At 65.7% G+C, this 54408-nt stretch carries 40 protein-coding genes and 3 pseudogenes; 21 read left to right on the top strand and 22 right to left on the bottom strand.

Annotated elements, in window-relative coordinates; translation table 11 throughout:
• The coding region (locus EET13_RS20590) for an ABC transporter permease (RefSeq protein WP_136623208.1) at positions 1–882 on the top strand (882 nt) is incomplete at its 5' end.
• Between the two features lie 8 nt (positions 883–890).
• Here EET13_RS20590 and EET13_RS20595 read toward each other — a convergent pair.
• The gene (locus EET13_RS20595; protein ID WP_136623209.1) at positions 891–1115 is read right to left on the bottom strand and encodes a hypothetical protein; all 225 of its coding nucleotides are present in this window, start codon (positions 1113–1115) and stop codon (positions 891–893) included.
• 264 nt (positions 1116–1379) lie between these two features.
• Between EET13_RS20595 and EET13_RS20600 the strand changes: the two genes are divergently transcribed.
• Complete coding sequence (locus tag EET13_RS20600; protein WP_122444014.1) at positions 1380–3350, top strand: serine/threonine-protein kinase PknH/PknJ; 1971 nt, start codon at positions 1380–1382, stop codon at positions 3348–3350.
• Between the two features lie 3 nt (positions 3351–3353).
• Here EET13_RS20600 and EET13_RS20605 read toward each other — a convergent pair whose 3' ends face one another.
• Entirely contained in the window at positions 3354–3941 is a 588-nt protein-coding gene (locus EET13_RS20605) for a hypothetical protein (RefSeq protein WP_122444015.1), read from the bottom strand.
• 296 nt (positions 3942–4237) lie between these two features.
• A complete protein-coding gene (locus EET13_RS20610; protein WP_244604020.1) occupies positions 4238–5380 on the bottom strand; it encodes an adenylate/guanylate cyclase domain-containing protein in 1143 nt (380 codons plus the stop codon).
• Positions 5381–5522: 142 nt separating this feature from the next.
• Here EET13_RS20610 and EET13_RS20615 point away from each other — a divergent pair.
• Positions 5523–6391: pseudogene (locus EET13_RS20615) on the top strand (serine/threonine-protein kinase); the annotation flags it as partial.
• Positions 6392–6623: 232 nt separating this feature from the next.
• Here the strand turns inward: EET13_RS20615 and EET13_RS20620 are convergent.
• A complete protein-coding gene (locus EET13_RS20620; protein ID WP_122444016.1) occupies positions 6624–8012 on the bottom strand; it encodes an amidase in 1389 nt (462 codons plus the stop codon).
• Between the two features lie 73 nt (positions 8013–8085).
• Here EET13_RS20620 and EET13_RS20625 point away from each other — a divergent pair, with 73 nt between their 5' ends.
• The 3 genes from EET13_RS20625 to EET13_RS20635 all read left to right on the top strand — a co-directional run bounded on the left by EET13_RS20625 (position 8086) and on the right by EET13_RS20635 (position 13009).
• Positions 8086–8514: an HIT family protein gene (locus tag EET13_RS20625; RefSeq protein ID WP_122444017.1), complete on the top strand. Its 429-nt coding sequence runs from the start codon at positions 8086–8088 to the stop codon at positions 8512–8514.
• Between the two features lie 9 nt (positions 8515–8523).
• The gene (locus tag EET13_RS20630) at positions 8524–8976 is read left to right on the top strand and encodes a nitroreductase family deazaflavin-dependent oxidoreductase (RefSeq protein ID WP_122444018.1); all 453 of its coding nucleotides are present in this window, start codon (positions 8524–8526) and stop codon (positions 8974–8976) included.
• A gap of 109 nt (positions 8977–9085) precedes the next feature.
• Entirely contained in the window at positions 9086–13009 is a 3924-nt protein-coding gene (locus tag EET13_RS20635) for a bifunctional diguanylate cyclase/phosphodiesterase (protein ID WP_122444019.1), read from the top strand.
• A gap of 66 nt (positions 13010–13075) precedes the next feature.
• Here the strand turns inward: EET13_RS20635 and EET13_RS20640 are convergent, their stop codons facing one another.
• The 3 genes from EET13_RS20640 to EET13_RS20650 form a co-directional block, all read right to left on the bottom strand.
• Positions 13076–13384 carry a hypothetical protein gene (locus EET13_RS20640; protein ID WP_122444020.1) on the bottom strand — a complete coding sequence of 103 codons (309 nt, stop codon included), beginning with the start codon at positions 13382–13384 and terminating at the stop codon, positions 13076–13078.
• A 473-nt stretch (positions 13385–13857) separates the two neighbouring features.
• A complete protein-coding gene (locus EET13_RS20645; RefSeq protein WP_122444021.1) occupies positions 13858–14985 on the bottom strand; it encodes an FAD-binding protein in 1128 nt (375 codons plus the stop codon).
• A gap of 2 nt (positions 14986–14987) precedes the next feature.
• The gene (locus EET13_RS20650) at positions 14988–15815 is read right to left on the bottom strand and encodes a uracil-DNA glycosylase (protein WP_122444047.1); all 828 of its coding nucleotides are present in this window, start codon (positions 15813–15815) and stop codon (positions 14988–14990) included.
• Between the two features lie 74 nt (positions 15816–15889).
• Here EET13_RS20650 and tap point away from each other — a divergent pair, with 74 nt between their 5' ends.
• Complete coding sequence (gene tap / locus EET13_RS20655) at positions 15890–17146, top strand: multidrug efflux MFS transporter Tap (protein WP_122444022.1); 1257 nt, start codon at positions 15890–15892, stop codon at positions 17144–17146.
• A gap of 9 nt (positions 17147–17155) precedes the next feature.
• Here the strand turns inward: tap and EET13_RS31740 are convergent, their stop codons facing one another.
• A complete protein-coding gene (locus tag EET13_RS31740) occupies positions 17156–17794 on the bottom strand; it encodes an SHOCT domain-containing protein (RefSeq protein ID WP_244604021.1) in 639 nt (212 codons plus the stop codon).
• Positions 17795–17858: 64 nt separating this feature from the next.
• On the opposite strand from EET13_RS31740, the gene EET13_RS20665 reads away from it, so the two are divergent.
• From EET13_RS20665 to EET13_RS20675, 3 genes are all read left to right on the top strand, one after another.
• On the top strand, positions 17859–19226 hold the full coding sequence (locus EET13_RS20665; protein ID WP_122444049.1) for an FAD-binding oxidoreductase: 1368 nt from the start codon (positions 17859–17861) through the stop codon (positions 19224–19226).
• A gap of 418 nt (positions 19227–19644) precedes the next feature.
• The gene (locus EET13_RS20670; RefSeq protein ID WP_122444050.1) at positions 19645–20868 is read left to right on the top strand and encodes a cytochrome P450; all 1224 of its coding nucleotides are present in this window, start codon (positions 19645–19647) and stop codon (positions 20866–20868) included.
• Entirely contained in the window at positions 20868–21449 is a 582-nt protein-coding gene (locus EET13_RS20675; protein ID WP_122444023.1) for a TetR/AcrR family transcriptional regulator, read from the top strand. The genes EET13_RS20670 and EET13_RS20675 overlap by 1 nt, the downstream gene beginning before the upstream one ends.
• Before the next feature lie 180 nt (positions 21450–21629).
• Here EET13_RS20675 and EET13_RS20680 read toward each other — a convergent pair whose 3' ends face one another.
• The 3 genes from EET13_RS20680 to EET13_RS20690 all read right to left on the bottom strand — a co-directional run bounded on the left by EET13_RS20680 (position 21630) and on the right by EET13_RS20690 (position 25285).
• Positions 21630–22346: a siderophore-interacting protein gene (locus EET13_RS20680; protein WP_122444024.1), complete on the bottom strand. Its 717-nt coding sequence runs from the start codon at positions 22344–22346 to the stop codon at positions 21630–21632.
• Between the two features lie 81 nt (positions 22347–22427).
• A complete protein-coding gene (locus tag EET13_RS20685; RefSeq protein WP_122444025.1) occupies positions 22428–23567 on the bottom strand; it encodes an acyltransferase family protein in 1140 nt (379 codons plus the stop codon).
• Positions 23564–25285, bottom strand: a complete 1722-nt coding sequence (locus EET13_RS20690) for a DEAD/DEAH box helicase (RefSeq protein ID WP_122444026.1) — start codon at positions 25283–25285, stop codon at positions 23564–23566. The genes EET13_RS20685 and EET13_RS20690 overlap by 4 nt, the downstream gene beginning before the upstream one ends.
• Positions 25286–25694: 409 nt before the next feature.
• On the opposite strand from EET13_RS20690, the gene EET13_RS20695 reads away from it, so the two are divergent.
• Positions 25695–26297, top strand: a complete 603-nt coding sequence (locus tag EET13_RS20695) for a DUF4190 domain-containing protein (protein WP_136623210.1) — start codon at positions 25695–25697, stop codon at positions 26295–26297.
• A 473-nt stretch (positions 26298–26770) separates the two neighbouring features.
• Positions 26771–27364, top strand: coding sequence for an LppP/LprE family lipoprotein (locus EET13_RS20700; RefSeq protein ID WP_122444028.1), 594 nt, complete (start codon positions 26771–26773; stop codon positions 27362–27364).
• A 302-nt stretch (positions 27365–27666) separates the two neighbouring features.
• Here the strand turns inward: EET13_RS20700 and EET13_RS31745 are convergent.
• A pseudogene (locus tag EET13_RS31745) lies at positions 27667–27816 on the bottom strand (hypothetical protein); the annotation flags it as partial.
• A gap of 403 nt (positions 27817–28219) precedes the next feature.
• Between EET13_RS31745 and EET13_RS20710 the strand changes: the two are divergent.
• On the top strand, positions 28220–31624 hold the full coding sequence (locus tag EET13_RS20710) for a TM0106 family RecB-like putative nuclease (protein WP_122444030.1): 3405 nt from the start codon (positions 28220–28222) through the stop codon (positions 31622–31624).
• Positions 31625–31727: 103 nt separating this feature from the next.
• On the opposite strand, the gene EET13_RS20715 is transcribed toward EET13_RS20710, so the two are convergent.
• Positions 31728–33509 (bottom strand): DHA2 family efflux MFS transporter permease subunit, encoded by a 1782-nt coding sequence (locus tag EET13_RS20715; RefSeq protein ID WP_122444051.1) that lies wholly within the window; start codon positions 33507–33509, stop codon positions 31728–31730.
• A 154-nt stretch (positions 33510–33663) separates the two neighbouring features.
• Between EET13_RS20715 and EET13_RS20720 the strand changes: the two genes are divergently transcribed.
• The 3 genes from EET13_RS20720 (at position 33664) to EET13_RS20730 (ending at position 39547) form a co-directional block, all read left to right on the top strand.
• On the top strand, positions 33664–34419 hold the full coding sequence (locus tag EET13_RS20720; protein WP_122444031.1) for a hypothetical protein: 756 nt from the start codon (positions 33664–33666) through the stop codon (positions 34417–34419).
• A 177-nt stretch (positions 34420–34596) separates the two neighbouring features.
• Entirely contained in the window at positions 34597–38268 is a 3672-nt protein-coding gene (locus tag EET13_RS20725; protein WP_122444032.1) for a multifunctional oxoglutarate decarboxylase/oxoglutarate dehydrogenase thiamine pyrophosphate-binding subunit/dihydrolipoyllysine-residue succinyltransferase subunit, read from the top strand.
• A 445-nt stretch (positions 38269–38713) separates the two neighbouring features.
• Positions 38714–39547, top strand: coding sequence for an SDR family NAD(P)-dependent oxidoreductase (locus EET13_RS20730; protein ID WP_122444033.1), 834 nt, complete (start codon positions 38714–38716; stop codon positions 39545–39547).
• 560 nt (positions 39548–40107) lie between these two features.
• Here the strand turns inward: EET13_RS20730 and EET13_RS20735 are convergent.
• The 4 genes from EET13_RS20735 to EET13_RS20750 form a co-directional block, all read right to left on the bottom strand.
• Positions 40108–40809, bottom strand: coding sequence for a hypothetical protein (locus tag EET13_RS20735; protein ID WP_211189108.1), 702 nt, complete (start codon positions 40807–40809; stop codon positions 40108–40110).
• A gap of 896 nt (positions 40810–41705) precedes the next feature.
• Positions 41706–42557: a glycine betaine ABC transporter substrate-binding protein gene (locus EET13_RS20740; protein WP_122444035.1), complete on the bottom strand. Its 852-nt coding sequence runs from the start codon at positions 42555–42557 to the stop codon at positions 41706–41708.
• Positions 42554–43735, bottom strand: a complete 1182-nt coding sequence (locus EET13_RS20745) for an NAD(P)-dependent malic enzyme (protein ID WP_122444036.1) — start codon at positions 43733–43735, stop codon at positions 42554–42556. Before EET13_RS20745 ends, EET13_RS20740 begins: the two co-directional genes overlap by 4 nt.
• 184 nt (positions 43736–43919) lie before the next feature.
• Positions 43920–44909 carry a malate dehydrogenase gene (locus tag EET13_RS20750; protein WP_122444037.1) on the bottom strand — a complete coding sequence of 330 codons (990 nt, stop codon included), beginning with the start codon at positions 44907–44909 and terminating at the stop codon, positions 43920–43922.
• Positions 44910–45114: 205 nt separating this feature from the next.
• Between EET13_RS20750 and corA the strand changes: the two genes are divergently transcribed.
• Positions 45115–46215, top strand: coding sequence for a magnesium/cobalt transporter CorA (gene corA, locus EET13_RS20755; protein WP_122444038.1), 1101 nt, complete (start codon positions 45115–45117; stop codon positions 46213–46215).
• Between the two features lie 132 nt (positions 46216–46347).
• Here corA and EET13_RS20760 read toward each other — a convergent pair whose 3' ends face one another.
• The 5 genes from EET13_RS20760 to EET13_RS20780 are packed head-to-tail and all read right to left on the bottom strand — an operon-like array spanning position 46348 to position 51201.
• Positions 46348–47520, bottom strand: a complete 1173-nt coding sequence (locus EET13_RS20760) for an ABC transporter ATP-binding protein (RefSeq protein ID WP_122444039.1) — start codon at positions 47518–47520, stop codon at positions 46348–46350.
• Between the two features lie 4 nt (positions 47521–47524).
• A complete protein-coding gene (locus tag EET13_RS20765) occupies positions 47525–48349 on the bottom strand; it encodes a carbohydrate ABC transporter permease (protein ID WP_122444052.1) in 825 nt (274 codons plus the stop codon).
• A 4-nt stretch (positions 48350–48353) separates the two neighbouring features.
• Positions 48354–49262, bottom strand: coding sequence for a carbohydrate ABC transporter permease (locus tag EET13_RS20770; protein ID WP_122444040.1), 909 nt, complete (start codon positions 49260–49262; stop codon positions 48354–48356).
• Positions 49259–50668, bottom strand: coding sequence for an extracellular solute-binding protein (locus EET13_RS20775; protein WP_122444041.1), 1410 nt, complete (start codon positions 50666–50668; stop codon positions 49259–49261). Before EET13_RS20775 ends, EET13_RS20770 begins: the two co-directional genes overlap by 4 nt.
• Before the next feature lie 5 nt (positions 50669–50673).
• The gene (locus EET13_RS20780) at positions 50674–51201 is read right to left on the bottom strand and encodes a general stress protein (protein WP_122444042.1); all 528 of its coding nucleotides are present in this window, start codon (positions 51199–51201) and stop codon (positions 50674–50676) included.
• Between the two features lie 190 nt (positions 51202–51391).
• Between EET13_RS20780 and EET13_RS20785 the strand changes: the two genes are divergently transcribed.
• The 4 genes and pseudogenes from EET13_RS20785 to EET13_RS20800 form a co-directional block, all read left to right on the top strand.
• On the top strand, positions 51392–52075 hold the full coding sequence (locus EET13_RS20785) for a DUF4190 domain-containing protein (protein ID WP_122444043.1): 684 nt from the start codon (positions 51392–51394) through the stop codon (positions 52073–52075).
• 53 nt (positions 52076–52128) lie between these two features.
• A complete protein-coding gene (locus EET13_RS20790) occupies positions 52129–53436 on the top strand; it encodes a magnesium transporter MgtE N-terminal domain-containing protein (RefSeq protein WP_122444044.1) in 1308 nt (435 codons plus the stop codon).
• On the top strand, positions 53433–53975 hold the full coding sequence (locus EET13_RS20795) for a DUF1003 domain-containing protein (protein ID WP_122444045.1): 543 nt from the start codon (positions 53433–53435) through the stop codon (positions 53973–53975). The genes EET13_RS20790 and EET13_RS20795 overlap by 4 nt, the downstream gene beginning before the upstream one ends.
• Positions 53976–54145: 170 nt before the next feature.
• Positions 54146–54408: pseudogene (locus tag EET13_RS20800) on the top strand (hypothetical protein); the annotation flags it as partial.

The following is a 54408-nucleotide window of genomic DNA, read 5'->3' on the forward strand; positions in this document are numbered from 1 at the left end:
GGCCCACCCCCACCGGCAGCGCCCACCAAAGCCCTGGCCCAACAAAGCGCCCTGGCCCAATTCACCATCCTGTGCCGGCGCTACCTGGCCGTCATCGCCGCCGACCGCCAATACTCGGTGTTCCTCCTGGTCCTGCCACTACTGCTGAGCCTGTTCGCCCACGCCGTGCCCGGCAACGCCGGACTCTCACTAGCCAAAGCCATCGAACAACGCTCCACCCAACCCTCCCAACTGCTGGTACTGCTCATCATCGGCGGCGCACTGATGGGCTGCGCCGCCTCCATCCGCGAAATCGTCAAAGAACAAGCCATCTACCGCCGCGAACACGGCATCGGCCTATCCGCCAGCGCCTACCTAGCCTCCAAACTCGTCGTCCTGACCGCACTCACCACCATCCAAGGACTCATCCTCGGATTCCTGGGCCCGGCGTTTTTGCCGGCGCCTGACCAATCGGTGGTTCTGCCCTGGCCGACCGTCGAGGTGGCCCTGGCTGTCGTCGCCGTCACGGTGGTCTCGATGATCATCGGCCTGCTGATCTCGGCGATGATCGGCAACGCCGACCGGGGCATGCCCCTGCTGGTGCTGGTGGTCATGGCCCAACTGGTGCTCTGCGGCGGAATGTTCGGCGTCAGGGGAAGACCGCCACTGGAACAACTGGCCTGGCTATCCCCGTCCCGATGGGCCTACGCCATGGCCGCCGCCACCGTCGATCTCAACGATCTGCGCCGCACCGCCGGCGGGGACCAGGATCCGCTGTGGGACTACAAGGTCAGTAGCTGGCTAGTGGCCGCCGGAGCCTGCCTGGCACAGGCGGTCGTGCTGGTGATGCTCATCGCATTGCAGCTCAAGCGACTCGACCCGCAACGCAAAGCCCGCAGGTGACCGTGTGGTCAGGCGTGTTTCACGACGAACGGGACCGCGCTGACGGCCAGCGAACCGCAGCACAGCTGTACCGACAACAGCCGGTAGCCGAGGTAGTACACCCCGTAGGACCAGGCGCGTCCGGCGCTGGTACGCCACTGCACCGGCAGCGTGGCCGCAAGACCGACCATGGCGGTCATCGCGAACATGACGGCGACATGGGCCTTCAATCCGCTCCCGGAAGTGGTAGGCATCTCGGTTCCTTTCTGGAAACCCTTCTTGTCACCTGAGGAGAGCTTCTGCCTACGCGCTTGCCGCATCCTTGCGGATTTCTTGACGACGCCCGCGTCGCCCGGCGCCGGGCAGGTTCGAAGCGATACGCGGCAGGATTTTCGCTCCGCGGGCCAAGGCCGGTGCCCGGCTGGCGCGCTTGCCATTTCCCGAACTCGCGACTGCGCGCCCCACGGGCTGTTGTTGATAGTGTCTGCGGCATCGCGGCGTGACCGGGAGGATCAGCGATGAGTGACGCGCAGGGCTCGCGAGTGGGATCGATCTTCGGGCCCTACCGCCTGAAGCGACTGCTGGGCCGCGGCGGGATGGGCGAAGTCTACGAGGCCGAACACACGGTCAAAGAGTGGACGGTCGCGGTCAAGCTGATGTCGGAAACGTTCAGCAAGGACCCGGTGTTTCGCGAGCGGATGAAACGCGAAGCGCGCATCACCGGCCGGCTGCAGGAACCCCACGTGGTGCCGATCCACGACTACGGCGAAATCGACGGGCAAATGTACCTGGAGATGCGCCTCATCGAGGGCACCGACCTGGACAACATCCTCAAGCGCTTCGGCCCGCTGACCCCACCTCGGGCGGTGGCCATCGTCACCCAGATCGCCTCCGCCCTGGATGCGGCCCACGCCGCCGGCGTCATGCACCGCGACATCAAACCGCAGAACATCCTGGTGACCCGCGACGACTTCGCGTACCTGGTCGACTTCGGCATCGCCAGCGCCACCACCGACGAAAAGCTCACCCAATTGGGCACCGCGGTGGGCACCTGGAAGTACATGGCGCCCGAACGGTTTTCCAACGACGAGGTCACCTACCGCGCTGACATCTATGCGTTGGCCTGCGTGCTGCACGAATGCCTGACCGGGAGCCCGCCCTACCGCGCTGACAGCGCCAGCATGCTGGTCACCGCTCACTTGATGGATCCCATCCCTCAGCCCAGCACCCTGCGCTCGGGTATCCCCAAGGCCTTCGACGCGGTGATCGCGCGCGGCATGGCCAAAAAGCCCGAGGACCGCTACGCCAGTGCGGGAGACTTGGCGCTGGCGGCCCACGAAGCGCTCAGCGACCCCGACCAGGACCACGCGGCCGACATCCTGCGCCGCAGCCAGGAAGCTACGCTGCCTGGCCCGCCCACAGCCGCCGCGCCGCCGACGATGCCGGCCACTGGAATGGCGCCTTCGGCACCTCCTGCGGCCGCCGCGTCCACGCGGCAGCCGCCGCCGTATTACCCGGCCGGAGCCGGTTCGGTGCCCCCCTCAGGCCCTTCCGCCGGCCTGGGGCAGCCGAGAATGCCGGGACCCTCCGCGGCCTCCGGGCGGGTACCGCCGCCCCCTGCTCCGGCGGCCCCACCTTCGTGGCCCCAGACAGGCGGTCAAATGCCGGCCGGCCAGCCGGCCCCCGCGTTCTACCAGGGCGGCGGCTGGGGCGGTACCCCACCGAACGCCCCGCCGCCGGGACAACCCCCCGGCCCACCGGTCTGGAACCAGGGGCAGCAGCCCACGACATCACGCAACCGCAATCCGTGGCCGATCGTGGCCGCCGTCGCTATGGTGCTCGTCCTCGTGGTTGGCGGAGTGGGCATCTGGCTGGTCACCCGTCCCACCCCGACGCCGCCGCCGAAACCTATCTCGGAGGACCGGCTCAGCTCACTGTTGCTCAACGCGTCTGAGATCAACTCCGTGATGGGCGCATCCAATATTCAGCCGGGAAAGCCCATTACGTCGATGGACACTTCCCCGGTGACCCTGTCGCTGCCAGACTGCCAGGCGGCCTTGTATACCAGCCAGGATCCGGTGTACGCCGGCACGGGTTACACCGGCATCAGCGGTCTGGTGTCGTCGGAACCCGGGGACAACTACGACCATTGGGTCAATCAGGCCGTGGTGGCATTTCCCTCGGCCGACAAAGCCCGCTCGTTCCTGCAATCTGCGGCGGCCAAGTGGAAAAACTGCGCGGGCAAGACAGTGACCGTGACGAACCAGGGCAAAACCTATCGGTGGACGTTCGCCAACGTGGTCGGCAGCCCGCCGAAGATTACGGTCATCGACACCCAGGAGGGCGCCGACGGCTGGGAGTGCCAGCGCGCGATGAGTGTGGTCAACAACGTGGTCGTCGACATCAACGCCTGCGGTTACCACATCACCGACCAGGGTGGCCAGATCACCGACCAGATCATCGCCAAGGTCAACAAGGAAGCCAAATAGCGGCTAACTCCCCAGATCGGGTCCCTGCGCGCGGAGGTCGTCCACCGCCGACATGGCGATGCGCAACTTGGCAAGCCATTCCTCGGTGTGCTCACCGACCAGCCTGACCGACCACGCCAGGGCATCCGCGCGTGACCGCGCGACACCGGCGTCGACCAGCGTGTCCAGCACCTGGCGTTCCGGTTGGCGCAGGCGCGTCATTACCGGAACCGCGATATGGGTGAACAAGATCCGCTCGGTGCCGGTGTCGGAGACGACGTCCACGCCCCAGGACACCTTGCGTCCGTAGCGATCCTGCGCCTCGTCGGCGATCCTCATCCGCTCGGACCGGGTTTCCTCCCGGAACCGCGACGCTCGTCCTTTTGCCCGCGCCGGACTCTGCTCCGTTCCCGAATTCTCGGGTGCGGCCAGCGTGCCGATCACCGTGATCTCCTCACGGTCGACGACGACCGTGGGATCCCCGTCGAACCAGTCTTCGGGGAGACGTCCGGCGAACCATTCGGAGGCATCGGTGGCGTCGGGTTGCTGGGCCTGCTGCCAGCCCCCGGGGCGCCCGTGCCGGTGCCCGTGCATATGCTGATGTGCTTTCATAATTACATGATTACACCGTTGCGCCAGTGACGGAATATTGTTCGCTGGCGGTGAACGGCGGGGGGTAGGCAAACCAGCTCGGGCACTTCGGCCGACCCGAAACCATTGCTATCGGCTAATCCACGGTTGTATTTTTGGTAGCGAAGCAGGCCCGGAACTGACCGAACTCAAGTGCCGGAAGACGGGGTGAGATCCGGCAGCGCAGGACCCGCGTAAGACGGAGCCAGACGCCCCCGAGAGTCGCTCCGGGCCTGCCCATATGCGTGGTGGACTGCCCTTCGGATCGGCGTGTCCGGTCAAGCTCGACGGTTGCCGCCGTCGCCTCGCCGCACCCGAAACAACTTGACTTCATTCTTGATGCCCTTGAGGCGACGGATGCCCGCGAACGACCACTCGAAGCCGGCGCCGTCACCCACGGACTCCCAGACGGCATCGGCGACCAGCACAGTGCCGGGCCGCGCCACTCCGGTGACCCGGCTGGCCGCGTTCACCGGGCTGCCGAACCAGTCACCGGCCCGGCTCACCGCCATGCCGGACGCGACACCTGCGCGCAACCGGGGAAAATCCTCGTCGGCGTCGACGACCTCGACCAACTTCAGCACTGTGTCCAGCAGCGGCACCGGATCCGGACAGACGAACATCACCGCATCACCGATCGTCTTAATGAACCGCACCGGCGGAGCGGTCAGGTCACGGGCCAAGCCTGCCAGCCGGCCGGCAAGCTGGCCCAGCTCCTCGGCCGATACCGCTTCACCGAGTTTGGTGAAGCCGACAAGATCGGCGAAGGCAACGCTAACCTGCCGCGCACCCGGCAGCGGCTTGCCGGCTGCTCGCTCACCGGCATTGACGGCTTCGGTTTCCAGCATGTGCCGCAACTGCATGAACAGCATGTCTTGGATCATCGGGCCGAGCAACGGCACGATCCGGCTGACCAGCGCCTGGGACGCCTGGGCGATCTGCACCTCGGTGACGCCCGGACGCATGATCGCCGACAGCGCCGTATAGCGCATGGCCTCGGCGGCGTGCGACAGGCCTTCCGCGAGAACACGCACCACCATGACGACCTGATCGGGATTCAGCCCCAGCTCGACGAACCGCTGCGCGGTTGCGGCGGCTTCACCGTCGGCTCGCATGTGTACGGCCGCGTCCGGGTCGTCGACCCTGGCCAAACCGATGGCGCGCTGCACCCGCTGCAGCAGGGTGAGGTCGATGCCGTAAGTCTGGCTGATCTCGCGGGCGGATACGTACGTGCCGTCGTCGCCGACCAGCCGGCGGGTGGCCAGCAGCAGCGGCGGGTTGGCCGCCCGGATCTCGGCGGTGCTGATGCCCTGTTCGAGCAGCCACTCGATCAGCTCGGCGCGCTCCGCGCTTGCCGCGCCGTCGAGACCGTCGAGCAGATCGTCGGTATCGCGGTCGTCCGGCTCGGGCACGTGGTCCACGGTGTCCTCCCCATGTCCGTTACCGCCCAACGTATAACGCCGCCGCCAGGCGCGGCCCGTCGACGGACCAGACGGCGGGCCGGCACGTCGACCGAGCCGGCTCTCAAGGTAATATCCGGCCATGCCGTGAGCTGCCGGCACCATGTTTGCTGGATGCACCCTTGTGCGGCTACTCGGCTCGGGGGGCCTGGACGAGGTGCCTCGCGCAGCATCCTCGGTTGCCGCGCCGTGATGTTGAAAGCGCTGCCTCGGGATGTATCCGCGGACAGCGTGTTCCGTGAGCGGTTCCAACGCGAAGCCGAGATGGCGGCCGCGCTGTTTCACCACCACATCGTCGGCGTCTACGATCGCGGCGAATTCAACGGTCAGCTGTGGATCGCGATGGACTACGTCGAGGGAACCGACGCAGCGCAACTCAGCGCCAACCGCTACCCCGAGGGCATGCCCGTCACCGACGAGGCCACCATAGTGACAGCTGTGGCCGGCGCACTCGACTACGCCCATCAGCGAGGTCTGCTGCACCGTGATGTCAACCCCGCCAATGTCTTGCTGACCGAGCCAGACGGGGATCGTAATCGGCGAATATTGTTGGCGGACTTCGAGACAGCATGCCAAGTCGGCGATATCACCGCGACAAACCTGACGGTCGACACGGCCGCATATTGCGCACCCCAACAGCTGATGGGCGCCCGTATCGACGGCCGCGCCGACCAATATGCGTTGGCCGCCAACGCCTTCCACATTCTCACGGGTGTACGTCCGTATGAGCATTCCAGCCCGGTCACGGTGATCAGCCAGCACCTCAATGCAGCACCGCCAAAGCTGAGCGACCGGCGACCCGAGCTTGCTTGGCTGGGACCGGTTTTGGAGACTGCGATGGCAAAACAGCCCAATGACCGCTACCCCAGCTGCGGAGAGTTCGCCCGGGCGTTAGCTCGAGGCGCCACGCCCCATATGGGCCCCTATGTAGGCATGGCAGCGCACCGGCCGGATGATCGGACCATGGCAGTGGGAATCGCTCCTGCTCCGTGATAGCTAAGGTCACTCTTGCCGGCATCGAGTCGTTGACCGCCGAGAAAGCCTCGATCCTGCTGTTCGTCGATCAAAGTACAACCAGCAAAGACAAATCCACACCTGTAGTCACCGCGAGCTCGGTTCGCGCCCGGCTGACGAAAGTGAGCGGCACGTGGTTGATCGATTCATGAATCCGATCTAGGCGCCGCCGCTGCATGCCGATGTGCAGCTATGACACCGGCGGCCGCCGGTGGGCCCACGGGCGGGTCACTTCGATCTGCGCGGCCAGCGACAGCAGCGTCGCCTCGTCATAGGGCCGGCCGACGAGTTGCACCGACATCGGCATGCCGTCGTCGTCGAAGTCCCACGGCACCACCGCCGCTGGCTGGCCGGTCAAATTCCAGACCTGTTGGTAGGGCACCCGTGGGGCCGCCAGCAACAGCGTCGACACCGCGCCCCGGCGCTGATAAGCACCGATCCGGGACGGGCCGGCCGCCGTGCCCGGGGTGACGACGACGTCGACGCCGTCGAAGATCGACTGGATGCGGCTGCTCAGCGCGGCTTCCGCGGCGCGCAGGGCCGCCATCCGGCGGTCGGAAAAGAACGAACCCATCCTGGCTATAGCGCGGGTGCGCGGTTCAAGACGCTCCGGATGCGCCTGCGCGTCGGCGTCGTCGCTGATCCCGCGCAGATAGCGGGGGAAGAAGTTGGCGTACAACGTGGCCGGATACTCGGGGTCTTCGACGACCACATCGTGGCCGAGATCGCGCAGCAGCGCACCGGCCTGCTCGACCGCCGCCAGCTGCGCCTTGCCGACCCGGACCGGAAGCGGTGTGGGAACCTTGGTGCTCAAGGCAATTCGCAGCCGTCCGGGTGCGCGGGCGGCAGCATCGACGAATTCTCCCTCGGGGCCGGGGACCGTGGTCGTCACGTCGAGAAGCAGCGCGGCGTCACGCACCGACCGCGTGATCGGGCCGTTGACACTCAGCCCGTACCAGGCGTCGTCGTGGGGCTCCAGCGAGATCCGGTCACGTTGCGGCTTCAGCCCGAACACGCCGCACCAGGTCGCCGGTATGCGGATCGACCCGCCGCCGTCGGATCCGAAGGCGACCGGAGCCAACCCGCCAGCCACCGCGGCGGCACTGCCGCCACTGCTGCCGCCCGGAGTGCGGGCGGGATTCCACGGATTGCGGGTCGCCCCGAAGGTCAGCGACTCGGTGTAGGGCATCATCATCAGCTCGGGCACATTGGTCTTGCCGATGATCACCGCACCCGCAGCGCGCAGCCGGCGCACCAACTCCGCATCGGCGGTCACCGCCGGGCCGTGCCCGCCGCCACCGTAGGTCGTCACCTCTCCGGCGACGTCGACATCGTCCTTGATCGCGATCGGCAGGCCGAGCAGCGGCAGCCGCTCGCCGGCGTCGAGGCGCTGCTGGGCCGCCTCGGCCTCCTCGCGCGCGCAGTCGTAGCGCACCACCCGGTAGGCACGCAGCTGGCTATCCAGGTACTCGATGCGTTCCAGATAGACCTCGAGAAGTACCGGTGCGGTGATTTCACCGTCGGCCAGCATTCGCACCTGCTCCGTTGCGCCGACGAAGGCGAGCTCGCTAGGGTCCACTGCCGCAGCGTATCCCGCCCCATCGGGCGGTTCCAGGCGGTCCCGCGTAGGCAGCGCCCAGTACGGTGGCCATATGTCCTGTGTGTTCTGTGCGATCGTCGCCGGTGAAGCCCCAGCCATTCGGATCTACGAAGACGACGGCTATCTGGCCATCCTCGACATCCGCCCGTTCAGCCGCGGCCACACCCTGGTGCTACCCAAACGACACACCGTCGACATCACCGACACCCCGCCGGAAACGCTGGCCGACATGGTCACGATCGGCCAGCGGATCGCCAAGGCCGCCCGTGCCACCGACCTGGCCGACGCCACCAACATCGCGATCAACGACGGCAGTGCCGCCTTCCAGACGGTGTTCCACATTCACCTGCACGTGCTACCGCGGCGCAACGGCGACAAGCTGGCCCTTGCCAAGGCGATGGTGCTGCGTCGCGACCCGGACCGTGAGACCACCGGACGAATCCTGCGCCAAGCGCTGGCCCGGATCGACGCGAGCCAGTAAGACTGGACCATGAGTAATCTCACGCTGCTCGAGCGATTAATCGGCGCGCCCCTTTTGCGACTGCACGACACCGTTTACCAGAAGACCAATGGGCGCATCGGACACCGCATCCCGGGTGTTCCACCGAGCCTGCTGCTGCACACCGTTGGCGCCAAGACCGGCCAGCCGCGCACCACGTCGTTGACCTACGCACGTGACGGCGACTCGTATCTGATCGTCGCCTCCAACGGAGGTGCCGATCGCTATCCCGGCTGGTATCACAATCTGCGTAAGCATCCGCGGTGCGAAATCAATGTGGGCGCACGGCGATTGGCGGTAACCGCTCGCCGGGTCAACCCGGACGATGCGGACTACTCCCGGATGTGGCAGCTCGTCAACAAGAACAACGCGAATCGATACACCGGTTACCAGCGCCGCACGCCGCGACCCATCCCGATCTTTGCGTTGACCCCGGCCCCCTAAAACGCCTCGTCATACCGCCGGGCCGGTCCTCACCGATTATCCTGCGCTAGAGCGCGCGGTGAAGCTGCCAATTGTCACCGGCATTGGGCGCGAAGCGACTGGAGCGGCTATGAATCGCGGCACGCCCAATCCAAGGCGACCCCTCGGACTACCGGCGCGCGCTGACTGGCTCGTCGGCGGCGGATACGCCGTCGCGGTCGCGCTGAGCGCGGCGATGTCGATCCCAGGCTGGCCGGGCGGCTACCCGGCGGGGCCGGTCGACCAGCTGGTGCCGGTGTTGTCGCTGCTTTTCACCACGGTGTGTAGCGCCACGGCGGCCCGCTGCGGGACCGGCCGCCGCCGATCGGGATGGCTGGCGCTGACGGCGGCGCTGGTGGGATGGGCGATCGGTGAGGTCATCTGCGCGGTGGCCGAGGTGTGTCCGCAACCCGCTCACGTCTCGCATCCGACGGTGGCCGAGCTGGCGTTGCTGTGGTATCCGGTGGGTGCGACGGCGGCGTTGGTGCTGCTGTCCGGCCCTGTTCGGCGTACACCCTGGCGGTTGATTCTCGACGGTGTCATCGTCGCGACGTCGCTGTTCGTGGCCTCGTGGGTATTCATCCTCAACAAAGTGGTACGGGACCCCAGCAGCTCGCGGCCGGTGATATTCACCCACGTTTTCGCCGACGTCGCCGTCATGACCGTCGCGATATTGGTGTTGTCGCGAACCCTACCCGGCGGGCGGCTCAGCCTGAGTCTGCTGGCCGGCGGGATCACCGTCATCGGCAGTGCCGACATCGTGATCGTGTTCCAGACCGGAGTCGGCGGCTATCACACCGGCGAGCTGGTCGACCTGCCCCGGGTGGCCGGCTTGGGCTTGGTGGCGCTGGCGGCGCTGACCAGCGTCAGGGAGTCCCCGACGGCCGCTTCGGACGAGACCAGTCAGACCGAGGCCACGTCCCGGCTTCGGCTGTGGTTGCCGTACCTGCCGCTGGTGCTGGCCGCGGCGATCGGACTGATCCACCTCATGGACCAGGTGCGGCGCTGGCCGTTGCTGTTCGCCGCGCTGGGCATTCTGGTGGCCGCCGTGCTGGCCCGCCAGCTGGTGGTCCTCGTCGAGAACCAGGCACTCTTGGCTGAGGTGGCGCAGGAGGCCTTTCGCGACAGCCTGACCGGTCTGGCCAATCGAGCCCGGTTTCTCAGCCGACTAGAACGAGCTATCGCCGGTCGCGATCAGCGCCCGACACCGATCGCAGTGCTATGCCTGGACCTGGACAACTTCAAACAGGTCAACGACGCCCTGGGTCATCCGGCCGGCGACGAGTTGCTCATTCGGGTCGCCGGCCTGCTGACCGCTTCCCTGGACGAATCGGCGACCGTCGCCCGGCTTGGCGGGGACGAGTTCGCGGTGCTCATCGAGGGCTCCGTCGAGCAAACACAAGCCGCGGCGCATCGCCTTCTCGGCGCATTCGACGCGGCGATCGTCATCGACGGTGTTCCGTTGACGGTCCGTCCCAGCATCGGGTACACGGTAGCCACCGCCGGATCGGCTTGCACCGTCGAAGAGCTTCTCCGGCATGCCGACCTGGCCATGTACGCCGCCAAACGCGAAGGCGGCGAACGGATCCGCAGCTTCGTACCCGATGTGCCCCTTCCCGAAGCGCTCGCGCTGCACGCCGCGGCGCCGGCATCGACCATCGGCGTTACTCCGGAAGACACGGGCGGCCCTGCAACACCGGGCCAAGACAAGACGACACCGCTGCGACGGCTGGCCGGCTTTGTGTCACCGACACCGGCGCGCCGGGACAGCCGGCCGCGCCACGGAGTCCGGTGGCCACCCGTGCCCGTTCGGATCACCTTGGCGCTCCTGGCGATTGGCGTCGCCGTTTACACCATGACGAGCCACGCCGGCGGTCACCGCGACTTCGCCGAAACCTTGTACCCAGCGCTGAACCTGCTGGCGGCCGCGATGATTGCCGCTCGCGCTCACTGCGTTGCCGCCGACCGGGTGGCTTGGGCCCTGATCGCGGCCGGACAGGCATGCGCGGCAGTGGGTGATGTCGTCTACTGGCTGTGGGTGCCGGACGGTCAATCGCCCTCGTCGGCCGATCCGCTGTACCTGGCGTTTTATCCGTTCGTCTACGCGGGGCTGCTGCTGCTCATGCGGGCTCGGCTGCAACGGGTGCCGGTTGCCGTGCGGCTCGATTCCCTGATTTGCGGATTGGCCAGCGCCGCCGTTGCCGCGGCCCTGACCGCAGGACCCATTCACGAGGCGGCAGCCCGAGCACCGGCCACCGTGCTGGTGGGCCTGGTGTATCCGTGGGGCGATCTGATACTCCTGGCCCTTGCCGCCGGCATACTGCCAATCCTGGGCTTGCGCAACGAGTTTCGCTGGAGCCTACTGGTCGTCGGGTTCATGCTGTTCGCGACCGTCGACACCCTGTACCTCTTCGAAACCTCTGCGGGATCGTACCGGGTGGGCACCTGGTTCGATGCCCTGTGGCCGGCGTCGTCGCTGCTGGTGGCCGTGGCCAGTTGGGCGCCCTGGTCGTCGGCGGAGCCCGCGCCGAAACGCGGCCTCGGTTCGTACACCACGCCCGTGGCCGGCACCGTCGTGGCGCTGGGAGTCATTGTGCTGGGCCCACACTCGCGGATCGCGGCCGCGATGGCCGCGTTGAGCCTGATCGCGGTCGCTGCTCGGTTCTCGGTGGCGTTCCGGGAAGTCAGTCTGTTGGCCGAAAACCACCAGCACGCCATGACCGACGAGTTGACCACGCTGCCCAATCGGCGTTCGCTGGCGACGGCACTGACTGCGCTGTCGGTCAACGGGCCGAGCGTGGCGCCCCTACTCCCACCACATCGAGCACTGTTGTTGCTGCGCCTTGACGAGTTCGAGGAGATCGCCCGCTCGGTCGGCCGCCACTTCCCCGATGAGCTGCTGTGCCACATCGCGAATCGCCTGTCGCGGTATGTGCGTCCGGTAGACATGTTGGCGCGCACCGGTGCCGACGAGTTCGCGATCCTGCTGAACGACGGCGCAGATCTCATTGCCGCACGCGCCCAGGCGGGTCGGCTGCTCGAGGCCATTGGTGAACCGTTCACACTGGATCCGATGACCGTGCAGATCGATATCCGCATTGCCATTGCGCTGTATCCCGAGCACTGTGACTACCCGCAGGAGCTGCTCAATCGCGCCGAGACGGCGATTGCGCACGTCAAGGGCGCGCAGAGCAAAGTCGTGGTTTACGACCCGTCCTTCGAGTTGTGTCGCGAGAACGATCCCGCCCTCATCGAAGACCTACGCGCCGCGCTCATCGACGGCAACGAACTGACCTGCCACTATCAGCCCAAGATCAACGCCGACGACGGCAGTATCCACAGCGTCGAGGCACTGCTGCGCTGGCATCATCCCAGCCGGGGGATGCTGCTTCCAGAGGAGTTCCTGCCCGCCGCCGAACGCGCCGGGCTGATGCGCAAGGTGGCCAGCCGCACCCTCGATCTCGCGCTCGCCCAGCTCCGCTCCTGGCGTGAGCAGGGTATGTGTTTGACCGTGGCCGTCAACCTTTCGACGACGAACCTGCTTGACCTCGATCTGGTGGGCACCATCGAGGGGCTACTGAAGGCCCACGGGCTGCCCGCCGACGCTTTGATCATCGAAATCACCGAAAGCATCCTCGTCGACTCGGTACGGTCCCGCGATACCGTCGCGGCGTTGCAGCACCTCGGCGTTCGCATCTCACTTGACGATTACGGCACCGGATGGTCGTCGCTGGCGCGCTTGCAGGACGTCTCGGTCGACGAATTCAAACTCGACCGGGTGTTCGTGGCGAGACTGGCGCAGGATCCCCGTTCGGTTGCGATCGTGCGGTCGACGGTGGCGCTGGCCCACAGCCTGGGAGCCGACCTGGTCGCCGAAGGAGTCGAAGACGAGGTGACCTTGAGCGCACTGCGACGCTACGGCTGCACCATCACCCAGGGTTTCGTGCACAGTCCGCCGTTGCCGGCGGATGAGGTGGTGCGGTGGATCAGCAGTCATGTGCCCGATCCGGCTTGACATCCCACCCCAAGCAGACCTCAGCAGGTTTACCGTGGCCACACTGGTGCCGCAGCTCGCGTGGTTTCAGCATCGTGTTCGCCATCGCGGTACCACCCGGGGCCGATCCGGTGACCGTCGGGAAACAGCGGCCAATTCCGCGTTGACTGAGAGCTTTTGGGGAGTGGGTTCTTGAGGGAGAGGTTCTTTCGTGCCGGCACTTGTGGCCGGGCCGGCGGTGGGACCATCGCCGTCGGCAACCAGCCGCACGATCCGGTCGAGCGCTTCCTGCGGCGTGGTGGCCAACGACGACACGACCGGAAGCTCGACGCAGCGCGCAGCGTACTTACCGTGTCCCGGTGACCAGGCGACGTGATAGGTGTAGCGGTCATCCATACGCACGGGCTCCTTGTTCGGGCTTGGATGATGTCGGCAAATCACGGGCTACCGGATCCGGTCGACAATCACCTTCGTTGAGAGGCAATGGGCCTTCATTGAGAGGCAATGGGTTTGCGGTGCAACGCGACGCGTCCAGGACCGAGACTGGCCACCGCAAGCAGGCTGACTGGCTGAGCCCCCGTCCGTCACAACCCTACCGGGGATGCCGGCGTTTGGCGGGGTTTGACGGTCGCCGACACCGATATGTGTGGACCATCCCAGACGCGGGCTGCTGTGAGCAAGCGCACGTCCAGCGGCGCATGACGGCGGGTAGTCCGTCGACAACCCGACCGTGGCGAGCCACGGCGGCACGCGAGCCCGGTATCGACGTTAAGACCTTGCATCCTAACGACTTTGCCGATCACTGACGCGGGCGCTCAGCCCAGCAGGCGCGCACCGAGCCGCCGCGGCGGCGACGTTGTCCTGGCGGTTCAGCGCGGTTGGTAGTCCTCGAGGGCGAGCGAGTGCACGACGCGTTCAAATTCTTCCTGGGGTATCGGTTCGCCACCGGGAATGTTGTCGCTGACCAGCCACTGGTTGCGCTCGACGTAACCGCTGAATTCGGCGTGGTAGTTGGCAAACCCGCGCTGGTAATCGGTGCCGGCCGCCGCGAGCTCGCCGGCCAGGATGTAGGCGCCGAGCAGGGCGACACTGGTCCCTTGCCCGGACAGCGGCGAACAGCAGTAGGCCGCGTCGCCGACGAGCGCGACCCGGCCCTTGGACCAGCGGTCCATCACGATCTGCGACATCTCGTCGAAGTAGAAGTCCGGCGCCGCCTTCATATAGTGCAGCAGCTGTGCGCGAACCCAGCCGTCGCTGGCCATCCGCCGTTCCAACTCGGCGAATTGAGCCTCTTTGTCGCGGTAGTCGATCCGCAGGTCGGGATCCATGAATCCCAATGCGGCGCGAGCCTCGGTATTGCCCCGTGCGCTGTAGACCCCGGCCATGGTGGAGTCCCCGTAATGCCACTTCTGCCAATAATCGAGCTCCAGAAAGTTGGGCACGGTGAAAATCGCCGCGAAAGTGCCCAGCCTTTTGATGAATTGCTCCTCCGGACCGAAAACCAGCCTGCGCACATTGGAATGCAATCCGTCGGCGCCGACGACGAAGTCGAAGCTGCGAGGCTCGGCGCTTTCGAAGGTCACCGCGACCGCGGAACCATCGTCATCCAGCGCGGTGATGCTGTCGGTGAAGACATATTCGGTCCCGGGTTGGGTTGCGCCGTAGAGCAATTCGATGAGATCGTCGCGCAGCAGCTCGATATTGGGATTATCGATGGGGCCACCGGTCGGGGTCGACTCGGTGTCGCGGGACAACTCGTTGCCGTCACGATCGACCACGGAGGCGCCGCGAATGCCCGTCTTGCACTCCTGCGCGGCGGCCAGCAGCCCCATGCGGTCCAGCACCGTCAACGCCGGGCCGCGAACGTCGATCGCCTGACCGCCCGGCCGCAGCCCAGGATGGCGTTCCACCACCGTGACCGAAAAGCCGTGCCGTCCAAGCCAATACGCCGTAGCAGTACCGGCCACACTGGCGCCGGAAATCAGAACTGTTCGCACCCTTACTCAATTCCTGCCAGAGTCTTCGCGTCGCGGATTACGTCGTCGAGCATTGCCGGAGTCAACTTACCGGTGAACACGTTCTGCTGGCTCGGGTGGTAGCAGCCGAGCAATCGCAGTCCCGACCGCAACTCGGCCACGACACCATGGCCGAACCGCGGCTTGGGCTTGGCGAGCGCGCCAGACATCCGCAACGCAATCTGCCAGGCGAACCCACCCAGGGCAACGATCACCCGCACGTCCTCGGCGACCAGTCGCCACTCGGTGTCCAGCCACGGCGAGCAGGTCAACCGCTCGGCTGGGGTGGGCGCATTGGCCGGCGGCGCGCACCGCACCGGCGCGACGATCCGAATCTGATTGGCGCACAAGCCGTCAGCGGCGTCCACGCTGGTCGGTTGATTCACCAGGCCGGCGCGGTGCAGCGCCGCATAAAGCTGATCTCCGGACCGGTCGCCGGTGAACATGCGCCCGGTCCGGTTGGCCCCGTGCGCGGCCGGGGCCAGGCCGACGATCAACAGCCGCGGCCGCTCCGAACCCCAACTAGGCACCGGGCGTCCCCAATACGGCTGATCGGCGAAGGCGCGGCGTTTGGCGACAGCGACTTCTTCACGCCAGCTCACCAGCCGGGGGCAGGCCCGGCAGACGCTGACCAGGGCATCGAGTTCGGGAATCGAGCATGCCGCGCCGGCCAGTTGCACGACTTGCGCGGCATCGGCGGCCACCGGCGTCTGCGGTGTCGCCGGATCGCCCGGCCAGCCAGAGCCGGGATCGACCGGCGACCCGAATGCCTGGCCGGTGTTCGGATGCATGAGCACACCAACATCCTGCACGGCAACATCGTGCACGGCGCCGAAATTCGGTGGTCCCCGATACGGCTTTGGCGTTAGATTCAGCCGCGATATTTATGAACGACAACAACAGCCGCGGCCCGGTGCTCCTGGTCCTGTTCGCCACCTTGATGGCGTGTGCGGGCGACGGCATCTCGATAGTGGCATTCCCGTGGCTGGTGTTGCAGCGCGAAGGCAGCGCAGGCCAGGCGTCGATCGTGGCCGGCGCGACCACCCTGCCGCTGCTGTTCTCGACGCTGATCGCGGGCACCGCCGTCGATTATTTCGGTCGTCGGCGCGTGTCGATGATTTCCGACACGTTGTCCGGGACCGCGGTGGCCGCCGTCCCGATGGTGGCCTGGACATTCGGCGCCGACGCCGTCAATGTGGTGGTGCTGGCGGCGCTGGGCGCCTGTTCGGCCGCCTTCGACCCGGCCGGGATAACCGCCCGCCAGTCGATGCTGCCCGAGGCCGCCGCCCGGGCCGGCTGGACGCTGGACCGGGTCAACAGCACCTACGAGGCCATCCTCAACCTCGCGTTTGTCGTCGGACCGGGCATCGGCGGCATCATGATCGCCACTGTCGGCGGCATCAACACCATGTGGATCACGTCCGGGGCGTTCGGGTTGTCCATCCTCGCCATGGCGGCCCTGCGACTCGAAGGCGCCGGCAAACCACACCACGCGACCCGGCCCGAGGGGCTGGTCTCCGGGGTGGCCGAGGGACTTCGGTTCGTGTGGAGTTTGCGGGTACTGCGGGCGCTGGCGCTGATCGACCTGTCGGTCACCGCGCTGTATCTGCCGATGGAAAGCGTGCTGTTCCCCAAGTATTTTTCCGACCGCCACCAACCAGCCCAGCTGGGCTCGGTGTTGATGGCGATCTGCTTGGGTGGACTGGTCGGCGCGCTCGGCTACGCGACGGTGTCGAACTACGTGAGCCGGCGCACCATCATGCTGACCGCGGTGCTCACGCTCGGTACGGCGACGGCAGTCATCGCGCTGCTGCCGCCGCTGCCGGTGATCCTGGTGTGCTGCGCGCTGATCGGCCTGGTCTACGGGCCGATCCAGCCCATCTACAACTACGTGATGCAAACCCGGGCGCCGCACTACCTGCGCGGCCGGGTGGTCGGAGTGATGACGTCGCTGGCCTTTGCCGCAGGTCCGTTGGGATTGCTGCTGGCCGGCCCACTGACCGATGCCGCCGGACTGAATGTGACGTTCTTGGCGCTGGCGCTGCCGATCTTGCTGACCGGTGTGGTGTGTATTCGGCTCCCGTCGCTGCGCGAACTGGACGGGGCGCCCGAGCCGGACTCACGTCAGCCCTCGAAGGTGTGAGGTCGCGCGTCAGCCGCCGAGGATCTTGCGCTTCTCCTGCTCGAATTCCTCGTCGGTGAGCAGGCCGCGCTCTTTCAGCGCGGCCAGTCGCTCTAGCCGGTCGATCGGGTCGGCGCGCGGCGGTGGTGTCGTGGGGAACTGCTGGGCCGCCTGGCCCTGACAGGCCTGCACCGTCTCGTACGTCCAATGCTGAACCTCGGCGCCGCGCCGCAGCATCTCGGCCCGAAATGCGTTGGGATCGGCCATGGCCTGACGGATCACATCACCCAGCGGCATACCCATGACCTGTGCACCGGCCAAGTCCGGCCGCACGGTGGTGACGGCGTCGACAACGGTGTCGGCGGCCTGCCGGTGGTCGAGTTGAACCCGGCTGTGATCCTTAGGGTCGTAACGCACCGCCAGCCTGGCGCCCGGACGCGGACGGGTGGTCTGCGGGAGCAGCGCGTGGAGTTGGGTCTCGAAAGCCGGCTCGTTCTCGGGCGTCACCCGCAGTGTCAGCTTCCAGCGAACCTCGGTGTTATCCACCAGATTCGGGTTCCCGATCGTCACCGACATCGCCGACTGCTCGGCGGCCAGGACGTCCGCGAACGCCCGCACACCGATCTTGTCGAGTTTTCTTCGCCCGAACATGTCGCCCAGCCCTTCCAAGATTGCTCAACTGTACAGCGGACACCGGCCCGTAGGATCGGTCCGTGACTGCCTCGTGAACGCCGTGAACGAAGGGGCGCTGGCCACCCTGATCGGCAGCCTGCCGGAGGGGATGGTAGTCACCGACCCCGCCGTCACCGAGGGCTACCGCCAAGACCGTGCCCTCGACCCGGCGGCCGGCAAACCGCTGGCTGTGGTTCGGCCGCGCCGCACCGACGAGGTGCAGACCGTACTGCGTTGGGCCAGCGCCAACCGGGTGCCGGTGGTCACCCGGGGAGCCGGCACCGGATTGTCGGGCGGGGCCACCGCTTTGGACAACGGCGTCGTGCTGACGACGGAGAAGATGCGCGACATCACCATCGACCCGGTCACCCGGACCGCGGTATGCCAGCCCGGCCTGTTCAATGCCGAGGTGAAGCAGGCCGCCGCCGAACACGGCCTCTGGTATCCGCCGGACCCGTCGTCGTTCGAGATCTGCAGCATCGGGGGCAATATCGCTACCAACGCCGGCGGGTTGTGCTGTGTGAAATACGGGGTCACCACCGACTACGTGCTGGGCATGCAGGTGGTGCTGGCCGACGGCACCGCGGTCCGTCTCGGCGGGCCCCGCTTGAAAGACGTGGCCGGTCTCTCGCTGACCAAGTTGTTCGTGGGCAGCGAGGGCACGCTGGGCGTCATCACCGAAGTGACATTGCGGCTGCTGCCCGCGCAACATGCGTCGAGCATCGTGGTGGCCAGCTTTGCGTCGGTGGAGTCGGCCGTCGACGCGGTGCTCGGCGTCACGGCTCGGCTTCGCCCGTCAATGCTGGAGTTCATGGACTCGGTGGCCATCAACGCCGTCGAGGACACCATGCGCATGGACTTGGACCGCGGCGCGGCGGCCATGCTGGTAGCCGGCTCAGACGAACGCGGCGGCGCCGGCGCCGAGGACGCCGCGGTCATGGCCGCCGTTTTTGCCGATAGCGGTGCGACGGAAGTCTTTTCGACCGATGATTCGGATGAGGGCGAGGCGTTTGTCGCCGCCCGCAGATTCTGCATCCCGGCGGTGGAGACCAAGGGATCGCTATTGCTGGAAGACGTCGGGGTCCCCTTGCCGGCGCTGGGCTCATTGGTCAGCGGGATTGCCCGGATCGCCGACGAGCGCGAGCTTATGATCTCGGTGATCGCCCACGCCGGCAACGGCAACACGCATCCGCTGCTGGTCTATGACCGCGCAGACGTTGCGATGGCCGAACGCGCCCATGTCGCATACGGCGAGATCATGGACCTGGCAGTCGGTCTGGGCGGCACGATCACCGGCGAGCACGGCGTCGGCCGGCTCAAACGGCCGTGGCTGGCAGGCTACCTCGGGCCCGACGCGATGGATCTCAACCGGCGCATCAAGCAAGCATTGGACCCGCTCAGCATCCTCAACCCCGGCAGCGGCATCTGATTCGTCGCGGCCGTGGCTGCGAGGCGGCAGCGTCGAGTGTGCAGCCAGGGCGCCGAGTGTGCAGGGGCGGCGCCGAGTGTGCAGCCAGGGCGCCGAGTGTGCGGCCAGGGCGTCGAGTGTGCAGCGGCGGTGCGGCCAGGCGCCTGAGCTCCGCCAAGCGTGCGCATTCGAATACCTGGACGCACATTCGCTAGGAGGCTTGCCGATCCAGCAGGGCCGGACGAGGTCAGAGATCCGCAAGTAAAGCGAAGCTGTGCAACGGATTTGCCGTTCATCAGAGACGCTTCAACCCGCCGAAGACTCGTGTGGCTGATGCGACAGCCGCCCCGGCATGGGCGTACTCGACCGGCACTGCCGTTGGATCGTGCTGTTGACACATGCCCGATCATTGTCGTATTAGTGAGACATGACTACATTGATGTCTCGCGCTGCTGTGTTCCGGCTCGCCACCGCTGAAACATGGCCGAATCCCTGGCCGATGTACCGGGCACTGCGAGACCACGACCCGGTCCACCACGTCATCCCGCCCGGCAGTCCGGACCACGACTACTACGTGCTGTCCCGGCACGCCGACGTCTGGGCAGCGGCCCGCGACCACGAGACGTTTTCCTCCGCGCAGGGGCTCACTGTCAACTACGGTGAGCTGGAGTTGATCGGGCTGCAGGACAACCCGCCGATGGTGATGCAGGATCCGCCGGTACACACCGAGTTTCGCAAATTGGTATCGCGGGGTTTCACGCCCCGACAGGTCGAAGCAGTAGAGCCAAAGGTGCGCGAGTTCGTCGTCGAACGCATCGAGAGGCTGCGCGCCAACGGCGGCGGCGACATTGCCGCCGAGCTGTTCAAGCCTTTGCCGTCGATGGTGGTCGCGCACTATCTCGGGGTGCCCGAAGCGGATCGTGTCCAATTCGACGGTTGGACCCAGGCCATCGTCGCGGCCAACACTGCCGAAGGCGGCATCGCCGGCGCACTGGAAACGGTCGGCGATGCGGTCGGCTCGATGATGGCCTACTTCACCGGACTGATCGAGCGTCGCCGAGCCGAACCCGGGGATGACACGATTTCACACCTGGTCGCCGCAGGGGTCGGGGCGGACGGCGACGTCTCCGGCACGCTGTCCATCCTTGCGTTCACGTTCACCATGGTCACCGGCGGCAACGACACCGTCACCGGAATGCTTGGCGGGTCAATTCCGTTGCTTCATCAGCGGCCCGACCAGCGACGGCTGCTGGTGGACCAGCCGGAACGCATATCCGATGCGGTCGAGGAACTACTGCGGCTCACCTCGCCCGTGCAGGGCTTGGCGCGTACCGTCACCGATGACGTGACCATCGGCGGCACCACCATCCCGGCGGGCCGCAAGGTATTGCTGCTGTACAGCTCGGCCAATCGTGATGAACGCCAATTCGGTTCGGACGCAGGTGAACTCGATGTAACCCGGTGCCCGCGCAACATCTTGACCTTCAGTCATGGTGCCCACCATTGCCTGGGTGCCGCCGCGGCGCGTATGCAGTCGCGGGTCGCCCTGACCGAACTGCTGCTGCGCTGCCCGGACTTCGAAATCGACGAGCCCGCAATCGTGTGGTCCGGGGGCAGCTACGTCCGCCGACCATTGTCGGTGCCGTTTCGCGTGCGGTCGTAATGGCCGGAACCGATTGGCTGGCCGGTCGCCGCACCGAGGTGGCCGCAGACCGCATCCTCGACGCCGCCGCCCAGCTCTACACCCAGCACGACCCGGCTTCGATCGGCATGAACGAGATCGCCAGAGCCGCAGGGTGTTCCCGCGCGACGCTGTACAGGTACTTCGATAGCCGGGAGGCGTTGCGCACGGCCTACGTACACCGGGAGACCAGGCGGCTCAGTCGTGAAATCATGCAGCGCATCGCAGGGGTCGAAGATCCGCATGAACGGCTCGTCGCGAGTATCATCGCCACCTTGCGGATGGTGCGGGAGAGCCCCGCGCTGGCGGCGTGGTTTGCCGCGACCCGCCCGCCGATCGGTGGCGAGTTGGCCGGCCAATCGGAGGTGATCACCGCTTTGGCCGCAGCCTTCCTGCACTCCCTGGGCTCCGGTGACCAAGCCGAAGTCGAGCGTCGCGCCCGTTGGGCAGTGCGCGTAATCATCTCGCTGCTGATGTTCCCCGGCCAGGACGAAGCCGACGAGCGGGCAATGATCAAGGATTTTGTCGTCCCGGTGGTGGCTCCAATTTCGGCCTCCCCCTAATGACCGCGCGGCGTCAATCGCGGGTCCGGCCGCTGGCACAGTAGTGAATCGGGATCGACAACCGCTGCGGGTCTCAGGTGTGCGAAGTTGCGAAAATCCCTGTCGCTGAGCGTTTCACGCTCAGCATTCCTGATATTGTCTTGGACGGCGTACGCGTTCGGCGCGGCCACGAAATGGCGGTCAGGCCATCCAATAGGCTTGAGCCTTAATCGATTTGCGCGGAATGCCGAAGTCCTCGCGCAGTACCTTGGCGACTGAGCGAGTGGTGCGGGTGCTGCTGGCAACCCAACCGAAGTGGTCGCCGGCATCGAACGCGGCCCCGCGCACCGTCTCGAGCAGCGCGTTGGCGTCATTCTTGCGATCCACCCAGGTGACGTCATCGGTGCGCGCTACCGGCAGCGATCTGTCCTCGTCATAGCCGGCCTCGAGAAACACTTGCGCGGGGGCGTCGCCGATCGATGCGAGCAGGGAGTTGATGGCCGGCAGGGATGCGGTGTCGCCGACGATGACGTAGCCGCGCGGCGGTGGATCTGGGATGGCGAACTTGCTCCCCAGCACCGTCGCCTCGATGGTGTCGCCGGGTTGCGCATTGCGCGCCCAGTCTGACGCGATGCCGTCGTGCAGCGCGAATTCGACGTCAAATGCGCCTGCAGCAGGATCGGGGTCCACCAGCGTGTAGCCACGCTGGTGTGACTTGTCGCCATCGCGGAACCACATCCGGATCCACATGGTCGGATGCACGGCATGTTCACCCAGCATCCCGCCGTCGTCGAAGCTCAACCGCAGGTACTGCGGGCTGATCTCGCGCCAGCCGGTCACGGTCAACCGGTAGTCCCCGGCTCGCATGAGCTTCAACACCGCACCCTGCCAGCCCCGTGATGCCTTGTGTTCGGTCATGAATCGTTCACGTCCTTCGTCGGTTCGCACCAATTTAGGGCAGGGTAACCTAAAATGCTGAACGGCTGAACGGTGCCGGCACTACCCCTTGACCCGGGTGAACCGGTGCAGCAGCCATGCCACCGGAATGGTCACCACCATGGTCGCGATGAAGAGGTTCAGCATCGACCCGGTGTATACCCGGTAGCGGACCAGGTGAACCATCGCGAATTCCATGGTCACCAGGTGCACCAGGAAGATTTCGTAGGAGATCTCGCCAAGCCACACCATCGGTCGGCTGGCCAGCAGCTGGGAATACCAGCCCTGGTCGCCAAGGGCCAGCGGTGCCACCGCCAGCGTCGCGATCACCGCGTAGAAGCACGCCTTGACCACCGCTTCGGTCACGGCCGACGGCGATGTCGTGGGTGCCCCGGCGATAGGCGTGGAGGCGATGAAATAGCAGACGACGGCCAGCGGCAGCGCGGCGAACGCGTAGCAGCGCACTCCCATCGCCTGCAACACGGTCAGCATCATGCCCCCGACAAACCAAGCGAGGTAACTGGGCAACCACAGGCGAGCGCCGTCGGGAAACCAGCCCACGGTGTGTATCAGGACCAGCCAGATCGGGGTGATGGTCGCCATCGCCGCCAGGGTCGCGACCATCAGCTTGGGCTGCCAGCGGCGCCGGCCGACCAGCACCAGCAGTACGTAAGCCAGGAAGGGCAGGGCCACGTAGAAAGCCGCCTCCACCGCCAGGCTCCACATCTGGGTCAGGCCCTGATGCAGATACGAGCCCAGGTAGCCGTCGGTGTAGATCTGGGTCAGCGTGAGGTTGCGCACCAGCCCCATCCAGCTGTGCCCGGGGTTGGGTCCCGCGGTGCGGAAGTGGTAGATGACGTAGGCGATCAGCACGACGACGACATAGGCCGGCATGATCCGCCGCACCCGATGCCGCGCATAGCGGCTCAGCGACGGCGGCGGGCCGCCGGCGGCGGCCGAGTGCACCCAGGGCCGGAACAAGAGGTAACCGGACAGCACAAAGAAGATCGGCACCCCGATCTCCATGCGGGACGACACCAGGCCCCAATAGCCGTGGGTGTACTTGCCGGTCGTGTAGGCCGCGTGGGTGCCCACCACCAACAGGGCCGCCACTGCTCGGATTCCGGTCAGCGACGCAACCCGGTCGACATGCGAGACCTGCTCGAGTCCGCCTTGATCGTCCTCGGCCTTGGACAGCGTCATCCGATGCGTTTCCGTCGAGGTTTACCGCTGTCGTAACGGCTTGCCTTCACCGGCCCGTCGCGGCGAAGGTCGATCAGCACACCTGAAATCCGGGTATTCTCAAGCTTTTTGAGCGTTGCCCGCGGCAGCTTCGCCGGCAGCTCCACCAACGAGAAGTCCGGCCCGATGCTGATGTGGCCGAAATCGCTGCGATGTAGCCCTCCTTCGTTGGCAATAGCGCCGACGATTGCGCCCGGACCGATCTTGTGACGCTTGCCGACCGAGATCCGGTAGGTGCTCAACGCCGGGCCGTTCCGGCGCTTTTCGGGCCGTTCGCCACGCTGTTCGGTCGCGCGCTTCTTGGTCTCGCTGCGCCGTTCGGGTGGTGGTTCGGGCGCCAGCAGGAATGCCTCGCCGTCTCGCGACTGCAATGCCAGCGCGGCGGCGATATCGACCATCGGGACATCATGCTCACGTTCGTAGTCCTCGACGAGCTTGCGGAACAGCTCGACTCCAGGCCTTGCGAGCGCGTCGGTGATCGAGTCGGAGAACTTGGCCACCCGCTGGGCGTTGACGTCCTCGACGGTGGGCAACTCGGTCTCGGTCATCGTTTGCCGCGTGGCTTTTTCGATCGCCTTGAGCAGGTGGCGTTCGCGCGGGGAGACGAACAACAGCGCGGCCCCGGGACGCCCGGCCCGACCGGTGCGGCCGATGCGGTGTACGTAGGACTCGGTGTCGTGCGGAATGTCGTAGTTGAGCACGTGCGATATGCGTTCGACGTCGAGCCCCCGGGCCGCCACGTCGGTGGCGACCAGGATGTCGATGCCTCTGGGGCCGCCCTCCCGCAGCGCCGCTATGGTTCGTTCCCGCTGCGCCTGCGGAATATCGCCGTTGATGGCTGCCGCCGAAAAGCCCCGGGCCCTGAGCTTTTCGGCGACTTCCTCGGTTGCCTGCTTGGTGCGCACGAACACGATCATCGCCTCGAACGGCTCCACCTCGAGGACTCGGGTAAGGGCGTCCATCTTGCGCGGACCGGCTACCTGGATACACCGCTGCGAAATATTCTCCGCTGTGGCCGTTTTCGACTTCGACGTAACTTCCAGCGGATCGTGGAGGTATTTGGTGGTGATCTTGCGGATCGCCGGCGGCATGGTCGCCGAAAACAACGCCACCTGTTTGTATTCCGGGGTCTCGGACAGGATGCGCTCGACGTCGTCGGCGAAACCCATGGCCAGCATCTCGTCGGCCTCGTCGAGCACCAGGTAGTCGATCCTCGACAGGTCCAGCGTCCCTCGTTCCAGGTGGTCGATGACTCTACCGGGAGTGCCGACAATGATGTGGGCACCGCGTCTCAGCCCGGCCAGCTGCACGGCATAAGACGACCCACCGTAGATCGGCAGCACGTTGAGCTTCGGCAGCTGAGCCCCGTAGCGGCCGAACGCCTCGGCGACCTGCAGGGCCAGCTCCCGGGTGGGCGCCAGAATCAGCGCCTGCGTTGTCGTGCTGGTGACGTCGATCTTGGACAGGATCGGTATCGCGAAGGCCGCGGTCTTGCCGGTGCCGGTCTGGGCCAGCCCCACCACGTCGGAACCCGCCATCAGCGCCGGGATGGTCGCGGCCTGGATGGCCGTCGGTGACTCGTAGCCGACGCCAGCGATCGCCCGCAAGACCGAGGGATGGATCTGCAGGTCGGCAAAGGTGTCGGGATGAGCTGCGGGCGCGTTGTCCGGGGTGACCATTTCACACGGAGTTTAGCCGGGATCCACCGCTATGCCGCACGGCACGGCGACCTATCGGCCGCCGACGCAAGTAAAGGAACACCAGCGCCTGAGGCCACATTCGCCGCGGCCCGCCGGTGCGCAACTCGGCTTCGAGTCGAGAGGTACCAACAAGCGGCGTCGCTGCGTCTAGGCCCAGTTGGTCGAGAAGGGCCATTTGGCTTCTGGTCAGGGACTTCTGGCACTACTAGTGTCGCACGCACCGCGGCCTAGCATCGCTCCATCGGCAACGACGCTTTCACCGATCGGGGTCTGTATGTCTTCACAACCGCCACCCCAACAGTGGCAACAGGCCCCAGCAGCGGGTGGACTGTCCACCCAAGATCCTTGGCAGCGCCCGCCGCAGCCACAACGCGGCAACGGTTTCGCGGTGACTGCCCTGGTGTGTGGCGTCTTCGGTTCTTGTTTAGGGCTGGTTCCAGCCCTCGGGATAGCGGCCCTCCCGTTCGCCGTGATCGGCCTTGCGTTTGGCGTCATCGCGATGATATGCGCGAGTAAAGGAGTCCGGGCGGGCAAAGCCATGGCCATTGCCGGCACGCTCCTGTGCGTGCTGGCACTGATCCTGGCGAGCTTTTGGTTCGTTGTCATCGCCAGCTCCTTCCAGGACCGAGGCGAATCACGGAAAGCCATAACGGGCCAGAGCACCGAAGATATTCTGCGGAACGATCTCGACGTCCAGTTCGGTCAATTTGTCACTGATGACAATCCGGACAGGTCCGGCAAGATGGTTGTCACGCTTCGCAACAAGAGCAATAAGAGCGCATCCTTCAGCGTCGACGTTGAAGCCTTGGACGCCAGCGGAAATCGCATCGCAGGCGACACCGCTTTCGTGAATGTGCTTGCGCCGGGCCAAGCCACCCACAAGGACATGTTCGGTTTCGTCGCCAGCGATAAGCACGACGCGATGAAGAAGGCGACCTTCAGGGTCGTCGAGGCGTCGAAGTACGCGCCGATGCCGCCACCGGCCGAGTAGGCAGTCGCAGGTTGTGGCTCGATTCAATGCTTTTCGCGGCAGTCATCGGCATATCGGCATTATGTGTCGCCCGTCGGGCGAGACACCGCGTCGCTGACGCGGCAGTGGACGTACACCCGACCTGCCTCAGGATGGACAACTCCGCTCAACCGCGGTGCCAGGCATGCGGGTTTGCCGCTCGTCAGCCGGCCGAGCCGGCACACGGCACAAGTTGCCGTCGTCGAATACTGCGGGATCGGCAGCGATTGTGCGCCCCAGCGCTGGAAGTGACTTTGCGAAATGGCCTACGCTGGGCGGCGTACCGCGAGCGGAACACCAGGGCGAGATTTGAGCGTGGGAATTCGCCCTGGTATTACCCTCGACCAACGACCGTGATCGCGAGCCCGGCGCAGCCGGGTGCGGCCCAATCGCCAGGCGCCAGTTCTGGATGCCGCGGCCACGCCTGTCACAACCCGTGGCCCGATAGCGGTACGGTGCCCGGTGTGTGGTCGCTCCCTCGCCGTGCCGCGCCACTGATGGGCGCGGCGACAGTGCTTGCGGCAACCTTGGCTGGCTGCGGTTCAGGAGACTCCACGGTCGCCAAGACGCCGCATGCGACCACGCCTCCCGGGGCTACCTCCGGCGTCTCGAGCCCGGCGAACCCGCCAGGGGCGACGGCTGCCCCGCCCAGTAGTAGTGCCGCGCCGGTCGACCCGTGCGCGGTCAACCTCGCCTCGCCCGCTATTGCCAGAGTCATTTCGGAGCTGCCGCGGGACCCGCGTAGTCAGCAACCTTGGAATCCCGAGCCCCTAGCCGGCAACTTCAACGAGTGCGCTCAGCTGTCGGCCGTGATCATCAAAGCCAACACCAATGCCGAAAGTCCGACCACCCGCGCAGTGATGTTCCACCTCGGCAAGTTCATCCCGCAGGGTGTGCCAGACACTTACGGGTTCAACGGGATTGACACCTCGCAGAGCACCGGCGACACCGTCGCGCTGACGTATTCCAGCGGGCTCGTACCGAACAGCGTGGTGAAGTTCCACTGGAACGGCAACGGAGTCGAGATCATCGGAAACGCCGGCGGCTGAGCAGCGGACCGCCGTCCCGGCCACAGCGCCTACACCAAGTCGGTTTCGGTGGCCGTGCTGTCGGCTGTTGTATCACCTGGGCCGGTTGGGACCGGGATGCCAGGTATGGAAGCGGTGATAGCTACCATGAACCGCGCGGCCGTGATACCGAACAACGCAGCAACCGCGGGCAGCCACATCGCCTGCGACGTCGCCTCGGAGAACGGCTCGCGCAGAAACTCCGGCAGTAGCTTCCTGCGCTGCCCGCCGGCATCTCGGCCCTGATCCGCGAGGGTCATCAGCGCTGCCATTGCGGCGTTACCGACCGCAAACGCCAGCAGGTAAGCGCTGGTCACCCAGATCACCGTGTCGTAGGCGGTATTCAACGCACTTATGAGGCACGGGTTGGCCACGACCACCACCGTGGCGTCGAGCAGGATCATGAAACGGCCGACCAGCGTGGTCGCCTGCATCACCCAGAGTTCACCGCAATGGGTACCGCCGGTGGAGTCCGGTGGCATGGTCGATGTGCGGCGTCGCCGTTCCCAGCCCGTTCGCATGATCGCCATGGCCGTCTAACCACTTCGTCCCGGCGCCCCGATCGCGTCGCAGCGCCCCGTCACCCACCGCGGCGGGCTCGCATCACTAGACGTGATCGTCTGTCGCACGCTAGGTACGCATCTCATTGCCGTCTAGCAGAAGGTTTAGAAGCAACTCTTGCGCTCACCGCAAGCTTCGCGGCAGCGGCAGGGGATGGTCGCGACGACGGACTGCGCGGACACCCCAGCGTCGCGTTGGCCATGTGCCACCGCACCGTCGGGACGAAACCGCCGCCCACGGGCCCAGATGTCGGACCCCTCCCCTAGCGTTTCTGCTGTGTTGGTCGTCGGTGGCAGCATCGTCTACAGCGCGTCGGATATCGCCTCCGCAGCCCGCTGTGAGTACGCGCTACTGCGGGAATTCGACGCGAAGCTGGGCCGGGGTCCGGCGGTGTCCGTCGAGGACGAATTGCTGGTCAGAGCCGCCGCGCTCGGCAGCGAACACGAACGGCGCCGCCTCGACCGGCTGCGCGAGCAGTTCGGGGCGGACGTGGCCATCATCGGCCGCCCGGCATACACACTGGCGGGGCTGACGGCCGCCGCGAACGCGACTCACCGTGCGATCGCCAACCGGGCAGCAGTGGTCTACCAGGCAGCACTGTTCGACGGCCGGTTCGCCGGGTTCGCCGACTTCCTGATCCGAGACGGTGAAAGCTATCGGATCAGCGACACAAAGTTGGCCCGCTCGGCCAAGGTCACCGCACTGCTGCAGCTGGCCGCCTACGCTGACGCCCTGGCCGCCTCGGGCGTTTCGGTGGCGCCGGAAGCCGACCTGGAGCTCGGTGACGGCACGGTGGTGCGCTACCGCGTCGACGAACTGATCCCGGTCTATCGGTCGCGGCGCGTGGTATTGCAGCGGCTGCTCGACGATCATTACGCCTCGGGCAACGCGGTGCGCTGGGACGATCCGGGCGTACGCGCGTGTTTTCGTTGTCCGCTGTGCACCGAGCAGTTGCGCGCAACCGATGATCTGCTGCTCGTCGCGGGGATGCGAGTCACGCAGCGCGAAAGGCTGCTCGACGCTGGCGTCACCACCGTCGACGAACTGGCCAAGCACACCCCGCAGGTGCCGGGCCTGACACCGGGCGTGCTGGGCAGACTAACGGCGCAAGCCAAACTGCAGGTACGCCAACGTGATACGGGAATACCGCAGTACCAGATCTTCGATCCGCAGCCACTGGCGCTTTTGCCGGAGCCCGACGCGGGTGACCTGTTTTTCGACTTCGAGGGCGATCCGTTGTGGACCGCCGATGGACACGAGTGGGGGCTGGAATACCTGTTCGGCGTACTCGAAGCCGGGCCGGGGGGATGCTTTCATCCGCTGTGGGCGCATGACAGGCCCCGGGAGCGTAAGGCTCTCAAGGATTTTCTGGCTTTGGTGGCAAAACGTCGGCGGCGCCATCCCAACATGCACATCTACCATTACGCCCCCTACGAGAAGACCGCGCTGCTGCGGCTCGCCGGGCGTCACGGTGTCGGTGAGGACGACGTCGACGAACTGTTGCGCAATGGCGTCCTGGTCGACCTGTACCCGTTGGTGCGCAAGAGTCTTCGAGTCGGCGCGGAGTCGTTCAGCCTGAAGGCGCTGGAGCCCCTCTACCTGGGCGCCAAGTCTCGTACCGGTGAGGTTACAACGGCCGCCGATTCGATCACCGGGTACGCACGCTACTGCGAATTGCGCGACGAAGGCCGCGCGGACGAAGCCGCGACATTGCTCAAGGAGATCCAGGACTACAACCACGACGACTGCCGATCCACCCGCGAACTGCGCGACTGGTTGCTGATGCGAGCTTGGGAGGCTGGCGTCACGCCGATCGGCGTCCAGCCGGTTGCCGGAAGCGACCGGGTCGAAGATCACGACGAGTTGGCCACAGCGCTGGCGACGTTTATCGGTGACGGCGCGTTACCGGACCGCACACCGGAACAGAACGTCGTCGCCTTGCTCTCAGCTGCCCGCGGTTATCACCGCCGCGAAGACAAGCCGTTCTGGTGGGCGCACTTCGACCGGCTCAACTACCCGGTCGACGAATGGTCGGATAGCTCAGACATTTTCGTCGCCAACGGACAATCGGTGGTTGTCGACTGGCACACGCCGGCCCGAGCGCGAAAGCCCCAGCGGCGGGTGCGGCTGACCGGCCACCTGGCGCGTGGCGACCTCAAGGCCAAAGTGTTCGCGCTCTACGACCCGCCGGCTCCTCCCGCGATGTGTGACGATCCCGACCGTCGGGCCGCGGGCCATGCCGACGTTGTCGGAGTCGACGATCCCAGTCTTCCCACCGAGGTGGTGATCCTCGAACGAACCGGCAGTGACGGCCGCACGTTTGCGCAACTGCCGTTTGCGCTGACTCCCGGGCCTCCCGTGCCGACAACCGCGCTGCGCCAATCCATCGAGGCCACGGCCGAAGCCGTGGCCGCCCGGCTGCCGCAACTGCCCCGTACCGCCCTGATGGATGTGCTGCTGCGGCACCCGCCGCGCACCCGGTTACCGCGTGGGAACGACATTGTCGCCGACATCGTTACGGCCGTCCTGGGGTTGGACTCTTCTTACCTCGCGGTGCACGGACCGCCTGGGACGGGTAAGACGTACACCGCCGCGCGGGTGATCACACGACTGGTCGTCGAGCATTCCTGGCGCGTCGGCGTCGTCGCGCAGTCGCACGCCGCGGTGGAAAACCTGCTGGAATGCGTGCTGGACGCCGGCCTGGAACCCGAATTAGTGGCCAAGAAAAGATATGGCCACAATGCTGCGCGCTGGCAGGAGATCGACGCTAGCCGGTATCCGGCTTTCATCGCTGACCATGCGGGATGCGTCATCGGAGGCACCGCCTGGGATTTCGCCAACCATCAACGCGTGCCGCGCGACAGCCTGGAGCTGATGGTCATCGACGAGGCCGGCCAGTTCAGTCTGGCCAACACCATCGCGGTGGCGCCGGCGGCCAGGAATATGCTGCTGCTCGGCGACCCGCAGCAGCTGCCGCAGGTCAGCCAGGGCACTCATCCCGAGCCCGTCGATGCCTCCGCGCTGGACTGGCTCGTCGACGGGCAGCGCACCCTGCCCGACGAGCGCGGCTATTTCTTGGACTGCTCATACCGAATGCATCCGGCGGTCTGTGCCGCCGTTTCGGAGCTGTCCTACGAAGGCAGACTGCAGTCCCACACCGAGTGCACGGCCGCCCGTCGCATTGCCGGCTATCAGCCCGGTGTGCGCGTGCTTTCGATTGCGCACCAAGGTAATTCGACCGAAAGCCCGCAAGAGGCCGAGGCGATACTGGCCGAGATCCGGCAGCTGCTGGGGCGGTCGTGGACCGACGAGCGCGGTACCCGGCCGTTGGCGGCATCCGACCTGCTGGTGCTGGCGCCGTACAACGCCCAAGTAGTGATGCTGCGGCGACGGTTGACATCGGCGGGCCTGGACGGAATTCGGGTGGGCACCGTCGACAAGTTCCAGGGCGGGCAGGCGCCGGTCGTGTTCGTCTCGATGACGGCCTCGTCGGCAGACGACGTTCCGCGTGGAATATCGTTCCTGCTCAATAGGAATCGGCTGAACGTGGCGATCAGCCGGGCGCAGTATGCGGCGGTGATCGTGCGGTCGGAGCTACTGACCCAATATCTACCCGCCACACCGGCGGGATTGATCGACTTGGGGGCTTTCCTGGCATTGAGCTCGAGGCCACCCCCGTAGCACCGCGGCAGCGTGCTGACTCCAACCGACGTGGATCACCCGCCGAACTGCTTGACGGAACTCGAGAACGGCAGGGCCGAACCGTGAGCCACCGGGCAAAGCCTTAGGCCCCGCGGGAATCGCCGAGGTAATCGGTGCGGTACACCGGCTGACCTGAACTCAGCAGCGACGGTGTCGACGTCTGGGGTGCCGAGTCGAAGTGCGACCCGTTGCCGACGACATCGCCTGGGACGCCATCCGGTGCGCCGCGCAATTGCCCATAGAGCCAAGGGAGTTCGCCGTCCGGCTGGTGCCGCCGACCGGGCTCGCGACACAGGATGTACTCGACGTAATCGTCGTCGTCCTCATCCTCGAAGTCCTCGTCGTCGTCAGGTAAGTCGCCCTGGCCGTGGTCCCCCTGCAAGAGCAGCCGACGGGAAGCCGCCGCAGCGGTGCTGCCGACCAGGAACAGCGCGGCCACGATCCCGAACAACGCCACGAACGCGGGTAGCAGCATCGACTGCGACATCGCTGCCGAGAAGGGTGCGCGGACAAAGTGGGGCAGCTGCAGGCCACCACCTGCGCCGCCGAATCCGGGTGCCCCGTCCGGCAGGGGCGGCATCTCGGCGCTGATCCGCCACGTCATGAACGCCGCAATGCTGGCGCTGCCCAGCACCGCCCCGAGCTGACGGGTGGCGTTGTAGACGCCCGAACTCGCCCCAGCCTGTTCAGGGCGCAAATTGCGGGTGGCGGTGGCAGCCAGCGGCGACCAGACGAACGCCATCCCGACGCCAATCACGCAAAACGGCAACACCAGCCGCCAGACCGGCGTACCCGGGTCCATCTCGATGGACAGCCACGTCATCGCGATGGCCAGCGCCGAAAAGCCCAATCCGAGCACCGGCAGCGGGTGGTAGGCGTCGACGATCCGGCCGACAAAGGGGGCGAGCATACCGCTGGTGATCGCCACCGGCGCGATCAGCAAAGCCGCGCGAAAGGGCGACAGCCCGCACACCGACTGCGCATAGAAGATCAGCGGCACCATCATCGCCGTCGTCGCGTAAGCGGTGATGGCTACGCCGACGGTGCACAGCGTGAAGTCCCGGTTCCGGAAGATCGCCAGCGGGATCAGCGGCGCGCGCCGGCCAAGTGATTGCCAGTAAACGAACGCCGACATGAATCCCACCCCGGCGACGAGCACCGCCCAGATCCACGGCTGCCACCCGGCGGATTGACCCTGTTGCAGCCCGAATACGAGCAAGAAGATGCCGACCCCGGACAGCGCGACACCGATCAGATCGAACCGTTGCGCGTGGACGGGCAGCACCGGTACCAGCCAGGCCGCCAACGCCAGCCCGACGACACCAATGGGAACATTGACGAAGAAGATCCACTCCCACCCCAGCCCACTGACCAATGCGCCGCCGGCCAGCGGCCCGACCAGGCTGGCGACCCCGGCGGTGGCCCCCCACAGGCTCATCGCGACACCGCGGCGCGCGGGCGGGAAAGCGCGGGTAGCGATGGACAACGTCTGCGGGGTAAGCAGCCCGGCGCCCACGCCTTGCACCACGCGAGCCGTGATCAGCGCGCCGGCGCTGCCGGCCAGGCCGCACCACAGCGATGCGGCGGTAAACACCGCCAGCCCGATCAGGTAGAGATTCTTGGGCCCGAACCGGTCACCCAGCCGGCCGGCCACCAGCAACACCACCGCGTAGCCCAGCAGGTAGGCGCTGGTCACCCAGACGACGGTGGCGTAGCCGACATGCAGCACCGCCATGATGGTCGGGTTGGCGATGGTGACGATGGTCGAATCGAGCATGATCATGAAAAACCCGATGATCATCGCCCACAGTGCGGGCCATGGGTTTGCTGAGCTTGGCCGGCTCAGACTCGTCGCCGTGGTCATGTACGCACCTCGTTTCGGCTGCCGAATCCACATGCATTATTGCGGAGCCCCCATCGACCGCCACGAGCCGATGCCCGTAAGTATCACTTCGCGCGGTCCGCAATCCGCGCGACGGACGCTAGCCTGAAAGTACGCCGTTCTCAGGAGAGGCAACATGAGCGCTCGACGAAATAAGAGGTCTGACCCTGACGAGCAACCGGCCGGCACCGGCCGGCCAAAGGCGTCCTCGCGGGCGTTGGCACAGGTCATCGAACGCAGCTCCCATATCCAGGCCCCGGCGGCGGAGGCCTATGTGGCCCGACTGCGCCGGGCGCATCCGGCTGCCAGCCCTGCCGAGATCGTCGCCAAGGTCGAGAAGCGCTTCGTGGCCGCCGTGACGGCCAGTGGGGCGGCAATCGGCATGGTCGCCACCTTGCCCGGCGTCGGCACCATGGCCGCGTTGCTGGCGGCCGCCGGCGAGACCGCGGTGTTTCTCGAGGCCACCGCGCTGTTGGTGCTGGCACTGGCCTCCGTCTACGGCATTCCGCTCGACCATCGAGAACGGCGCCGCGCCCTGGTTTTGGCGGTGCTCGTCGGCGACAGCAGCAAGAGCGCGGTGGCCGAACTGATGGGTTCCGGACGAACCAGCGGCGGCTGGGTGTCGGAAAGCGTGGCGACGCTGCCGCTTCCGGCGGTGTCGAAGTTCAACACGCGAGCGTTCAAGTACTTCGCCAAGAGGTTCGCGCTGAAGCGCGGGGCGCTCATGTTCGGCAAGCTGTTGCCGGTCGGCATCGGCGCCGTCATCGGCGCCATCGGAAACCGGCTGGTGGGCAAGAAGCTGGTGCGCAATGCGCGGTCGGCGTTCGGCGCGCCGCCGGCCCGCTGGCCGGTCACCCTGTATGTGCTGCCGACCGTTCGAGACGCCAGCTAGCGGGCGACGGGTGTCTCTGGCGAATCGCCAGCAAAGCGTTAGCCTTTATGAGGCGGCAGCGTTCCCGACCGCCGAGGGTGTGCAGTGCCCCATCAGCCGGGGCAGACAAGAATCGCAGGCGTCGCGCCACGGCGCTTGCAGGACGTCAAAAATAGAGAATCGAGGCGAGCAGCGGCCGTGGCCAACATAAGTTCACCGTTCGGGCAAAACGAATGGCTGGTCGAGGAGATGTACCGCAAGTTCCGCGACGACCCCTCCTCGGTCGATCCAAGCTGGCACGAGTTCCTGGTTGACTACAACCCCGAGCCGACGCAGAGCGCCGCGGCCCCCGCCGACAATCAGCAAGCTGCGACCCTCCCGCCGGTCGAGCCCGCTCGCCCCACGGCAAAACCCGCCGCGGAGCCGGCCGGCAACGGCTTACCCGCCGCTGCTCCAACCAAGGCCGCTGCGCCGCCGCCGGCCGAAGGCGACGAGCTGCAGGTGCTGCGCGGCGCCGCGGCGGCCGTCGTCAAGAACATGTCGGCGTCGCTGGACGTGCCGACGGCGACCAGTGTCCGCGCCGTTCCGGCCAAACTGTTGATCGACAACCGGATCGTTATCAACAACCAGCTCAAGCGAAACCGCGGCGGCAAGATCTCCTTCACCCACCTGCTGGGCTATGCGCTGGTTCAGGCGGTCAAGCAGTTCCCCAACATGAACCGTCATTACACCGTGGTCGACGGCAAGCCCAACGTCGTCACCCCGGCGCATACCAATCTGGGCCTGGCGATCGACCTGCAGGGCAAAGACGGCAAGCGCTCGCTGGTGGTGGCCGGCATCAAGCGGTGCGAGACCATGCGATTCGCTCAGTTCGTCACCGCGTACGAAGACATCGTGCGTCGCGCCCGGGACGGCAAGCTGACCGCCGAAGACTTTGCCGGCGTGACGATTTCGCTGACCAACCCGGGCACCATCGGCACCGTGCACTCGGTGCCCCGGCTGATGGCCGGGCAAGGCGCCATCATCGGCGTCGGCGCGATGGAATACCCGGCCGAATTTCAGGGAGCCAGCCAGGAGCGCATCGCCGAGCTGGGCATCGGCAAACTGATCACGCTGACGTCGACCTACGACCACCGCATCATCCAGGGCGCGGAATCCGGGGACTTCCTGCGCATCATCCACCAGATGCTGCTCGCCGACGACTTCTGGGACGAGATCTTCCGCGAGCTGGGCATCCCCTACCTGCCGGTGCGCTGGCGCCCTGACAACCCGGACTCGATCGTCGACAAGAATCCCCGGGTCATCGAGCTCATTGCCGCCTACCGCAACCGCGGGCACCTGATGGCCGACATCGACCCGCTGCGGCTGGACAAGACCCGGTTCCGCAGCCACCCCGACCTCGATGTGTGCTCGCACGGCCTGACGCTGTGGGACCTCGACCGGATGTTCAAGGTCGACGGCTGCTTCGGCGGATCGCCCTACATGAAACTGCGCGACGTGCTGTCGATCCTGCGCGACGCGTACTGCCGCCACGTCGGCGTCGAGTACACCCACATCCTCGAACCCGAACAACAGCAGTGGCTACAGCAGCGAGTTGAAGCTAAACACGTCAAACCGACTGTGGCCCAACAGAAATACATCTTGAGCAAGCTCAACGCCGCGGAAGCGTTCGAGACGTTCCTGCAGACCAAATACGTTGGACAGAAACGGTTCTCGCTGGAAGGCGCCGAAAGCGTGATTCCAATGATGGACGCGGCCATCGACCAGTGCGCCGAGCACGGTCTCGACGAGGTGGTCATCGGGATGCCGCACCGCGGCCGGCTCAACGTGCTGGCCAACATCGTCGGCAAGCCGTACTCGCAGATCTTCACCGAGTTCGAGGGCAACCTGAACCCGTCGCAAGCGCATGGCTCCGGTGACGTCAAATATCACCTCGGCGCCACCGGCGTGTACCTGCAGATGTTCGGCGACAACGATATTCAGGTCTCTCTGACCGCCAACCCGTCGCACCTGGAGGCCGTCGACCCGGTGCTGGAGGGCCTGGTCCGGGCCAAGCAGGATCTGCTGGATTCCGACGGCGAACAACGCTTCTCCGTGGTGCCGATGATGCTGCACGGTGACGCCGCCTTCGCCGGCCAGGGTGTGGTGGCCGAGACGTTGAACCTGACGAATCTGCCCGGCTACCGGGTCGGCGGAACCATCCACATCATCGTCAACAACCAGATCGGTTTCACCACCGCGCCGGAGTATTCGCGGTCCAGCGAGTACTGCACCGACGTGGCCAAGATGATCGGCGCGCCGATCTTTCACGTCAACGGCGACGACCCGGAGGCTTGCGAGTGGGTGGCGCGGCTGGCTGTGGACTTCCGCCAGGAATTCCACAAGGACGTCGTCATCGACATGCTGTGCTACCGGCGCCGCGGGCACAACGAGGGCGACGACCCGTCGATGACCAACCCCTTCATGTACGACGTTGTCGACACCAAGCGCGGCGCCCGCAAGAGCTACACCGAAGCCTTGATCGGCCGCGGCGACATCTCGCTCAAGGAAGCCGAGGACGCGCTGCGCGATTACCAGGGTCAGCTGGAGCGGGTGTTCAACGAGGTCCGCGAGCTGGAGAAGCACGCCGTGCAGCCCAGCATGTCGGTGGAGTCCGAGCAGCAGGTTCCGCGGGGCCTGGCCACCGCGGTGGACAAGGCGCTGCTGGCCCGCATCGGCGACGCGTTCCTGGCATTGCCCGACGGATTCACCCCGCACCCGCGCGTCCAACCGGTGCTGGAAAAGCGTCGGGAAATGGCCTACGAGGGCAAGATCGACTGGGCCTTCGCCGAACTGCTGGCGCTGGGGTCACTGGTGGCCGAGGGCAAGTTGGTGCGCTTTTCCGGGCAGGACACCCGCCGCGGCACGTTCTCGCAGCGGCACTCGGTGATCATCGACCGCAATACCGGTGCGGAGTTCACGCCGCTGCAGCTGCTGGCCACCACCAAGGACGGCACTCCCACCGGCGGCAAGTTCCTGGTGTACGACTCGCCATTGTCGGAGTACGCCGCCGTCGGCTTCGAATACGGCTACACCGTGGGCAACCCCGACGCCCTGGTGCTGTGGGAGGCGCAGTTCGGTGACTTCGTCAACGGCGCACAGTCGATCATCGACGAGTTCATCAGCTCCGGTGAGGCCAAGTGGGGCCAGTTGTCCAACGTGGTGCTGCTGCTGCCGCACGGACACGAGGGGCAGGGGCCTGACCACACCTCCGGGCGCATCGAGCGCTTCCTGCAGCTGTGGGCCGAGGGGTCGATGACGATCGCGGTGCCGTCAACCCCGTCGAACTACTTCCACCTGTTGCGCCGCCACGCGCTCGACGGGATCATGCGCCCGCTGATCGTGTTCACGCCCAAGTCGATGCTGCGCAACAAGGCGGCGGTCAGCGACATCAAGGACTTCACCGAGATCAAGTTCCGTTCGGTGTTAGAAGAGCCGACCTACGAAGACGGCATCGGTGACCGCAGCAAGGTTGCGAGGATCCTGCTGACCAGCGGCAAGGTCTACTACGAGCTGGCCGCGCGCAAGGCCAAGGACGGCCGTGACGACATCGCGATCGTTCGGATCGAGCAGCTGGCTCCGCTGCCCAAGCGTCGGCTCAACGAGACGCTGGACCGATACGCCAACGCCACCGAATTCTTCTGGGTCCAGGAGGAGCCGGCCAACCAGGGTGCGTGGCCGCGATTCGGCCTCGAGCTGCCAGAGCTGTTGCCCGACAAGCTAACCGGGCTCAAGCGGATTTCCCGACGGGCCATGTCGGCGCCGTCGTCGGGCTCGTCGAAGGTGCATGCCGTCGAGCAGCAGGAGATCCTCGACACGGCGTTCGGGTAGTCGAGCCTCGCGCTCGACGACGATGCGCCGCGCAACGACGCGCGGCGAGGTCCCCCCGCGTGCGGGACGCCACCGACCAGCGAATGGTCCGCAAGCTCACCACCAATGTGGGCCGCAAAACCCTTGAAGTCGAAGCCGTTGCCGCGAGCGTGTACACAGTTCGACGACACGCCGATGGCCATCGCGCTCAGTGCACGCTGGTGAAGACGAGCAGCGTCCGCGGCCGCCGCCACATGCGACACCGCGAACCTCCTACACCAGTAGGCACCCACGCATCGCAACGAGAAGGTGAATCGCACTCCCTCCCAGGCGCACCGCGGCCGGCTTTGATCCACAACGGTGAGCGCCCGGGCCTTCGCCGCCTCTGCGGCTCAGCCACCCGCCATTACCAGTTACCTGCGGTACCGGTTAACCTCGAGGAAAGACGACAGAGGGAGGGTGCTCAATGCAGGGGTTCGCCGGAAAAGTCGCCGTGGTGACGGGCGCGGGATCGGGCATCGGACGGGCGCTGGCCCTCGAACTGGGCCGCTCCGGCGCCAGCCTGGCGATCAGCGACGTCGACAGCGACGGGCTGGCGCAGACCGAGGAAATGCTCAAGGCGATCGGCGCCCCCGTCAAGGCGGACCGGCTCGACGTCACCGAACGCGAGGCCGTTCTGGCCTACGCCGGCGCCGTCAACGAACACTTCGGCAAGGTGAACCAGATCTACAACAACGCCGGCATCGGCCACACCGGCGACATCGAGGTCTGCGAATTCAAGGACATCGACCGGGTGATGGACGTCGATTTCGGAGGTGTGCTCAACGGCACCAAGGCGTTTCTGCCGTATCTGATCGCGTCCGGGGACGGCCACGTCATCAATATCTCCAGCGTGTTCGGATTGTTCTCCTGTGCCGGACAAGCGGCCTACAACGCGGCGAAGTTCGCCGTCCGCGGGTTCACGGAGGCGCTGCGCCAGGAAATGATCCTGGCCGGCCATCCGGTCGGGGTGACCACGGTGCACCCGGGCGGCATCAAAACCGCGATCGCCCGCAACGCCACCGCCGCCGAGGGGCTCGATGCGGCCGAATTGGCCAAGCTGTTCGACAAGCGGGCAGCGCGCACCAGTCCGGAGCAGGCCGCCAAGGTCATTCTCGACGCGGTACGCAAGAACAAGGCGCGCGTGCTCGTCGGTCCCGATGCCAAGGTGTTGGACCTGGTGGTGCGGGCGACCGGTTCGGGATATCAGCGGCTATTCATGCCGATATTCGGCAAGTTGATTCCGGCGCCGCATCGCTGATCCTGTATCGAGCCTGCAGCGACGGCGTCGAGCCTACGCTCACCACGCAACTTGGTCCTTGGATTCAGGCGGTCGCAGGGTCGATGACCCAGCCGACCTTCGCGGGCAGGCTGCGAACGCGTAGGCGCTCGATGGCTTCTTCTCGCCGATCCCTTCATGAGATCGGCGGTGATTGGATTAATGCAGCCGGGCCTCGCCTAAGTCTAAGTGCGGTCTTTTCGGCCAGGTGGTCTTGACGGTAGGCCCATCCGGTCGTGCGGGTGCGGCTGAATCGCCCGATTTCCCTTGGTTTGGCAACGGTAGGGCCTGGCCTTCTCGCGCGCATTCCCAGGTTCCACTGCTTCGGCGAAAAGCTCTGAACGGCAACAGGATCCGTTGCCGGTGAGCACTTCGTTTACCACGATCAGGGCATCTGCGAAGAAGGCATTATCGCGGCCCAAAAACATCTAACCGCGTTCACCGAGTTGAATCTCCCCGACAAGGCCAATCCGAACCCGATCAAGACAGCACGTCAGATGCGAAAGATCGAGCCTAGGCAGGGCCGGTTGCCCCGAAACGCCTCAGCCATCCGAATCGTCTTCGCTCAAGTCGCCTTCGCTCGAATCGCCTTGAGACCACTCGTCGTCGTGAAGCAGAGCGGGGTCTGTTCCTGCTCGCAACATTTCATCGTGTTCCTGTTGACGAGCGAGGGCTTCGGTTAGTTGAGCTTGCCTCAAATGGAGAAGCGCTTCTAGTTGTTCAATCCTTTCGTTATTGTTATTGTTATTGTTATTGTTGTCGTAGTTGTAATTATTGTCGTTATTGTTGTAATTATCGTTGTTGTTGTTGTTCGTGAATTCGTTGGTGCCGCCAGCGGGGCCGGTGCTTTCGCCTTGAGCACCAATGTTGTTCGGGTCGGTGGTATCGCCTTGATTCGTTCCGTTGGTCGAGTTATCGATGTTCCCGCCAGCGGCGGGTTCATTTGCGCAGGGATTGAGCTTAAACCCGTCATGAGCGGCCAGGGTAATTGCGAGTCTGCCGACATTGATGTCAGCGCCGTTAGCGATGGCAGCGGTGCCGCCAGGGGGACTGATGGCGTTCACGGCAGCGCCCAATCCGCTGGTAAGTGCAATTGCTCCGAGCGCTACACCGGCGGCGCGCTGGCGCCGGCGCTGCCTGGGGCGTCGCGCCGGTAGAATTGAATCGCGTTTCCCCGACATCATGCGGCCTTGCGATGTCGGATCATTGGACGGCATATTCATACGCATGGTGAAACCTTTCATCATTGAACAGAAATGAATTCGTTCTGGTGACGGTCTTGGAAAGGAATACGGAAGCGCGATTGAACTCATCTTGACGTTGCCAGCATCATTACCAGCAAGCTAGCTAGCTACACGCCAACATCTGCTTTAAGTCATGCTGTAGATCTCCCGCGTCTCAGGCGACTTGCGCTAAATCTAAAGTTCACAGCGTAAAATATCTGTCCCCTGATTGTCGGGTGAGATCTGTCCCCCGATTAGCGGATAGGGCTGTCCCCTGATTTGAACCAGCTGTTAGCCCTTGACACGTTTTCGCGATTCAGGGCGCCGTGACGAATTGGCCAGTGCGCAGCTGCGCAAGAGCGAGCAGTGCCCGGCGGCTAGCGCGCCAGCCGGATCGACAAGCCTAGCGGTCGCTTCGGATGGATGCGCAATTCTCTTCCCGATCCGCCACAGTGGCGGTAGACGTCGATGACGAACTCGGGTGTCTGCACGGTGAGGTTGGTGCCGTTGCGGTTTCACACAGCAGCGCTGTGCTCCTAGCCTCCACTGCCCGGCCGGATGCTCCCGGCGGCACCAGACGGCTCGTGTAGCGCTACGTGTGATGGGCGTGTTCGTGCGTGTCCACCCATACGTCAAGTTCCAGCAGCGCTTCGGTGTACCTGGTCATGGTTGTACTGCTAATGGATGCTCGAACAGGCTCACGCAGACCTTCGCAGTTCTGATCGACAGCCATGGGCTAGACATGCCGGAAGCGGGCGGCCGCGGCCACCACGCACCCGCACGCCAACCACGAAAGGACGGTTCAGCCGTTCAGCGTGCGAATCAACGCCCGACGGCGACCCAATTCAAGCGGACGCGTTGGCTCGTCGCGTTCGCCTGTCGGACACCTCTCCTGAAAGGCCGAAAACCGCAAAATCTCAACGGCCCAGCGGATGCTCGCCCAGCCACGCGGCAGCCACCGCCTGCGGGTCGGCTCCGCCGGCCACCTGGCGACGCATCTCTATCAGGGCGGCGGTGTCCAGCACGCCGGCGACCTCGTTGAGGGCCAGCCGTTGCCGATCAGTCAGAGCGTTGCGGCGATACAGCGGCACCACATTCTCGGCCTGAATCAGCGCGTCCTTACCGTCGTTCAGCACCACGAGATCGGCGGGGTTCGCGGGATTGGCGGTGGTTGTCCATCCCGCAGTCAGCTGCCCGGCACGTAACGCGGCCAACATCATTGGGTAGTCAGCGAATTCACGCGGCGTGGGCAGCCGGCACGATCCCACCGCAGCCGGCGGGTGAGCACCGGCGAGCATCCCGACGACCAACCCGTCACAGTGACGCGGCAACAGGTCCAGCTCGTTACCGCCCCAGGCCGTCGAAGTTGCCGGCGTCACCACCAGCGCGGGCTTGTCTTCGGCGGCGGTGGCATAGTCGCCGGCGGCCAGGCCCTCGGGTAGCGCGGCGATCATCGCTTGGTAGACGGGCTTGTCGGAAAGGGCCGACGCGCCGGGCTGCAAGCTCTGCAACACCTGACCGGTGTATGCCGGCACGACGACGAAGACCCCGGAATCCAGGTTCGTCATCGGGTCAGCGGCGGTGTCGCCCCGCGCGGCAAAACCATACGACCGCAACGCGGCCACATAGATGTCGGCCAGCAGCGTCGATTCGGCGTCAGGCCGGGATCCGACCACCAATTCCGCCGAGCGATTGCCGGCGCCGCCGACGCAGCCGGCCACCGCGAACACGGCCGCGAGCAGCAGCGGGGCCAGCCTGCCGATCCTCACACCGCGGTATCTGAGGGCTCTACCGCGAGAGCCACCGCCTTGGCCACCGCGTCCCCGACGCGCAAGTCCAGCGGGCTCGGAACGATCCGGTCGAGGGCCAGGTCGTCGCTGACGACCGAGTAGATCGCCTCGGCTGCGGCCACCATCATCTTCTCGGTGATTTGGCGCGCGCCTGCGTCCAGCGCGCCGCGGAATATCCCGGGGAACGCGAGCACATTGTTGATCTGGTTGGGAAAGTCGCTGCGGCCGGTGGCCACCACCGCCGCGTACTTGGCCGCAACCTCGGGATGGATTTCCGGGTCCGGGTTGGACAGCGCGAAGACAATCCCGTCGGGCGCCATGGTGGCGATCAATTCTTCAGGGACCACGCCGGCCGACACCCCGAGGAAAACGTCGGCGCCGTCGAGCGCCTCTACCAGGCCGCCGGTGCGACCGTCGGGATTGGTGTGTTGCGCCATCTCGACCTTGACGCTGTTCATGTCGTCGCGCCCGGTGTGCAGGATCCCGCGCGAGTCGAGCACCGTGATGTCCAAAACACCCATGGCCAGAAGAAGGTTCGTGCACGCGACACCCGCGGCCCCCGCGCCCGACACCGCCACCCGCAGCGAGGACATGTCGCGGCCGAGCAACTTGGTGGCACCCATCAGCGCGGCCAGCACGACGATCGCGGTGCCGTGCTGGTCGTCATGCATCACCGGGCAGTCAAGCGCCTCGACGAGCCGTCGCTCGATCTCGAAACAGCGTGGTGCGGAGATGTCCTCGAGGTTGACGGCGCCGAACGTCGGCCGCATCCGCACCAGGGTTTCGACGATCTCGTCGGGATCTTTGGTGTCCAGCACGATCGGGATCGCGTTCAGCCCGCCATACGCCTGGAATAGGGCGCACTTGCCCTCCATCACCGGCAGCGAGGCCGCGGGTCCGATGTCGCCGAGTCCGAGGACCGCGCTGCCATCGCTGACGACAGCCACCAGCCGGTTCGCCCAGGTGTAGCGCGCAGCCAAGGTCTGATCGGCGGCGATCGCCCGGCTGACCTGGGCCACGCCGGGGGTATAGGCGATCGACAGAGCACGCTGGGTGTCCAGCGGCGCCTTCAGCGCGACCGAGAGCTTCCCCGCTGCGTGCGCCTCGAAAATCTCCTCATTTCCGATCACGATCGGTGGCGGCACGATTCTTGGCACCGCATCAGGGTACTGTGCCCGGCCCGGCCGCTGTTCCTGGGCCGTGCGGTTGGACAGGCAGTTGGGCGGGTGTCAGCACGACCCGAGCACGACCCGGGCCGCGCCGATTTTCGGCGGACCGACGGAGCAGGAACACCGGCACCGCCGGCCACAACCAGGACCGGACGGCTGGCCGGAAATTCGCTCAGATCAGCTTCAGTTCGGTGACCGCGGTGCGTTCGTCGGCCAGCTCAGCCGTCGACTTATCGATGCGGCCGCGGGAGAACTCGTCGATCTCCAAGCCCTGAACGATCGTCCAATTACCGTCCTTGGTGGTCACCGGGAACGACGAGATCAACCCCTCCGGGACACCGTAGGAACCGTCGGAGAGGACCGCCATCGATACCCAGTCGTCCGCGGGCGTGCCCAGTAGCCAGTCTCGGGCGGCATCGATCGTCGCCGAGGCGGCCGAGGCGGCCGAGGAGGCACCGCGCGCTTCGATGACAGCTGCGCCGCGTTTGGCGACGGTCGGAATGAAGTCGTTCTCGATCCAGGACTGATCGCCCACCACCTCGGCCGCGTTCTTGCCGCTGATCTCAGCGTGGAAGACGTCGGGATACTGGGTGGCCGAGTGGTTGCCCCAGATCGTCATCTTCTTGATGTCGGTGACCTTCACGCCGGTCTTCTTGGCCAGCTGCGAGATCGCCCGGTTGTGGTCTAGACGGGTCAGCGCGGTAAAGCGCTCGCGCGGAATGTCGGGGGCATTGCTCATCGCGATCAGCGCGTTGGTGTTGGCCGGGTTGCCGGTCACGCCGACGCGGACGTCCGCGGCGGCAACCTCGTTAAGCGCCTTGCCCTGAGCGGTGAAAATTGCGCCGTTGGCCTCGAGTAGGTCACCGCGCTCCATACCCTTGGTGCGCGGGCGGGCGCCGACGAGCAGGGCCAGGTTCACGCCGTCGAAGATCTTGGTGGCGGCTGCGCCGATTTCGACGCCGGCCAGCAGCGGAAACGCGCAGTCGTCGAGTTCCATCACCACACCCTCGAGCGCCTTGAGCGCCGGCTCGATCTCCAGCAGCCGCAACTCGATCGGGCGGTCGGGACCCAGCAGCGAGCCGCTGGCCAGGCGGAACAACAGGCTGTAGCCGATCTGGCCGGCAGCACCGGTGACGGCGACCTTGAGGGGACTTGCGCTCACGTCGGTTCGCTCCTTGTTGGGAGATGTCTGCGTAACAGAGGTTCACAGGCTTGCGGAGGTTCGGGTATCGGGTCGAAACTAGCGCACCGGCCCTGTCCGCAATCTATGGACCCGCGCCGGCACCGCTCCTGCCGCGTTGACGTGGTTAAACGGCGTAGCATGGACCACCGCCCGGTCAGACCTGCGCTGCGATCGGAGGCTGAGGATGTTTCAAGGATTTGACGCGCTGCCCGAATCGCTGCGGACGGTCGCGCGATCGCGGCCGCAGCACGTCCATCCCACGCCCAGTTCCCCAACGCAGGCGCTGGTGGACTGCGGCGTGTACGTCGACGGCCGGCGGATGCCAGGCAAATACGCCTACACCGATGCCGTCCGCGAGGTGCGCGAGCGGGAACTCGAAGGCGAACAGGCGTTCGTGTGGATCGGGCTGCACGAGCCCAACCATCACCAGATGCAAGACGTCGCAGACGTTTTCGGGCTGCACCCGCTGGCCGTCGAGGACGCCGTGCACGCCCACCAGCGGCCCAAACTGGAGCGCTACGACGAGACGCTGGTCCTCGTGCTGAAGACCGTCAACTACGTACCACACGACTCGGTGGTGCTCGCCCGCGAGATCGTCGAAACCGGCGAGATCATGATCTTCGTCGGCGATGACTTCGTCATCACGGTCCGGCATGGGGAACACGGCGGACTGTCGGATGTGCGCAAGCGGATGGACGCCGATCCCCAACACCTGCGGCTGGGACCGTATGCGGTGATGCACGCCATCGCCGACTACGTCGTCGACCATTACCTGGCAGTCACGTCGCTGATCGAAACCGACATCGACAACATTGAGGAAGTAGCCTTCGCACCCGGCAGCAAGCTGGACGTCGAACCGATCTACCTGCTCAAGCGCGAGGTGCTCGAGCTGCGCCGCTGCGTCAATCCGCTTTCGGCTGCGTTCCAGCGGATGCAGACCGAGAACAAGGACCTGATCTCCAAAGAGGTCCGGCGCTACCTGCGCGACGTCGCCGATCACCAAACCGAAGCCGCCGAGCAGATCGCCAGTTACGACGACATGCTCAACTCCCTGATACAGGCCGCGCTGGCCCGGGTCGGCATGCAACAGAACATGGACATGCGCAAGATCTCGGCCTGGGCGGGCATCATCGCGGTGCCGACCATGATTGCGGGCATCTACGGTATGAACTTCCACTTCATGCCCGAGCTGGACTCCAGGTGGGGTTACCCGGCGGTGATCAGCAGCATGGTCCTCGTCTGCCTGTTCCTTTACCTCAGTTTCCGCAACCGCAAGTGGCTCTGACGGCGCCGAGCGTGAGCCGACGGCGCCGAGCGTGAGCCAACGGCGGGCATTCTCGCGATTCCGCCGCCCTGGATACACGTTGGACGCCACAGACGCACACTCGACGCCAACCGCAGACAGCTCCGCCGAAAATCACCGAGCAACGGGAATAGTCACGTTGACCCCGGAGCCGGCATCGAAGACGACCAGCTTGCTGGTGTCGAAAGCCAACTCGATCGACTGTCCGATTACCGCCTTGGATTCCGCGGAAACCCTTGCCGCGAACTGGTTTTCGCGTACTTCGCCCTGAGCCTCCAGCTCATCCAACTGCGCCGACTGCACCGCCGGGGCCGAGGTGGTGAAGTAGACGTACTTGTCGGCGCCCAACGCTTCGACCAGGTCGACGCTGACCTGAAAAGTCAGTGCCTTGATGCGTTGATAGGCATCGATGAGTGCCGCGTCCTGAATGTGCTCGGGCCGCACGCCGGCGATGACGTGCTCGGGTTCGGGGTGCGTGGCGATCAGCTCTTGCACCTCCGGCGCCAATGCCACCTCACCGAAGGGCAAGGTCAGGCCCGTCGACGTCAGAGTCGCGGGAAAGAAATTCATTGTCGGTGAGCCAATGAAGCCTGCCACAAACACATTGGCCGGGTGCTCGTAAAGCTCAGTCGGCGTGCCGATCTGCTGCGCCACGCCGCCGTGCATCACCACCACCCGATCACCGAGCGTCATGGCTTCGGTCTGGTCATGTGTGACGTAGACGGTGGTGGTGCCCAGCCTCTTCTGCAGCCGGGCGATCTCGCCCCGCATTTGGACCCGCAGTTTGGCGTCCAGGTTCGACAGCGGCTCGTCCATCAGGAATGCCTTGGGATGACGCACAATCGCCCGGCCCATCGCGACCCGCTGGCGCTGCCCGCCCGACAACTGCGACGGCTTGCGATCCAGAAGCTCGGTCAGGTCAAGGATTTTGGCCGTCTCGGAAACCTTCTGCGCGATGTCGGCCTTTTTCATCTTTGCCAGGGTCAACGGGAACGCGATATTCTGCCGCACGGTCATATGCGGATAGAGCGCATACGACTGGAACACCATGGCGATATCGCGGTCTTTGGGCGCCTTCTCATTGACCCGTTGACCATCGATGCGCAGTTCTCCCGAGGAGATATCCTCAAGTCCGGCAATCATGTTCAGTGTGGTGGTCTTGCCGCACCCGGACGGCCCGACAAGAATCAGAAATTCGCCGTCGGCGATAGTGAGGCTCAGGTCGTCGACCGCCATTGCGCCGTGGGGATAACTCTTGCTGACGTGCTCGAGCACAATCTCGGCCATTGCGCTATCCCTTCACAGCCCCGGAAGTCAAGCCGGCGACAATCCGTCGTTGGAAGACGAGAACGAAGACGATGATCGGAACCGTGATCACCATAGCGCCGGCCGCAATCGAACCTGTCGGCTCCTCGAATTGGGAACTGCCGGTGAAGTTCGCAATTGCCACCGGCGCGGTGATCGCCGCCTTGGTAGCGGTCAGCGACAGCGCGAGCAACAGGTCGTTCCAGGCGAAAATGAACACCAGGATCGCGGCCGTCACCAGCCCCGGAGCCGCCAGCGGCGCGATCACCTTGCGGAAGGCCTGCCCCGGCGTCGCACCGTCCATCTTGGCCGCTTTCTCCAGCTCCCACGGGACCTCCCGGAAGAAGGCCGACAGCGTGTAGATGGCAAGTGGCAGAGCGAAAGTGATGTACGGCAGGATCAGCCCCGGCCAGGTGTCGAACAGTCCGACAGCGCGTTCGATATTGAACAGCGGTGTCACTAACGAGATTGCCGGGAACATGGTGATCAGCAGCGTCGCGCCGATCAGCGCCCGCTTGCCTGGAAACTCCAGCCGGGCCACGGCATAGGCAGCCATCGCACCGAGCAGCACCGCAATCACGGTGGTGGTCACCCCGATTCCGATGGAGTTGATCAGCGCCGAGCTGAAGAACTCGCCCCGGAATACGCCGCGATAATTGTCTAGGGTCACCGACGCCGGAATTAGCTTGCCGTCCTTGACACTTGACGTTGGTTTGAGCGACAAGCTGAAAATCCACAGCACCGGAAGCACCGCGTACGCCCCGACCAACACGTCAATGACTACCCAGGCCACGGTGCGACGGGCGCTCAACGACTCAGCGGCCATCGACATCACTCCCTGGAGTCCCTGGAGCTGCAGCGCCGAGCAGCTTGATGAAAACAAGCGCGATGATGCCCACGCAACAGAAGATCAACACGCTGATCGCCGAGCCGATACCAACGTTGAACCCCTTGAACAGGTTGTCGTAGCCCAGGATTGACACCGACTCGGTATCGTTCTCACCACCGGTCAGCACATAGATGTTGTCGAAGATGCGAAAAGCATCGAGAGTCCGAAACAGCAGTGCCACGACAACCGCCGGCTTGATGATCGGCAGGGTGACCTTCGTCAGCCGGCGCCAAGCGCCGGCCCCGTCAATCTGCGCGGCCCGCAACAGGTCCTCGGGCACCAGCGCCAGCCCCGCCAGCAACAGCAGCGACATGAACGGTGTCGTCTTCCACACCTCGGCGACCACGACCACGCCCAGGGAGGACACCTGGTGGGTCAGCGGCGCACTACCCTGCGGCAGCAGGTTGGCCAGGTATCCGGCGCCCGGCGTCCAGGCGTAGTACCAGCTGTACGACGCGACCACCGTGACGATGCCGTAGGGGATCAGCACCGCGGTGCGCACCAGCCCGCGGCCGATCATGGTGCGGTGCATCACCAGCGCCAGCGCCAGGCCCAACACGAACTCCAACGTCACCGATACCACCGTGATCGCCAGCGTCACCGCCAGCGCCGTCCACCAATACCGGTCGGTCAGAATGGTTCGGTAGTTGTCCAATCCGATGAACGCGGTGTCGTTGGGAGCAGCCAGGTTGTTGCGCTGCAGGCTGAGCCACACCGCATAACCGATCGGGTAGCCGGTCACCGCCAGCATTAACAGCGCCGCCGGGGCCACCAAGGTGAACGCCAGTCGCTGCTCGGCTCGGCGGTTCTCCGAGCGCGCCGATCTTGCCGTCATGGCAGCAGGCCCTTGCCGTCGATGGCCTTCTGCACCTGCGCGGTGATCTCATCGGCGGTGCGTTCCGGATCGATCTCGGTGACCGGACTCAGTGCGGCCGCCAACCGCAGCGACACCGCCTGGTAGGCCGGCGTCGCGGGACGCACGGCGGCGTCGGTGAGCTGCTGCCGGATGATCTCGTACATCGGATACTTCGCCTGGAACTGGGGGTCTGAATACAGCGAGGCCCGCACCGCGGGCAGGCCGCCCTGGATTGAGATGTATTTCTGGTTCGCCAGGTTGCGCAGGCATCGGACCACTTCGAACGCTTCGGCTTTATGGCGGGTCGTGCTGGCCACGGCCAGATTCAGCCCACCGATGGTCACCTTGGCCGGTCGGCCCGGCACGACCCCGGGATAGGGGGCGAAGCCGAGCACCTTTGTGCTGGCCTGATAGGCGATGCGGAACTGTTCGTCGCTGGGCACGAAGGCGCCGACGCTGTTGACGGTTCCGGCGAGCTCGGGAAGGCGGTTGAGCGCCAGAAAAGGCACCCCACCCTTGACGGCGTTCTCCACCATTGAGGCGAACACGTATGGCCAGTTGACCTCCAAGGCGGCCTTGCCCTGTTCGAACGCCAGGCGAGCCGTTCCCTCCTCCGCGCGGCTGATCGACGGGTCGGCTCCAGGTGCGGTGGCCACCGATTGCAGGATCCGCAGCGCGGCGACGGTGGCGGCCCGATGAGCGGGGGTGTCGGTCAGGGTGACCCGTTTGCCGTCCTCGTCGAGCACCTGACCACCGACACTGGCCAGCACGGTGTTGAACCACACCACCAGACCTTCGCCCTGATTGGCCTGCGCCGCGATCCAGCTCGGTTGACCAGCGGCACGCAAGCCGGCCGCCGCCGCCAGCATGCCATTCCAGTCCGCCGGCGGTTGCGGGACCAAATCCGGCCGATACCAGAGTAATTGGGTATTGGTCGTGACGGGTGCGGCGTAGAGCCGGTGCTTCCACATCGCGGTTCTGACCGGACCCGGCAGCGTGTCGGACGTGGCGTCGAACTCGGTCAGTCCGGCGGGGTCCGCCGACAACGGCAGCGTCCATCCGGCTTCGGCGAACTCGGCTGTCCAGACGACGTCCATCGCCATCACGTCCAGGGTGTGGTCATTTCCGGTGAGCCGCCGGGCCAATTGCAGCCGCTGCTGGTCGGGTGAGCGAGGCAGGCTCACGTGCTCGATGACGTATCGGCCCCCGGCTTGCTGGGTGCAGCGTTGCGCGACGGCGGTGAACGTTGCCCCGTCGGTAGCCGGGGTGTAGAAGCTGAGAACCAATCCGTGGCTGCGCGACGTGCAGGCCGAGACCGCCGACGCGACCGTCAGCGCCCCCACCGCGGCCGCGGACAGCCGCCGCCACACGTTCGCCTTCGGCACCGGTGTCAGATGGCCAAACGCGCCAGCAGATCGCGTGCCTTCTCGGCGTTTTGGGGATCGCACAGAACGTCGTAGCGGCCCGCCACCAATTGCATGGTGGAGCTGAAATCCCGCGTGCCGCGAGCCATCGCGTAAGGCACCGCGGATGTGATCAACCCGAAGAAAACCCCGGCAACCAAACCGGTGACCAGCGCGGCCCACGGGTTGGGACTGAAGAAGCCGAGCACCAAACCGATGAACAAGCCCAGCCAAGCGCCGCTGAGCACGCCGCCACCGAGCACTTTTGGCCAGGTCAGCCTGCCCGTCACCCGTTCCACCTGCATGAGGTCGACCCCGACGATGGTCACCTGCTGAACCGGAAATTCCTGCTCCGACAAGTAATCGACGGCGCGCTGCGCCTCGGCGTATGTCGGGTAGGACCCGACCGGCCAGCCTTTGGGCGGGGTGGGCAATCCGGGCACCGCGCGTCGACCGGCAGCCCCCGTAGGCGGTGTAGCACCGGGAACCTGTCCCGGCTGGAATGGGCTAGTCATCGCTTCTCATTCTCCTCTGAACTCCTGCGCCCTCCGGTTGCCCTGCGTGCCCTCGTCATCGTTTCACCTTCGGGACGTCCGCGCATTATCGGGACGAGCGCGAACCGGTCTGCTCGCACGCGGTGTCACTCGCCTCCCGGGGTGATCGCAGGCGGGCGTCGATTCCGCCCGGTCGACTAGGTTGGTCACCATGACAGCTTCCGGCGGCTCTTCCGACGACGGTGCCCACGACGGCACGGCGTCACCTCCCGCTGCCGCTGAGCAGGGCTCGGAGCGGCCCGGTTCTCCTATTTCCGGTGCGCCGTGGGCAGCCCCCGAAACATCGGCGCCGCCCGCCGCATACCCGCCCGCGTACCCGCCGTTCGGTTCTCCGGCGGCGTATCCGTCGGGTGCGGGATATCCGGACTATCCGGGATATGCGGGACCGATTCCGCCGGAAAGCTATGCGCCGCCGGGATATTCGCCGTACCCAGCGCCGCCGGCAGGCCACCCCGGCTCATACCCCGCACCGGTGGCATCGCCGTACGGCGGATCCCCACCGGGGTACCCACCGCCCTCCTACCCGGGCGGCAATTACCCGCCTTCGTACCCGCCGGCGGACTACATGGGTGGCTCGTACTCCCCGTACTCCGCGTTGGGCCCAGCGATGCCGGGCACCAACACCATGGCGATCGTCTCGCTGGTGTCGTCGTTTGTGGGCGTGTTCTGCTGCATTGGCTCGATCGTGTCGATCGTGGTGGGAACGATTGCGCTCAACCAGATCAAGCAGACCCGGGAAGACGGCTACGGGCTGGCGGTTGCCGGCATCGTCATCGCCATTGCGACGCTGCTGGTCTATCTGATCGTCGTTATCTTCAGCCTGCCCTCGCATTAAGGATTGGAAAGCACCCGTTAGCTACCGCGATCGGGCTGCCTACGCTCTCAGTCATGGGCACGGTCAACAGGGTGTATGTGGCACGGCTGTCACGAATGATGGTGCTGGGCCCGCTCGGCGAATCCTTCGGCCGGGTCCGCGACGTCGTGATCAGCATCAGCATTATCCGCCAGCAACCACGTGTACTGGGACTGGTGGTCGATTTGGCCACCCGCCGCAGCATCTTCATCCCGATTCTGCGAGTCGCCGCCATCGAGCCGGATGCGGTGACGCTGTCCAGCGGCAACGTGTCCTTGCGCCACTTCGAGCAGCGGCCGGGCGAGGTCCTGGCGATCGGCCAGGTACTCGACACACCGGTCAAGGTCAGTGATCCCGCGCTGCCGGAACTCGCCAACGCCGACGTGGTGGTGACCGACCTGGGCATCGAGCAAACCCGAACCCGCGACTGGATGGTGACCAGAGTGGCCGTCCGCAGCCACCGACGGCTGGGACGGCGCGGACCGGTACACATCGTGGACTGGCAATACGTGCGCGGACTGACCCCGTCGGCGTTGGCCATGCCGGGTCAGGCCGTGGCGCAACTGCTGGACCAGTTCGAAGGACGGCGCCCGGTCGACGTCGCCGACGCCATCCGCGGGCTCCCATCCAAACGCCGCTACGAGGTGTTCCGGGCGCTGGACAACGAACGGCTGGCTGACATTCTGCAGGAGCTGCCCGAATCCGATCAGGCCGACGTGCTGTCCCAACTGGGCACCGACCGCGCTGCCGATGTGCTCGAGGAGATGGAACCCGACGACGCCGCCGACCTGCTGGGGGTGCTGAATCCGACCGACGCCGAGACATTGCTGACCCGAATGGATCCCGACGACTCCAACTCGGTGCGACGGCTGCTGACGCACTCTCCCGATACCGCCGGCGGGCTAATGACCTCCAACCCGGTGGTTCTCACTCCCGACACCTCGGTAGCCGAAGCGCTGGCCCGCGTCCGCGATCCCGACCTGACGCCGGCGCTGTCGTCCATGGTCTTCGTGGCACGTCCGCCGACGGCCACCCCGACCGGCCACTATCTGGGTTGCGTGCAACTGCAGCGACTACTTCGCGAGCCGCCGGCCGAGCTGGTGGGCGGGATCGTCGACACCGATCTGCTGACCCTGACGCCGGATACGGCGCTGGCCGCGGTAACGCGTTATTTCGCCGCCTACAACCTGGTGTGCGGCCCGGTGGTCGATGATCAGAGCCATCTATTGGGCGCGGTGACTGTCGACGACCTGCTCGATCATCTACTGCCCCATGACTGGCGCGTGGACGTCCAGCAACTCGATCCCGCCGGCCGACCCGCCAAATTTGGAGGAACCCCGTGAGCAAGCCCCCAGCGCCGCGGCGGCTGTACACCCCCCGGACCTCGCGCAGGTTCGCGCCTCGGCTCGATCCCGAGACCGTCGGGCAGATCACTGAACGCATCGCCAGATTCTTCGGCACCGGCCGCTACCTGCTGCTGCAAACCCTTATGGTGCTGACCTGGATCGCGGTGAACCTCTTCGCCGCCCACTGGCGCTGGGATCCCTACCCGTTCATCCTGCTCAATCTGGCCTTTTCCACCCAGGCGGCCTATGCGGCGCCGCTGATTCTGCTGGCCCAGAATCGCCAGGAAAACCGAGACCGTGTTGCCTTGGAAGAGGACCGGCGGCGCGCCGCACAGACCAAGGCCGACACCGAATACCTTGCGCGCGAGCTGGCTGCCCTTCGGTTGGCCATCGGCGAGGTCCCGACGCGAGACTACCTGCGGCACGAACTGGAAAGCTTGCGTACCCTGATGGCCGATCTACAGTTGCCCGGAGCGGACACCGATCCGGCCCGGGCAACTGACGGGACGGAGCGCCGGGCAAGGAAATCGCTGTGAGAACCAACTCCGCCATTGCGCCACTCCCGTCACAAGAGTTATGTATGGTGATCTAGTTCACGAAGCTAAGAAGCATAGTTATTCGACGGCTCGCATAATTGAGGACGGTCGAGGTGCGCATAGGGGGCCGCTGGGGTGCTCACCCGGCCGTTACTGAAGGCGCCATCCGCTTGTGGGATTCGGTACGCCAGCGGGCGCTGCGCCTGACCAAGTCACCGGCATTCGGCCTAGCCATGATCACCCCCCTGGTGTTCGCCGGAGCGGTCAGCGGCGCGGCACCCACATCCCACGGAAGGACGCCGTCGGCGCGCACCGCCATCACGCCGATGGCCGCCGTCGCCCCGTCCCCCCTCGTCGACCTGTCCGGCCCCACCGTGATCGCCGTGCCGCGGCCACCGACCGGCTTCCACGTCGCCGCGGCACGGCGATCACG

The organism is Mycobacterium attenuatum, from assembly GCF_900566085.1.
GTDB classification, from domain to species: domain Bacteria; phylum Actinomycetota; class Actinomycetes; order Mycobacteriales; family Mycobacteriaceae; genus Mycobacterium; species Mycobacterium attenuatum.

Excerpts from the sequence above, each read along its gene's own strand:
- EET13_RS20670 (WP_122444050.1), top strand. The coding sequence starts at position 19,645 with ATGTCTCGCGCTGCTGTGTTCCGGCTCGCCACCGCTGAAACATGGCCG.
- EET13_RS20625 (WP_122444017.1), top strand. The coding sequence starts at position 8,086 with ATGTCCTGTGTGTTCTGTGCGATCGTCGCCGGTGAAGCCCCAGCCATT.
- EET13_RS20790 (WP_122444044.1), top strand. The coding sequence starts at position 52,129 with ATGGGCACGGTCAACAGGGTGTATGTGGCACGGCTGTCACGAATGATG.
- EET13_RS20735 (WP_211189108.1), bottom strand. The coding sequence starts at position 40,809 with ATGAAAGGTTTCACCATGCGTATGAATATGCCGTCCAATGATCCGACA.
- EET13_RS20760 (WP_122444039.1), bottom strand. The coding sequence starts at position 47,520 with ATGGCCGAGATTGTGCTCGAGCACGTCAGCAAGAGTTATCCCCACGGC.
- corA (WP_122444038.1), top strand. The coding sequence starts at position 45,115 with ATGTTTCAAGGATTTGACGCGCTGCCCGAATCGCTGCGGACGGTCGCG.
- EET13_RS20780 (WP_122444042.1), bottom strand. The coding sequence starts at position 51,201 with ATGACTAGCCCATTCCAGCCGGGACAGGTTCCCGGTGCTACACCGCCT.
- EET13_RS20595 (WP_136623209.1), bottom strand. The coding sequence starts at position 1,115 with ATGCCTACCACTTCCGGGAGCGGATTGAAGGCCCATGTCGCCGTCATG.
- EET13_RS20630 (WP_122444018.1), top strand. The coding sequence starts at position 8,524 with ATGAGTAATCTCACGCTGCTCGAGCGATTAATCGGCGCGCCCCTTTTG.
- EET13_RS20675 (WP_122444023.1), top strand. The coding sequence starts at position 20,868 with ATGGCCGGAACCGATTGGCTGGCCGGTCGCCGCACCGAGGTGGCCGCA.
- EET13_RS20600 (WP_122444014.1), top strand. The coding sequence starts at position 1,380 with ATGAGTGACGCGCAGGGCTCGCGAGTGGGATCGATCTTCGGGCCCTAC.
- EET13_RS20685 (WP_122444025.1), bottom strand. The coding sequence starts at position 23,567 with ATGACGCTGTCCAAGGCCGAGGACGATCAAGGCGGACTCGAGCAGGTC.
- tap (WP_122444022.1), top strand. The coding sequence starts at position 15,890 with ATGAACGACAACAACAGCCGCGGCCCGGTGCTCCTGGTCCTGTTCGCC.
- EET13_RS20715 (WP_122444051.1), bottom strand. The coding sequence starts at position 33,509 with ATGACCACGGCGACGAGTCTGAGCCGGCCAAGCTCAGCAAACCCATGG.
- EET13_RS20640 (WP_122444020.1), bottom strand. The coding sequence starts at position 13,384 with ATGGATGACCGCTACACCTATCACGTCGCCTGGTCACCGGGACACGGT.
- EET13_RS20730 (WP_122444033.1), top strand. The coding sequence starts at position 38,714 with ATGCAGGGGTTCGCCGGAAAAGTCGCCGTGGTGACGGGCGCGGGATCG.
- EET13_RS20605 (WP_122444015.1), bottom strand. The coding sequence starts at position 3,941 with ATGAAAGCACATCAGCATATGCACGGGCACCGGCACGGGCGCCCCGGG.
- EET13_RS20690 (WP_122444026.1), bottom strand. The coding sequence starts at position 25,285 with ATGGTCACCCCGGACAACGCGCCCGCAGCTCATCCCGACACCTTTGCC.
- EET13_RS20680 (WP_122444024.1), bottom strand. The coding sequence starts at position 22,346 with ATGACCGAACACAAGGCATCACGGGGCTGGCAGGGTGCGGTGTTGAAG.
- EET13_RS20770 (WP_122444040.1), bottom strand. The coding sequence starts at position 49,262 with ATGACGGCAAGATCGGCGCGCTCGGAGAACCGCCGAGCCGAGCAGCGA.
- EET13_RS20785 (WP_122444043.1), top strand. The coding sequence starts at position 51,392 with ATGACAGCTTCCGGCGGCTCTTCCGACGACGGTGCCCACGACGGCACG.
- EET13_RS20635 (WP_122444019.1), top strand. The coding sequence starts at position 9,086 with ATGAATCGCGGCACGCCCAATCCAAGGCGACCCCTCGGACTACCGGCG.
- EET13_RS20720 (WP_122444031.1), top strand. The coding sequence starts at position 33,664 with ATGAGCGCTCGACGAAATAAGAGGTCTGACCCTGACGAGCAACCGGCC.